Origin of the sequence: Pseudomonas sp. AL03, from assembly GCF_029960815.1 — a bacterium.
Classification (GTDB): Bacteria; Pseudomonadota; Gammaproteobacteria; order Pseudomonadales; family Pseudomonadaceae; genus Aquipseudomonas.
In genome coordinates this window covers 1-56,214 of the sequence record NZ_JASBRE010000007.1, presented here as the reverse complement: position 1 = coordinate 56,214, position 56,214 = coordinate 1, and the positions used below count along the sequence as shown (strand labels likewise).

51 protein-coding genes, 2 tRNA genes and 2 pseudogenes (1 of these 55 only partly in view) are annotated in these 56,214 nt (G+C 59.3%); 20 read left to right on the top strand and 35 right to left on the bottom strand.

Annotated elements, in window-relative coordinates; all coding sequences use genetic code 11:
- Nucleotides 1-633, top strand: the 3' portion of a protein-coding gene (fpr, locus tag QK293_RS09320; protein ID WP_282376913.1) for a ferredoxin-NADP reductase. Its footprint begins 147 nt before the window's first position; only the last 633 of its 780 coding nucleotides appear in the window; its start codon lies off the left edge, out of view; the stop codon is at nt 631-633.
- 90 nt (nt 634-723) lie between these two features.
- On the opposite strand, the gene tsaA is transcribed toward fpr, so the two are convergent.
- The 6 genes and pseudogenes from tsaA to rimO form a co-directional block, all read right to left on the bottom strand.
- Nucleotides 724-1,425 (bottom strand): tRNA (N6-threonylcarbamoyladenosine(37)-N6)-methyltransferase TrmO, encoded by a 702-nt coding sequence (gene tsaA, locus QK293_RS09315; protein ID WP_282376911.1) that lies wholly within the window; start codon nt 1,423-1,425, stop codon nt 724-726.
- A gap of 78 nt (nt 1,426-1,503) precedes the next feature.
- Nucleotides 1,504-1,928: pseudogene (locus tag QK293_RS09310) on the bottom strand (SDR family oxidoreductase).
- Nucleotides 1,929-2,064: 136 nt separating this feature from the next.
- A complete protein-coding gene (locus QK293_RS09305; RefSeq protein ID WP_282376910.1) occupies nt 2,065-2,535 on the bottom strand; it encodes a DUF1456 family protein in 471 nt (156 codons plus the stop codon).
- A gap of 75 nt (nt 2,536-2,610) precedes the next feature.
- Nucleotides 2,611-3,321: an rRNA pseudouridine synthase gene (locus tag QK293_RS09300; RefSeq protein WP_010462687.1), complete on the bottom strand. Its 711-nt coding sequence runs from the start codon at nt 3,319-3,321 to the stop codon at nt 2,611-2,613.
- An 82-nt stretch (nt 3,322-3,403) separates the two neighbouring features.
- Nucleotides 3,404-3,877, bottom strand: a complete 474-nt coding sequence (locus QK293_RS09295; RefSeq protein WP_282376908.1) for a GNAT family N-acetyltransferase — start codon at nt 3,875-3,877, stop codon at nt 3,404-3,406.
- Nucleotides 3,878-4,003: 126 nt separating this feature from the next.
- A complete protein-coding gene (gene rimO / locus QK293_RS09290) occupies nt 4,004-5,341 on the bottom strand; it encodes a 30S ribosomal protein S12 methylthiotransferase RimO (RefSeq protein ID WP_282376907.1) in 1,338 nt (445 codons plus the stop codon).
- Between the two features lie 289 nt (nt 5,342-5,630).
- Between rimO and QK293_RS09285 the strand changes: the two genes are divergently transcribed.
- Nucleotides 5,631-7,532 (top strand): potassium transporter Kup, encoded by a 1,902-nt coding sequence (locus QK293_RS09285; RefSeq protein ID WP_282376906.1) that lies wholly within the window; start codon nt 5,631-5,633, stop codon nt 7,530-7,532.
- Between the two features lie 86 nt (nt 7,533-7,618).
- Here the strand turns inward: QK293_RS09285 and QK293_RS09280 are convergent, their stop codons facing one another.
- Entirely contained in the window at nt 7,619-7,927 is a 309-nt protein-coding gene (locus QK293_RS09280; RefSeq protein ID WP_282376905.1) for a DUF3077 domain-containing protein, read from the bottom strand.
- A 579-nt stretch (nt 7,928-8,506) separates the two neighbouring features.
- Between QK293_RS09280 and QK293_RS09275 the strand changes: the two genes are divergently transcribed.
- Both QK293_RS09275 and QK293_RS09270 read left to right on the top strand, forming a co-directional pair.
- Entirely contained in the window at nt 8,507-9,274 is a 768-nt protein-coding gene (locus QK293_RS09275; protein WP_282376904.1) for a MarR family transcriptional regulator, read from the top strand.
- 1 nt (nt 9,275) lies between these two features.
- Nucleotides 9,276-9,974, top strand: a complete 699-nt coding sequence (locus QK293_RS09270; RefSeq protein WP_282376903.1) for a hypothetical protein — start codon at nt 9,276-9,278, stop codon at nt 9,972-9,974.
- 785 nt (nt 9,975-10,759) lie between these two features.
- On the opposite strand, the gene QK293_RS09265 is transcribed toward QK293_RS09270, so the two are convergent.
- The 4 genes from QK293_RS09265 to QK293_RS09250 all read right to left on the bottom strand — a co-directional run bounded on the left by QK293_RS09265 (nt 10,760) and on the right by QK293_RS09250 (nt 15,351).
- On the bottom strand, nt 10,760-12,055 hold the full coding sequence (locus QK293_RS09265) for an AcvB/VirJ family lysyl-phosphatidylglycerol hydrolase (protein ID WP_282376902.1): 1,296 nt from the start codon (nt 12,053-12,055) through the stop codon (nt 10,760-10,762).
- Nucleotides 12,055-14,697, bottom strand: coding sequence for a bifunctional lysylphosphatidylglycerol flippase/synthetase MprF (gene mprF / locus QK293_RS09260; protein WP_282376901.1), 2,643 nt, complete (start codon nt 14,695-14,697; stop codon nt 12,055-12,057). Before mprF ends, QK293_RS09265 begins: the two co-directional genes overlap by 1 nt.
- Nucleotides 14,698-14,975: 278 nt before the next feature.
- Nucleotides 14,976-15,052, bottom strand: a tRNA-Met gene (locus QK293_RS09255).
- A gap of 222 nt (nt 15,053-15,274) precedes the next feature.
- Nucleotides 15,275-15,351: transfer RNA gene (locus tag QK293_RS09250), tRNA-Met, on the bottom strand.
- 301 nt (nt 15,352-15,652) lie between these two features.
- Between QK293_RS09250 and dinB the strand changes: the two genes are divergently transcribed.
- Nucleotides 15,653-16,714 (top strand): DNA polymerase IV, encoded by a 1,062-nt coding sequence (dinB, locus tag QK293_RS09245; protein WP_282376899.1) that lies wholly within the window; start codon nt 15,653-15,655, stop codon nt 16,712-16,714.
- 124 nt (nt 16,715-16,838) lie between these two features.
- On the opposite strand, the gene QK293_RS09240 is transcribed toward dinB, so the two are convergent.
- From QK293_RS09240 to QK293_RS09225, 4 genes are all read right to left on the bottom strand, one after another.
- Complete coding sequence (locus QK293_RS09240) at nt 16,839-17,792, bottom strand: hypothetical protein (protein ID WP_282376898.1); 954 nt, start codon at nt 17,790-17,792, stop codon at nt 16,839-16,841.
- 17 nt (nt 17,793-17,809) lie between these two features.
- A complete protein-coding gene (locus tag QK293_RS09235) occupies nt 17,810-19,525 on the bottom strand; it encodes a proline--tRNA ligase (RefSeq protein ID WP_282376897.1) in 1,716 nt (571 codons plus the stop codon).
- 143 nt (nt 19,526-19,668) lie between these two features.
- Complete coding sequence (locus tag QK293_RS09230) at nt 19,669-21,228, bottom strand: AmpG family muropeptide MFS transporter (RefSeq protein WP_282376896.1); 1,560 nt, start codon at nt 21,226-21,228, stop codon at nt 19,669-19,671.
- Nucleotides 21,229-21,272: 44 nt separating this feature from the next.
- Nucleotides 21,273-21,626 carry an MGMT family protein gene (locus QK293_RS09225; RefSeq protein ID WP_282376895.1) on the bottom strand — a complete coding sequence of 118 codons (354 nt, stop codon included), beginning with the start codon at nt 21,624-21,626 and terminating at the stop codon, nt 21,273-21,275.
- Nucleotides 21,627-21,791: 165 nt separating this feature from the next.
- Here QK293_RS09225 and QK293_RS09220 point away from each other — a divergent pair, with 165 nt between their 5' ends.
- Nucleotides 21,792-22,799 (top strand): DUF481 domain-containing protein, encoded by a 1,008-nt coding sequence (locus QK293_RS09220; protein WP_282376894.1) that lies wholly within the window; start codon nt 21,792-21,794, stop codon nt 22,797-22,799.
- 109 nt (nt 22,800-22,908) lie between these two features.
- On the opposite strand, the gene QK293_RS09215 is transcribed toward QK293_RS09220, so the two are convergent.
- Nucleotides 22,909-23,118, bottom strand: coding sequence for a cold-shock protein (locus QK293_RS09215; RefSeq protein ID WP_002554837.1), 210 nt, complete (start codon nt 23,116-23,118; stop codon nt 22,909-22,911).
- Between the two features lie 356 nt (nt 23,119-23,474).
- On the opposite strand from QK293_RS09215, the gene dcd reads away from it, so the two are divergent.
- Nucleotides 23,475-24,041, top strand: a complete 567-nt coding sequence (dcd, locus tag QK293_RS09210; RefSeq protein WP_282376893.1) for a dCTP deaminase — start codon at nt 23,475-23,477, stop codon at nt 24,039-24,041.
- 106 nt (nt 24,042-24,147) lie between these two features.
- Nucleotides 24,148-24,357 (top strand): hypothetical protein, encoded by a 210-nt coding sequence (locus QK293_RS09205; RefSeq protein WP_282376892.1) that lies wholly within the window; start codon nt 24,148-24,150, stop codon nt 24,355-24,357.
- A gap of 46 nt (nt 24,358-24,403) precedes the next feature.
- Here the strand turns inward: QK293_RS09205 and pdeM are convergent, their stop codons facing one another.
- From pdeM to QK293_RS09155, 10 genes are all read right to left on the bottom strand, one after another.
- A complete protein-coding gene (gene pdeM, locus QK293_RS09200) occupies nt 24,404-25,060 on the bottom strand; it encodes a ligase-associated DNA damage response endonuclease PdeM (protein WP_282376891.1) in 657 nt (218 codons plus the stop codon).
- Nucleotides 25,057-27,537 (bottom strand): ligase-associated DNA damage response DEXH box helicase, encoded by a 2,481-nt coding sequence (locus tag QK293_RS09195; protein ID WP_282376889.1) that lies wholly within the window; start codon nt 27,535-27,537, stop codon nt 25,057-25,059. Before QK293_RS09195 ends, pdeM begins: the two co-directional genes overlap by 4 nt.
- 59 nt (nt 27,538-27,596) lie before the next feature.
- On the bottom strand, nt 27,597-28,361 hold the full coding sequence (locus tag QK293_RS09190) for an ATP-binding cassette domain-containing protein (protein ID WP_282376888.1): 765 nt from the start codon (nt 28,359-28,361) through the stop codon (nt 27,597-27,599).
- Between the two features lie 13 nt (nt 28,362-28,374).
- Complete coding sequence (locus QK293_RS09185) at nt 28,375-29,493, bottom strand: succinylglutamate desuccinylase/aspartoacylase family protein (RefSeq protein WP_282376887.1); 1,119 nt, start codon at nt 29,491-29,493, stop codon at nt 28,375-28,377.
- Nucleotides 29,494-29,522: 29 nt separating this feature from the next.
- On the bottom strand, nt 29,523-30,233 hold the full coding sequence (locus QK293_RS09180) for an ABC transporter permease (protein ID WP_282376886.1): 711 nt from the start codon (nt 30,231-30,233) through the stop codon (nt 29,523-29,525).
- On the bottom strand, nt 30,230-30,958 hold the full coding sequence (locus QK293_RS09175; protein ID WP_282376885.1) for an ABC transporter permease: 729 nt from the start codon (nt 30,956-30,958) through the stop codon (nt 30,230-30,232). Before QK293_RS09175 ends, QK293_RS09180 begins: the two co-directional genes overlap by 4 nt.
- A gap of 56 nt (nt 30,959-31,014) precedes the next feature.
- On the bottom strand, nt 31,015-31,797 hold the full coding sequence (locus QK293_RS09170) for a transporter substrate-binding domain-containing protein (protein WP_282376884.1): 783 nt from the start codon (nt 31,795-31,797) through the stop codon (nt 31,015-31,017).
- A 206-nt stretch (nt 31,798-32,003) separates the two neighbouring features.
- A complete protein-coding gene (locus tag QK293_RS09165; RefSeq protein ID WP_282376883.1) occupies nt 32,004-33,692 on the bottom strand; it encodes an ATP-dependent DNA ligase in 1,689 nt (562 codons plus the stop codon).
- The gene (locus tag QK293_RS09160; RefSeq protein WP_282376882.1) at nt 33,689-34,723 is read right to left on the bottom strand and encodes a ligase-associated DNA damage response exonuclease; all 1,035 of its coding nucleotides are present in this window, start codon (nt 34,721-34,723) and stop codon (nt 33,689-33,691) included. The genes QK293_RS09165 and QK293_RS09160 overlap by 4 nt, the downstream gene beginning before the upstream one ends.
- 205 nt (nt 34,724-34,928) lie before the next feature.
- Nucleotides 34,929-37,379 (bottom strand): penicillin acylase family protein, encoded by a 2,451-nt coding sequence (locus QK293_RS09155; protein WP_282376881.1) that lies wholly within the window; start codon nt 37,377-37,379, stop codon nt 34,929-34,931.
- 370 nt (nt 37,380-37,749) lie between these two features.
- Here QK293_RS09155 and QK293_RS09150 point away from each other — a divergent pair, with 370 nt between their 5' ends.
- A complete protein-coding gene (locus QK293_RS09150; protein WP_282376880.1) occupies nt 37,750-38,307 on the top strand; it encodes a cysteine hydrolase family protein in 558 nt (185 codons plus the stop codon).
- 56 nt (nt 38,308-38,363) lie between these two features.
- Here the strand turns inward: QK293_RS09150 and QK293_RS09145 are convergent, their stop codons facing one another.
- The 4 genes from QK293_RS09145 to QK293_RS09130 are packed head-to-tail and all read right to left on the bottom strand — an operon-like array spanning nt 38,364 to nt 40,096.
- Nucleotides 38,364-38,582 (bottom strand): SEC-C metal-binding domain-containing protein, encoded by a 219-nt coding sequence (locus tag QK293_RS09145; RefSeq protein WP_046046248.1) that lies wholly within the window; start codon nt 38,580-38,582, stop codon nt 38,364-38,366.
- Nucleotides 38,579-39,073 carry an LEA type 2 family protein gene (locus QK293_RS09140; protein ID WP_282376879.1) on the bottom strand — a complete coding sequence of 165 codons (495 nt, stop codon included), beginning with the start codon at nt 39,071-39,073 and terminating at the stop codon, nt 38,579-38,581. The genes QK293_RS09145 and QK293_RS09140 overlap by 4 nt, the downstream gene beginning before the upstream one ends.
- 44 nt (nt 39,074-39,117) lie before the next feature.
- Nucleotides 39,118-39,594 carry a YchJ family protein gene (locus tag QK293_RS09135; protein ID WP_282376878.1) on the bottom strand — a complete coding sequence of 159 codons (477 nt, stop codon included), beginning with the start codon at nt 39,592-39,594 and terminating at the stop codon, nt 39,118-39,120.
- A gap of 4 nt (nt 39,595-39,598) precedes the next feature.
- Complete coding sequence (locus QK293_RS09130; RefSeq protein WP_282376877.1) at nt 39,599-40,096, bottom strand: DUF6231 family protein; 498 nt, start codon at nt 40,094-40,096, stop codon at nt 39,599-39,601.
- 191 nt (nt 40,097-40,287) lie between these two features.
- Here QK293_RS09130 and QK293_RS09125 point away from each other — a divergent pair, with 191 nt between their 5' ends.
- The 4 genes and pseudogenes from QK293_RS09125 (at nt 40,288) to QK293_RS09110 (ending at nt 42,427) form a co-directional block, all read left to right on the top strand.
- Entirely contained in the window at nt 40,288-40,983 is a 696-nt protein-coding gene (locus tag QK293_RS09125; RefSeq protein ID WP_282376876.1) for an OmpA family protein, read from the top strand.
- 110 nt (nt 40,984-41,093) lie between these two features.
- A pseudogene (locus QK293_RS09120) lies at nt 41,094-41,249 on the top strand (OmpA family protein); the annotation flags it as partial.
- Nucleotides 41,250-41,397: 148 nt separating this feature from the next.
- Nucleotides 41,398-41,676 carry a DUF1145 domain-containing protein gene (locus tag QK293_RS09115; protein ID WP_282376875.1) on the top strand — a complete coding sequence of 93 codons (279 nt, stop codon included), beginning with the start codon at nt 41,398-41,400 and terminating at the stop codon, nt 41,674-41,676.
- On the top strand, nt 41,669-42,427 hold the full coding sequence (locus QK293_RS09110) for a collagen-like protein (protein ID WP_282376874.1): 759 nt from the start codon (nt 41,669-41,671) through the stop codon (nt 42,425-42,427). Before QK293_RS09115 ends, QK293_RS09110 begins: the two co-directional genes overlap by 8 nt.
- Before the next feature lie 31 nt (nt 42,428-42,458).
- Here QK293_RS09110 and QK293_RS09105 read toward each other — a convergent pair whose 3' ends face one another.
- Nucleotides 42,459-42,923: a DUF2269 family protein gene (locus QK293_RS09105; RefSeq protein WP_282376873.1), complete on the bottom strand. Its 465-nt coding sequence runs from the start codon at nt 42,921-42,923 to the stop codon at nt 42,459-42,461.
- A gap of 99 nt (nt 42,924-43,022) precedes the next feature.
- On the opposite strand from QK293_RS09105, the gene dinG reads away from it, so the two are divergent.
- The 5 genes from dinG to pdxH all read left to right on the top strand — a co-directional run bounded on the left by dinG (nt 43,023) and on the right by pdxH (nt 50,882).
- Nucleotides 43,023-45,167, top strand: coding sequence for an ATP-dependent DNA helicase DinG (gene dinG, locus QK293_RS09100; protein WP_282376872.1), 2,145 nt, complete (start codon nt 43,023-43,025; stop codon nt 45,165-45,167).
- 95 nt (nt 45,168-45,262) lie between these two features.
- Nucleotides 45,263-47,683 carry a beta-galactosidase gene (locus QK293_RS09095; RefSeq protein WP_282376871.1) on the top strand — a complete coding sequence of 807 codons (2,421 nt, stop codon included), beginning with the start codon at nt 45,263-45,265 and terminating at the stop codon, nt 47,681-47,683.
- 140 nt (nt 47,684-47,823) lie between these two features.
- Nucleotides 47,824-48,969: a serine hydrolase domain-containing protein gene (locus QK293_RS09090; protein ID WP_282376870.1), complete on the top strand. Its 1,146-nt coding sequence runs from the start codon at nt 47,824-47,826 to the stop codon at nt 48,967-48,969.
- A 113-nt stretch (nt 48,970-49,082) separates the two neighbouring features.
- Nucleotides 49,083-50,210 (top strand): OmpA family protein, encoded by a 1,128-nt coding sequence (locus QK293_RS09085; RefSeq protein WP_282376869.1) that lies wholly within the window; start codon nt 49,083-49,085, stop codon nt 50,208-50,210.
- A gap of 24 nt (nt 50,211-50,234) precedes the next feature.
- The gene (gene pdxH / locus QK293_RS09080) at nt 50,235-50,882 is read left to right on the top strand and encodes a pyridoxamine 5'-phosphate oxidase (RefSeq protein ID WP_282376868.1); all 648 of its coding nucleotides are present in this window, start codon (nt 50,235-50,237) and stop codon (nt 50,880-50,882) included.
- Between the two features lie 5 nt (nt 50,883-50,887).
- Here the strand turns inward: pdxH and QK293_RS09075 are convergent, their stop codons facing one another.
- A complete protein-coding gene (locus QK293_RS09075) occupies nt 50,888-51,124 on the bottom strand; it encodes a hypothetical protein (RefSeq protein WP_282376867.1) in 237 nt (78 codons plus the stop codon).
- 169 nt (nt 51,125-51,293) lie between these two features.
- Here QK293_RS09075 and QK293_RS09070 point away from each other — a divergent pair, with 169 nt between their 5' ends.
- Entirely contained in the window at nt 51,294-51,758 is a 465-nt protein-coding gene (locus QK293_RS09070; protein ID WP_017336812.1) for a glycine zipper 2TM domain-containing protein, read from the top strand.
- Between the two features lie 73 nt (nt 51,759-51,831).
- Here the strand turns inward: QK293_RS09070 and QK293_RS09065 are convergent, their stop codons facing one another.
- From QK293_RS09065 to nhaA, 3 genes are all read right to left on the bottom strand, one after another.
- The gene (locus tag QK293_RS09065) at nt 51,832-52,086 is read right to left on the bottom strand and encodes a colicin E3-like toxin immunity protein (protein WP_282376866.1); all 255 of its coding nucleotides are present in this window, start codon (nt 52,084-52,086) and stop codon (nt 51,832-51,834) included.
- 7 nt (nt 52,087-52,093) lie between these two features.
- Nucleotides 52,094-53,317: a colicin E3/pyocin S6 family cytotoxin gene (locus QK293_RS09060; RefSeq protein WP_282376864.1), complete on the bottom strand. Its 1,224-nt coding sequence runs from the start codon at nt 53,315-53,317 to the stop codon at nt 52,094-52,096.
- A gap of 121 nt (nt 53,318-53,438) precedes the next feature.
- Nucleotides 53,439-54,626: a Na+/H+ antiporter NhaA gene (gene nhaA, locus QK293_RS09055; protein WP_282376863.1), complete on the bottom strand. Its 1,188-nt coding sequence runs from the start codon at nt 54,624-54,626 to the stop codon at nt 53,439-53,441.
- A gap of 249 nt (nt 54,627-54,875) precedes the next feature.
- Between nhaA and QK293_RS09050 the strand changes: the two genes are divergently transcribed.
- Nucleotides 54,876-55,970 (top strand): PLP-dependent cysteine synthase family protein, encoded by a 1,095-nt coding sequence (locus tag QK293_RS09050; protein WP_282376862.1) that lies wholly within the window; start codon nt 54,876-54,878, stop codon nt 55,968-55,970.
- Nucleotides 55,971-56,214 lie beyond the last annotated feature (244 nt).

Sequence of the window (56,214 nt, the reverse complement as noted above, 5' to 3'; positions counted from 1 at the left end):
CTCATGCGCGCTTACTCGATTGCCAGCCCGAACTGGGAAGAGCATCTCGAGTTCTTCAGCATCAAGGTGCCTGATGGCCCGCTGACTTCCCAGTTGCAGCATCTGAAGGAAGGCGATGAGATCATCATCAGCAAAAAGCCTACCGGTACGTTGGTGCTGGATGATTTGAAGCCCGGCAAACATTTGTACCTGCTCAGCACCGGTACCGGTCTGGCGCCGTTCATGAGCGTCATCCAGGACCCGGAAACCTACGAGCGTTTCGAAAAAGTGATCCTGTGCCACGGCGTGCGTTACGTCAACGAAGTCGCTTACCGCGAATTCATCACCGAGCACTTGCCGCAGAATGAGTTCTTCGGCGAGGCCCTGCGTGACAAGTTGATCTACTATCCGACCGTGACCCGCGAGCCGTTCGAGAACGAAGGTCGCCTGACCGACCTGATGCGCAGCGGCAAGCTGTTCAGCGACATCGGCCTGCCACCGATCAATCCGCAGGACGACCGCGCCATGCTGTGCGGCAGCCCGAGCATGCTCGACGAGACCAGCGAAGTGTTGAACAGCTTCGGCCTGAAAGTGTCGCCGCGGATGCGCGAGCCGGGTGATTACCTGATCGAGCGTGCGTTCGTCGAGAAGTAAGCAAACCGTATCACTCAAAAACCCCCATTGCCTTAGCAGGCAATGGGGGTTTTTTATGCCGGATACAATCTCTGTAGGAGCCTGCGGCAGCTACAGGTTGGAAGCGGGAATGACTTCAAGGACGCGGATCACACCCGCCTCGGGGTAGTGCCAACGCACATCCAGATCCCAGAACTGTGCGCCGTATTCCCGTTCAGGGGTGGGAATCTGGTACGCCGGACGTGGATCTTGTGCCAGGCATTGCTCGATCAACGCCACCAGCGGTTCTTCAAGGCGCTGAGCATGGCCGTGAGCCTGTTGCAGCGCTGAATCTGCCCACTGCACGGGAATCAGCTGCGGCGCTGCGCTGGCGATGCTGTTGGAGGCCGTATCAATGATGTCGGCGTAAGGCACGTAGGGTTTGATGTCGAGAATCGGCGTGCCGTCCAGCAGGTCGATACCGGATATCCACAGCCGATTGGCTTCAACCTTGTCCAGTTTGACCACTGACTGGCCGATGCCATTGGGTCGATGCGTCGCGCGGGTGGCGAACACACCCATGGATTTGTTACCGCCGAGGCGAGGAGGGCGCACTTTCAGTCGTGGCTTTTCTTCCAGGGCTTGGTGAAACAGGAACAGCAGCCAGACATGGCTGACCTGCTCCAGACCTTGCACTGCGTCACCCTGATCGAACGGCGCCACCAGTTCCAGCACGCCACGAGCGGCCGGGGCCAGTTGCGGCTGGCGCGGGATGGCGAACTTCTCCTTGAAGCAGGAGCGCACGAAGCCGATGGGGGAAACGCTGTAGGTCATGGTTTGGGGTCGAAGCGGGGTTAGGGTGGGCATGATAACCCGACGGGCCTCAAGTCTGGTGATGGCCGCACCGCCGATCTAGAGACTGAAACCACCATCCAAAGGAATAATATTCCCGGTCATGTACGCCCCAGCCGTACTCGCCAAACTGATCCCCTGCGCCGCCATCTCTTCCTCCCGGCCCCAGCGCTTCATTGGAATTAGCGCCGTATCCTCAGCCAGCGCCTGTTCATCATTGCCGATGTGCTGAGTCATCTTGCTCGGAAAACGCCCCGGGGCGATGACGTTGACGTTGATGTGCTGGCTCACCAGCTCCCGCGCGAGAATCCGAGGCAGTTGATGCAGGGCCGCTTTACTCGGTGCTGACAGGCTCCAGCATCCCGGGCGCAGACGTACACGGTGGCGCCAGCCTCGACATAAGCCTTGGCGATCATTTTGCCGATACCACGGGTGCCGCCGGTCACCAGAGCGGTGCGGCCTTGCAGGGGAAAGTACGGGTGCATGGCGAATCCTGAGAGCTGAGGGTCAATACACCCTAGTCGTCAGCCGCCAGAAGCGGAGCCACTATTTTTGCGAGGAATGAGGGTCTATACAGCCTGGCCTTGAGCTACAGGTTTGCAGCTCAAGGCTGGCGGACGCTTACTGCGGGCGCACGCGCAGGGTCAGGCCCTTGAGGAAGTTGCGCAGCAACTGGTCGCCGCACGGACGGTAGTTGGTGTGGCCGAACTTGCGGAACAGCGCGCTCAGTTCAGGCTTGGACACCGGGAACTCGGACGCCTTGAGAATCGCGTGCATGTCGTCTTCTTTCAGTTCGAAGGCCACACGCAGCTTTTTCAGGATGATGTTGTTGGTCACCGGCACTTCGATCGGTTGCGGCGAACGGCTTTCGTCCTTGCCGCGTTTGAAGGTCACCAGGCCGTCGAGGAAATGCGCCATGACTTCGTCCGGGCAGCGCACGAAGCCTTCCTCGTCTTCCTCTTTCTTATCGAGGTACGTCACCAGGTCTTCCAGGGTCACGTCCATGCCGCCGAGCTTGATGATCTCGATGACTTTCTTGTCGCTGATGTCGAGCATGTAGCGCACGCTGCGCAGTACGTCGTTATGAATCATGGTGTGCAATCCTGATATTCAGCAGTGGGCGCCGCATACACAGCGGCGCCGAAAAGTGTGGCGGCGTGAAAAGAATTAGAACTTCTCTTTGCCGGACAGGTAGCGCCATTGCCCCAGCGGCACTTTGCCGATGGATACGCCGCCAATGCGGATGCGGCGGATGGCGACGACCTTCAGGCCTACGGCCTGGCAGAACAGGGCGATCACGCCCGGTTGCGGGTTCTTCATCGCAAAGCGCAGACGGTTTTCGTTCTGCCAGCTGGCCTTGACCGGCGGCAGTTCCTTGCCCTTGTAAGTCAGGCCGTGGTTCAGGCGGTTGAGGCCGTGAGCCACCATGTCGCCTTCAACCTCGACCACGTACTCTTGCTCAATTTTGGCGGAATCGGCGGTGAGTTTGCGCAGGATCTTCCAGTCCTGGGTGAACACCAGCAGACCGCTGGCATTGGCCTGCAAGTCGGTGCTGGCGGTCAGGCGCAGGAAGTGGCCCTTGAGCGGACGTTTGCTGAAGCGATGTTCTTCGCTCAAGGTCTCGGCGCTGATCGTCGCCATGGCCGTTTCCGCATCCATGCCCACGGGCACGTTCAGCAGGATGGTCACCGGCTCCGGCGCAGTGGCCTTGGCTTCTGGATCAAGCTCGACTTTTTGCGTGTCGACCTTGAACTGCGGCTCGTCGATGACTTCGCCGTCCACGGTGACCCAGCCGCCCTCGATGAACAGCTCAGCCTCCCGACGGGAACAGCCGACGAGTTCGATGAGGCGTTTGGAGAGACGAATCGGGTCAGTCATGACAGGGCCGTAACAAAAAAGGGGTGGGCATTGTACCTGCTGGGCGCCGGTTAATCGCGGGTCCATTTGCGCAGTAAAGCTTTTAGCCTGGTTGAGCGCGCTGATTCGCCTGTTTCATGCGCATGTGCAGCAGCGGATAAGGCTGGCCCATGCCGTCATGCTCGGAGCGACCGATCACTTCGAAGCCCTGTTTGAAGTAGAAACCCAAGGCTTGCGGGTTCTGTTCGTTGACGTCCAGTTCATCGGCATTCAGGTGTTCCATGGCATAGCGCAGCAACTGCTTGCCCAGGCCCTGGCCACGGTGAGCCGGGTCGATGAAGAGCATTTCGATCTTGCCCGCCGCCACCCCGGCGAACCCGGTGATGCGCTGGCGCGGGTCTTTGGTACAGATCAGCATCACCGCATCGAGGTAGCGGGTCAGCACCAGGTTCTTCAGCAGTTCGATATAACTGTCCGGCAGAAAGTCATGGGTGGCGCGCACCGACGCTTCCCAGACTTGCGTGAGTTCTTCGTAGTCGCTGTGTTTCGGCGTGTGGATGACCGAATGTTGGCGCATGGCCGGCGGCTCCTTCTTTTTACTCGCTGCTTCTGTGAATGTTGAGAATCCTTTCCTCACAAAACGATAGCCGTAAAAAAGCCCCGCATCTCGTCAAGAGAGCGGGGCTTTTCGTATTTTTTGCGTTTAGATCTGTTCAGCCCACAGGTCGTATTCGTCGGCGTCGGTCACTTTGCACCAGACTTTATCGCCTGGTTTCAGGTTGCTGCCGTTGTCGATGAACACGTTGCCGTCGATTTCCGGGGCATCGAAGAAGCAGCGGCCGACGGCGCCTTGTTCGTCGACTTCGTCCACCAGCACTTCGATTTCACGGCCGACGCGCATTTGCAGGCGCGCCGAGCTGATAGCTTGTTGATGCGCCATGAAGCGGTCCCAGCGGTCTTGCTTGACGTCATCCGGGACGATCTCCAGGTCCAGATCGTTGGCCGGGGCGCCTTCGACCGGCGAGTACTGGAAACAGCCGACGCGGTCGAGTTGGGCTTCGGTCAGCCAGTTCAGCAGGTACTGGAAGTCTTCTTCGGTTTCGCCGGGGAAGCCGACGATGAAGGTCGAACGGATGATCAGGTCCGGGCAGATTTCGCGCCAGTTCTTGATCCGCGCCAGGGTCTTGTCTTCGAAGGCTGGGCGTTTCATGGCTTTCAGGACTTTCGGGCTGGCGTGCTGGAACGGGATGTCCAGATACGGCAGGATTTTCCCGGCGGCCATCAGCGGAATCAGCTCGTCGACGTGGGGGTACGGGTAAACATAGTGCAGACGAACCCAGACGCCGAGGGTGCTCAGGGCTTCGCAGAGTTCGGTCATGCGGGTTTTCACCGGCGCGCCGTTCCAAAAGCCGGTGCGGTATTTCACGTCGACGCCGTAGGCGCTGGTGTCCTGGGAGATCACCAACAGCTCTTTGACGCCGGCCTTGACCAGGCGCTGAGCTTCGTCGAGCACGTCACCGACCGGGCGGCTGACCAGTTTGCCGCGCATCGACGGGATGATGCAGAAGCTGCAGCTGTGGTTGCAGCCTTCGGAAATCTTCAGGTAGGCGTAGTGGCGCGGGGTCAGTTTGATCCCTTGTGGCGGCACCAGGTCGATCAGCGGGTTGTGATCCTGACGCGGCGGCACGGCGTCGTGCACGGCGTTGACCACTTGCTCGTATTGCTGCGGACCGGTCACGGCCAGCACGCTTGGGTGAATCTTGCGAATGTTGCCTTCTTCAACGCCCATGCAGCCGGTCACGATGACCTTGCCGTTTTCCTTGATGGCTTCGCCGATCACTTCCAGGGATTCAGCCTTGGCTGAGTCAATGAAACCGCAGGTGTTGACCACCACGACGTCAGCGTCCTGATAAGTGGACACAACGTCATAGCCTTCCATACGCAGCTGGGTAAGGATGCGCTCGGAGTCGACCAGTGCTTTGGGGCAACCCAGGGATACGAAGCCAACCTTTGGATTGGCCGGCGCAGGAGTGGTGGACATGTCTAACCTCGGTGTTTTGTGACGCCTCCAGCCATGAACGGCAAGGCGACAGACGGGCACTCGGTGTGCCTCTGATCAAAAAGTGCGCAATTCTAGCGATGGGGAGCTCACTTGACCAGCTTTATGCAGGGAAATACGACGAGTGCTGCGCTATGCTTCGAGCCGTTACGCTTTACCGATTTTTTACAGTCAACAAAACGTCTTCAACGTGAAGTAAAACAGCGCATGCTGCACGGCAAAGCATAGTGCTTCTTCCAAAGCAGTCCGGTCTGAGTAGTAGGAGTAGTGGATGGGTCAGGCAAGTAGTCAGGCGGCGGGCACCGAGCATTCGGCCGCGAAGCCGATCGGCATGCTGGTCGCGGCGGTCGGGGTGGTTTATGGCGATATTGGCACAAGCCCGCTGTACACCCTCAAAGAAGTGTTTTCCGGTCATTATGGTGTACCGGTCGACCATGACGGCGTGTTCGGGATTCTGTCGCTGATTTTCTGGTCGCTGATATGGGTTGTCTCAATCAAATATGTGCTGTTCGTGCTGCGTGCCGACAACCAGGGCGAAGGCGGGATCATGGCCTTGACCGCCCTCGCTCGGCGGGCTGCGGCCGGGCATCCGAAGTTACGCACGTTGCTGGTGGTCTGCGGGCTGATCGGCGCGGCGCTGTTCTATGGCGACAGCATGATCACTCCGGCGATCTCAGTGCTCTCGGCGATTGAAGGCCTGGGGCTGGCATTCGAGGGTATCGACCATTGGGTGGTACCGCTGTCGTTGGTCGTGCTGGTGGCGCTGTTTCTGATACAACGTCACGGCACCGCGCGGATCGGCATTCTGTTCGGGCCGATCATGGTGACCTGGTTTGTCGTGCTGGGGGCGCTGGGTGTCTACGGCATCCTGCAGCACCCGGAAGTGTTGCAAGCGATGAACCCGGTCTGGGGCGTGCGCTTCTTCATCGTGCACCCGGGCATGGGGGTGGCGATCCTCGGCGCGGTGGTGCTGGCACTGACCGGTGCCGAAGCGCTGTACGCCGACATGGGGCACTTCGGTCGCAAGCCGATTGCCCGTGCGTGGTTCATCCTCGTGCTGCCGGCGCTGGTGCTGAACTACTTCGGTCAGGGCGCGTTGCTGCTCGGTGACCCGGAAGCGGCGCGTAACCCGTTCTACTTATTGGCTCCGAGCTGGGCGCTGATTCCGTTGGTGGGGTTGTCGACCCTGGCCACGGTCATTGCCTCCCAGGCAGTGATTTCCGGTGCGTTCTCCCTGACTCGTCAGGCGATTCAGCTCGGTTACATACCGCGCATGCACATTCAGCACACCTCCAGTGCCGAACAAGGCCAGATCTACATCGGCGCGGTGAACTGGGCGCTGATGGTCGGCGTCATCCTGTTGGTGCTGGGCTTCGAGTCCTCCGGCGCGCTGGCTGCGGCTTACGGCGTGGCCGTGACGGGCACGATGCTGATGACCACCATTCTGGTGTCGGCGGTGATATTGCTGCTGTGGAAATGGCCTCCGGTCCTCGCGGTTCCGCTATTGCTCGGGTTCCTGTTGGTGGACGGTCTGTACTTCGCTGCCAACGTGCCGAAAATCATTCAGGGCGGGGCGTTCCCGGTGATCGCCGGTATCGTGTTGTTTGTGCTGATGACCACCTGGAAACGCGGCAAGCAACTGCTGGTCGACCGTCTGGACGAAGGTGGATTGCCGCTGCCGATCTTCATCGGCAGTATTCGCGTGCAACCGCCGCATCGCGTCCAGGGCACTGCCGTTTTCCTGACCGCGCGACCGGATGCCGTGCCTCATGCGCTGTTGCACAACCTGCTGCATAACCAGGTGCTGCACGAGCAAGTGGTGTTGCTGACAGTGGTGTACGAAGACATCCCGCGGGTGCCGGCGCAACGGCGTTTCGAGGTTGAATCTCACGGCGAAGGGTTCTTCCGGGTGATCCTGCACTTTGGCTTCGTCGACGAGCCGGACGTGCCGCAAGCGCTGAAGCTGTGTCATCTCGATGACCTGGACTTCAGCCCGATGCGCACCACCTACTTCCTCAGCCGCGAGACGGTCATCGCCTCCAAGCTCGAAGGCATGGCGCGCTGGCGTGAGACGCTGTTCGCCTTCATGTTGCAGAACGCCAACGGCAACCTGCGCTTCTTCAACCTGCCGCTGAACCGGGTGATTGAGTTGGGTACTCAGGTAGAGATGTAAGCCGGATCAAAAAGCCCCCGTTGCCTTGTGGTAGCGGGGGCTTTTTTATGTCTTGTGTCTCGGTGCCTTTAATTGCGCTCAGGCAGCTATTTTTTAGATTCGGCCTTTGTGCGAGCAGGTGGCGGCGTCAGCACCTTCTCCACATCATCAATCACAGCCTTACTCATTGCCGTCAGATAATGCGCGGCCCAGGCGTGTCGGTCGGTGTCTCGGGCGTAGGCAGTATCTTTAGTCAGCTCCTTGGCAAGGAACAGAAAATCAGAGGCCATGGCTAGCGCATCACCGAGGGGAACGTCTCGACTGACACGGAACAGCGCCTGATTTGAGCAGTAGATGAAGGGGGTGAGGCCGATGGCTTTCAGTTCTGAGGGTGTAGACGGATTTGTTTTGCTCATTGTTTCGCTCCTTAAAACGAGGAGCTGCCGCATTCGTTACCACACGAATGGGTGGCAGCTGTACGCAGGGTGGTAAACCGGAGGAGCAAAGGAACCGGCAGACCCGAAGGTCTCCCACGCACAGCCGCCATAACACGGGATTACAGACGTAAAAACGCACGAACCGTGATGGGAGCGGTGTTGCACTTTGCCTAACCGGGTTACCACACCCGATCGCTGAATGGTCAGCGACGTCCGGAGAGTATCCCGTCGAAGAAAAGCGCAACAAGGCATCAAAGTGCCCAAACGCGAGATTCGGAGTTTGCCTACAAGGTCTGCGGGCGTCATCCGATATTTCGACACCTTAAGTAAACATAACTAAACGCGGCGAGCGATTTTACAACTCGCTGGATTTTTGCGTTGTTGCAGCAGACGAATGAAACCGGTGTTGTCACTATCCCGCCTGTTGGCGAATTGGCGGACATCGACAGGTTTCCCAGTGAGATCTGATAAATATCGAAATGACTTGACGGCTCGATATTTCCAATGAGACAAGTGTCCACGTTTTATGGAGTATGGACACTTGGAGTTTTTAGCTTCATGAAGAGTCAAGACATTTTGCTTTTGTTCAAGATGGCCAGCCTGCACGCCCAGGAAGAAAATCTCTTTGGGAAGATGGAATCTGAGTCTAATTCGAACATGGTTGAGGAATTGTTGAAGCCCCAGCAGATAAATCGAATGACGGCAGGGGGGCGAGTGGGGCAGCCGCTAGTCACCTATCCCGCTGATGGTGAAGAAGCTGTATTCCACCGCCAGGAGTTCGACTCATCCTTGGGCGATGAGGATGGGTGGGAAGGGTGGTCGGAGCCTGTACCTTCTCCACCGCTGGCGAGCTGGAGTGAAGGTTACTCGTTGCGTGCGTTATCTGCGTCTCTTGGGCTAAGCAAAAGCGAGGTTTCAAACTCTATAGCTAGGTGTCGTGAGTCCGGAATGCTCGCCAATGACTACGACACCGGGCTTCCGAAAGTTAATCGGCGAGAGCTGCTGAAAATCACCGAGCACGCTCTGAAATACTTTTTTCCCGTGAAGCTGGGCGCGATGGTTCGCGGTATTCCAACAGGCTTCGCAGCGCCAGCCCTGTCCAAAAGCATCAAGAGCGCTGGCGGGTTGATTCCGGTTTGGCCTGATGCACTCGGAACTGAGCGTGGTCAGGCGATAGTGCCGCTCTACAAGACCGTGCCGGAAGCGGTGAAGAAGGACAGAACCCTTTATCATTATCTTGCGCTTGCTGATGCGATCCGTCTTGGTGGCCCGAGAGAGTGTGGTGTGGCGGTTAACATTCTAAAGGCAGGGATGGGGCTGAAATAACATGTCATCAAACGCTGATCACAACTATGAGCTCATAGAATTTGTTGCAGAGGGCTTGGGGGAGGCGTTTCTCGCTGAGGTTGCCTTTGTCGGCGGTTGCACCACGGCCATGCTGGTTACTGATGCTGCTGTGCTGGATGACATTCGTTTCACCGATGATGTTGACTTGGTGATCGAGCTGGCAGGCATTAGCGCCTGGCAACATCTCACAGAACGGCTGGCGGCTAAGAATTTCAAGATCACCGGTGAGGATGAAGTCAACTGTCGTTTCCGCTTCAACGACGTCGTCGTTGACGTGATGCCTTCTGACCCAGCTGTTCTCGGATATGCCAATCGTTGGTTCGTGGAAGGGCTGGCGAAGGCTGATAAATTTACGTTGCCCAGCGGTATCGTTATCCAGATCTTTAAACCGACCTACTTTCTTGCCACCAAACTAGAGGCCTTTAGCGGTCGCGGTGAGGGCAACCCCTACCACAAGGACGTCGAAGATATCATCATCTTGATTGATGGTCGTCCAGAGCTTCTGGAGGAAATTAGCCAAGCTGAGTCTGAGCTCAAGGAATTCATCACGGCTGGAATTCGAGAGCTCACGGCGCTCAGTGGTATCGACTACGTGATTGAAAGCTCGGGCTCGGTGCAGGCTAATCCGGGTAGAGGGCGAATCATTCACATGCGCATGAAGGACCTGGGCAACGCATGAGATATGACACCAGATCAGTAATAGGACGGACCAGGAAAGCCAATCATGACTGTGCTGGAGCTCTCTGCGACGGCGACAGAGGGCTGTTCGTCATCACGGACGGTACCTCGAAACCCGGCAGTGGCCAACTGGCAGAATGCTTCGTAAAAGGTGTTTTAGCTGCCTACCCAAAACACATAGATCAGGGGGGCGATATCACTGAGCACGGAGCAGTTGAGCAGGTACTTAGTTCAGTGCTGGCCGAGCTTCACCCCATCTTGTTTGCGGACCAGACAGGGACCACTTGTTACCTGGTCGGTTTCGCTGCTCATGGGAAGCTCACGCTTGCGTATGAGGGGGACTGTTCGTGCGGTGTAGTGACACTGGCAGGTACGATCGAGTGGATTACGCCGCCCCACTGCAAGGCCAATTGGAGGCGCGACCGTTCGCACCGTGAGCTGGCGCAAGATCCGGCTCGAAACTGGGTAACCCGATGCCTGAAGGTTAATCGTGCCCCGGACCCTGACTTTGTTTTTCACCCATTGTCTGTCGGTGCGCGACTGGTGTTCGTAACCGATGGCTTCTGGGCAGAATTGACGGAGTCGCAGCAAAGCAGCTTGCTGGCAGCACCGGATAGCGACTTTATCACTGTTGAAGATGACGTAACGTGGATAGATGTTCAGCTTTAGCCGTGGAAGCACAGAACATCCACATGCAGTCCGGCTAGCTGGTAGCGCTGCATGTTTGTACATGTAAAAAGCCCCCGCAACCGTGAGGTAGCGGGGGCTTTTCGTGTGGGGCTCAGATCACTCCTGAGCCGCCGTCTCCTTCGCTTGACGCTTCTCGATCACATCCACCAAACGCTGCGCCAAAGCCGGGTAATTCTCGTCGAAGTGATGACCGCCAGGCAGTTTCATCGCTTCGCCCACCGCAGTCTTGTCGGTGCAGCCGCTCTCGTCGACTTCTTCTTCACCGTAGATGCACACGACTTTCTCCGGCGGCAGCTTGGCCATTTCCGGGCCGGTGGCGGCTTCTTTGCCGGCGTTGCCGAGCCAGCCTTCGACTTCGATTTCGAAGCTGCCGGTGCGGGCGAAGGCCAGCAGGATGATCGCATCGACCCGTTGCTGTTCCGATGGCTCCAAGCGGTTGTAGATCGCCGGCAGGACGTCGGCGCCGAACGAGTAGCCGGTCAGGATGAAGCGCTTGGTGCCCCATTTCTGCCGGTAGTGCTGCATCAGTTCGGTCAGGTCCAGAGCGCTTTGCTCGGGGCTCTTGTGTTGCCAGTAGTAACGCAAGGTGTCGATGCCGACCACCGGATAGCCGATCTTCGCCATCTCGCCCGCTACGTCGCGGTCAAGGTCGCGCCAGCCGCCGTCACCGGAGAGGAACAGGGTCACGGTGTCCTTGGCTTGGCCGGCGGGCACTTCGACCACCGGGATCTGCAGGCCGCCGGCGGCCTTATCGCCACCAACGAGGAGCTTGCGCAGTTCGTTGTTCAGCACTTGCGGCAGGTTGATGTCGTAGTCGCTGATGCTGGTTTCGGCGTTGGGTTGGTCGCGCACGAAGCCGGCGCTGGTGTCGTCAGGGTTGTCGTTCCACGCCACCAGCCAGTGACCGTGAGCGGCGCTTTTCGGCAGCAGGTGAGTGCAACCGGGTTTTTCCAGGGCCAGGTCAACCGAAATGGCCTGGGCCTTGGCGTCCGTCTGCTCGGACAACCAGCGCCACGCCAACACGGCGCCAGGCCCGATGCCGCTGACCAGGGTCGCCGGGCCTTTGAGTTCTCTCAGGGCCGATTGCAAGGCGCGACTTTGCAGCAGGCAGTCTTTGGGCAGAATCACCTGAACAATCTGCGCCGAGCCGGTGCGGCTCAGGGTCATCAATTGTTTGTTGTTGAGCTTCTGGTCTTCATTGACGGCCACCAGCACCTGGGCGCGTGGCGTGTTACCCGGGATGACACGGGTCATCGCGGCGCCATCGGCCGGGGTCAGCAGTTCGAGGGTCGGTTCGGGCGCCGGGCGTTTCAGGTACCAGTAACCGCCACCGAGAATCAGGGCCAGCACTACCAGTGTGGCCAGTACGTACCGCAAGGAGCGTTGAATCATCAGCGTTTCACCAATCCAGTCAAGCCGCCCGCAATCAGGGCAGCAGTGTCGGCCAGGGCAACCAGCGGATCGAGTCCGGCGGGCACGGCCATATAACGGGGTTCCCAGTCAGGCTGGAATTTGTCTTTGAAGCGGCGCAAACCTTGGAAGTTGTAGAGCTGCTCACCACGGCGGAACACCATCGAGCCCAGACGCTGGGTCAGTGGTGCACCACGACGGGGTTGCAACCCCGACAATGGCACCATGCCCAGGCTGAAGCGCGCGTATCCATGATTTTTATAATGTTGAATCAGGCCGACCATCATGAACTCCATGGTCAGCTTGGGGGCGTCCGGGTGCGCGCGCATCAGGTCGAGGCTGGCCAGATCATGACCGTAGGTCTCGAGCAGGTTGGCGAACGCCACCGGGCGCCCTTCGAAACGAATCACCGCGACGCGGAAATGCTTGAGGTAGTCATCGCTGAAGCGGCCGAGCGAGAAGCCTTTCTCGCGTACGTTTTTGCCGGTCAGCCAGGCATCGGAAATCACCTTAAGCTCATCCATCGGCGCTTGCCCCGGATCAAAGATCTCCAGCGACAGGCCATCGCGAGTGCCACGGTTCCAGGTGTAGCGCAGGTCTTTCATCTCTTTGCCTTTGGCGTCGAGATCAAAGCGAAGCAGGTCGACCCGGGCTTCTTCGCCGAGCTTGATCGCGGTCAGGCCGATGTCCATGTAGTACGGCAGGTTCTCGGCGCGCACTTGATAGAACACTGGACGGGCGTGGTGGATGTCGCAGAGGTCGCGGAACTGCCAGATCATTTCCGCCCGTTGCTGGGTCGGGCCGATCGGGTCATACAAGGCCACCAGGCTGCGACCGCGGCGGGCGTACATCAGGAACGCTTCGTCGTTGGGGTGAAACAGCAGCGCCTTGTCACCGGTCAGGGCCAGACCGCCATCCGGTTGTGCGGAGGCCATGAGGATCTTTACCGCGCGGTCCAGCTCATCGGGCGTCGGCAGATGGATCACCGGGCGCGCGGTGCGCAGCAGCCAGGTCAGGGACACCACCACCAGCAGGACTGCGGCACCGAGCAGCGAGCGCAAGCCCCGTGGCGCATCAGCATCGAGGGTGAACTGCCACCAGAGCTGGTGGCTGTACGGGACGTCCTGATAAGCGAACAGTAGCAGCCAGATCGACGCACCGAGTACACACAGGCTGGCCACCAGATACAGCGGCGAGAACGGCAGTTCAGTCAGGCGACTGGGGCGATAGAACGAGCTGCGAAAAACACCCAGCAAGCTCGCAGTCAGGGTCAGCAGACACGCTTCTTCCCAGTCGAAACCCTTGAGCAGAGAGAGCAGGGCGCCGACCAGCAACAATATGGTGGTCAGCATCCAGGCGGCCGACAGTCGGCGGCGCAGCCCTTGAGCCAGCAGCAAGCACAGTACGCCAACCAGGCTGGCACCGAAGTGCGAGGCGTCTACGAGTCGATGCGGGATCAGAAAGCCGATGTGTTCCAGCCGGGTGTCGATTTCCGGGGTGACGCCGGAGAACAGCAACACCACGCCGGACAGGAACACCAGCAACGCCAGAATCGGCGCGGCCAGGCCGGACGCCACCCTTAAAGACTGACGCGATTGAAACAGGCGCTGACCTTCGTTGATGAGCAGGAATAAGCAGGCCACCAGCAACGGCAGCACCACATAGATCAGGCGATAGAGCAGCAGGGCGGCAGCGAGTGGCGCGGCGCCGAGTTTGTCGGAGAAGGCGGCCAGCAGAATGGCTTCGAACACCCCGACCCCGCCGGGAACGTGGCTGAGCACACCGGCGGCCAGGGCCAGCAGGTACACCAGCAGGAACGCGCCAAAGGGCGGCGCTTCAGGCAGCAGCAGATAGAGCACGGTTGCCGCGGCGGCGACGTCCAGGGCAGTGATGATCAGTTGCAGGAACGTCAGGCGACGGCCCGGAAGGCGCAAAGTGCGGCGTCCAGCCTTGACCAGCAGGTTGTCGGGATAAGGCTGTTCTGGCAGGCGGCGGCGGTAGATGCCGATGGCCAGCACCGTGAACAGCAGCAGTACGGCCACCGCAATCGCGCCGAGCAACGTCTCGGATAAACCCAGTGCGGCAGAGGCGGCAGGCAGGTTGCTGAGGGTGGCGAGGGCGGCTAGTGGGGGCAGGGCGCAGCCGAGCGAGAGGCTGGCGAACAGCGTCATATGGGCGACTTCAGAAGCTCCCAAGCCATGACGTGCATATAAACGGTAACGAACCGAGCCCCCCGAGAGCATCGAAAGACCAATCGCATTGCCGATGGCGAAGGCGGTGAACCCGCCCAGGGCCAGGATTCGCGGCGCCAGTGTCACGCCCGCGTAGCGGCTGGCCGACCATTCGTAGCCCAGCAGAATGATGAAGCCGGCCACGGTCGCGCCCAGTGCGCCCAGCAATGCCGGTTTCGGAACGTCGAGAATTGAGTCGTGCAGAGCGTACAGATCGAGTTCGCTCAGCAGGTGGCGACAGGCAATCAGCGCGATAGCGAACAACAGCAAAGTGACGGCCAGGCCGATGGGGTGGCGGTATTTGCTGATTCGATCAAGCAAGCGCAGACGCTCGGCCTTGATCGGTTGTGTCGCTGTGACGGTGTCTTGTGGATCAGACGAGTTGGCGCGCATCAATCACCTCTTGGATTGTGCGCGACAGGATGGGGGTATCCAGCCAAGTTACCAATCCCTGTAGAAAAAAATAATCACAAATATTAACGCCCCCCACCGGGTATCGGCGAGGGTGCGTCTTCAGTCGTAGAGGGTTTTGTCTGCGGTTCAGATAGTTCGGGGCTCAGAGTGTGGGTGATGCCGAACGGCTTACTACACAGTGGCAGATCATTGATGCGAAAGGACTTTTTCAGCAGATACAAAAAAGGCCACTCTTTCGAGTAGCCTTTTTTGATGTTTGGTTGCGGGAGCCGGATTTGAACCGACGACCTTCGGGTTATGAGCCCGACGAGCTACCAGACTGCTCCATCCCGCGTCTGTGTGGCGGCATTCTATAGAGATACGCCTAGGTGTCAACCGTTAATCCTGAATAGGGTCAAATAAGCGTAAATGACCGGCGAACGGTCGTGGGGGGAGACCTAAGTTTCGGAATCAGAATGATTTCTCATTTCTGCGCTGCGCAGGCGAAAGCACTTCATCTGTACAAAACAAGCGCGCACAAAAAAGGCCACTCTTTCGAGTAGCCTTTTTTGATGTTTGGTTGCGGGAGCCGGATTTGAACCGACGACCTTCGGGTTATGAGCCCGACGAGCTACCAGACTGCTCCATCCCGCGTCTGTGTGTCGGCATTCTACAGAGGATCGGCGGGCTGTCAACCTTCAATCCAGAGAAAACCTCTTCCTGTTCAATCGCTTAGCTTGAAAAAAGGGCCGTGTGATCGGCTGAAAGGCCGGTGTGGCAGGGCTTTCAGCTCTATCGGGTGGCGCTTTTCGATTGAAAAAATAAATTCATCTGGCGCTTTTCCTACGAGTGGAAAAGAACATTCTGAGTACTGGTGCTATATACAGGTGTCAGTGAGATACTGCCGATCTGACTCGCCAAGACTCCCTTTCTTCACCATGAACACTGCTTTTATATGACGCAGCGAAAAATCATCCACGTCGATTGTGACTGCTTCTACGCCGCCATCGAGATGCGTGACGACCCGCGCCTGGCCGGTAAACCTCTGGCGGTGGGCGGTTCGGCGGATCGACGTGGCGTGATCGCCACCTGCAATTATGAAGCGCGGGCATATGGGGTGCGCTCGGCCATGTCTTCCGGCCATGCCTTGAAACTGTGCCCGGACCTGACCATCGTCAAGCCGCGCATGGATGCCTATAGAGAAGCCTCGAAGGAAATTCACACGATATTTCGCGATTACACCGACTTGATCGAACCGCTTTCGCTGGATGAGGCCTACCTCGATGTGTCGGAATGCGCGCATTTCGGCGGCAGCGCCACGCGGATCGCCCAAGACATTCGCCGTCGTGTCTCTAATCAACTGCACATCACCGTTTCGGCTGGCGTAGCACCGAACAAGTTTTTGGCCAAGATCGCCAGCGACTGGAAGAAGCCCAACGGCTTGTTCGTCATCACGCCGGATCAGGTCGAGGATTTTGTCAGTGGTTTGCCGGTGAGTAAGCTGCACGGCGTTGGCAAAGTGACCGCAGACAAACTGGGCAAGCTTGGCATCGTCGATTGCTCGCATCTGCGCGAATGGGACAAGTTGGCGCTTGTGCGGGAATTCGGCAGCTTCGGCGAGCGATTCTGGAGCCTGGCTCGTGGGATCGATGACCGATTGGTGCACAACGACAGTCGCCGGCAGTCGATCAGTGTCGAAAACACCTACGACGTGGACCTGCCGGATCTGGTGAGCTGCCTTGATAAGTTGCCCGAGTTGCTGGAAACCCTCGCCGGCCGCATGGCGCGGATCGACAGCAGCTATCGGCCGGGCAAGCCGTTCGTCAAAGTGAAATTCCATGACTTCACTCAGACCACTCTGGAGCAGGCCGGGGCAGGGCGGGATTTGGGGAGTTATCAGTTGTTGCTGACCCAGGCGTTCAATCGCGGCGGCAAACCGGTGCGTTTGTTGGGGATTGGAGTGCGGCTGGAGGATTTGCGGGGTGGCTTTGAGCAGATGGAGTTGTTTGAGCGGTAGATTTTCGGTGAGTGTCAAGGCCTCTTCGCGGGCAAGCCTCGCTCCTACGGATTTGTGTCGTGCGCGATACCGCGTTCAACCCAAATCTGTAGGAGCGAGGCTTGCCCGCGAAGCTTTTCCGGGTTTAATTCGGTCCCGGATCCGCTACCAGTCGCCCGGCATCCTTGGTCAACGACTTGAGGAATTCGGTCTGCAACTCAGGATCGTTGCGCGTCAGTTCGATCAGGCTCTGTTCCAGCTCGGTGGCTTCTTCTTCCAGACCCAGTTCCGACAGACGTTTGACCCGGTGTACCCACTGGCTCACTTCGTCGTCTTCGAGGTCGTCGTAAATCAGGCTGTGAGCTTCGAGCAGCTTGCCACGCAAGGAACTGCTGATCGCCAGGGACGAATCGGTGTGCACATCGTCCTGGGCGTCTTCGACGCTGATCAGCAGTCGGCTCAGATGATTGATGTCATGTTCGGCGAACGGGCTGTCCAGCAGGTTCACGCGCAATACGCCGTTTTTGTCGGTGCTCAGATCGAACGTTTCTTTGCCAGCCTTGACCTCAACCGGTCGCTCGCTCCATGGCAGGCTCGAGTATTCGGTGCGCTTGTCGAGCTGGACCTCGTCGATTCCCGCCAGGTTCTGCTGCGCGCGACCATGAGACTGCACGTTCATGAACGGGTTGAGCCCGGCGAAACCGTAGCTCAACCAATCTTTCGTCACACTGTCCGGCAGGTTGCCGAGAGTGAACACGTTGACCACGTTCGCGCCGACACCGGCGACCACGGCCACCGCACCCAGCGGGATCTCGTAAGCCTCGCGCCAGGGTTGGTAAGGTGTGTAGCGGTCGTAGTGGCGGGTGACTTCGAATTCGGTGACTTCGAAAGTCTTCTGCTCGTGGATCTTCACCCGACGTTGCGGCAGCTCAAGCACCTTTGGCTCGCCGACATCGATCTGCAGGCTGTGATCGAGCAATTTGCGCTCGACACGTTCCTCGTGCTCGCTGCGTTGCGACATGTGATTGGCACAGCCGCTGACCAGCAGGGCGCCGCACAGGGCGGCACCACCGAGGCCTAAGGTGTTTCGCTTGAACATGACTTCTCTATCTGGTGTCAGCGGCGGATACGGGTTTGGAGGAAGGACAGTACTTCGGCGACCGGCAGCGCTTGCGCTTCGGGTTCGGTGCGACTCTTGTACTCCAGATTGCCTTCGGCGAGACCGCGGTCACTGACCACGATCCGGTGAGGAATGCCGATCAGCTCCATGTCCGCGAACTTGATGCCCGGGCTGGTTTTTTTGTCGCGGTCGTCCAGCAGTACTTCGAAACCGGCTGCAGTGAGTTCTGCATACAGCTTGTCGGTGGCTTCGCGAACCTGTTCGGTTTCGTAGCGCAGCGGTACCAGAGCGATCTGGAACGGAGCCAGCGTGTCGCTCCAGATGATCCCGTTGGCATCGTTGCCCTGCTCGATCGCCGCCGCCACCACGCGGGAAACGCCGATGCCGTAGCAACCCATTTGCAGGGTGACTGGCTTGCCGTTGTCGCCTAGCACTTCGCACTTCATCGCTTTGCTGTACTTGTCGCCCAGCTGGAAAATGTGCCCGACTTCGATGCCGCGCTTGATTTCCAGGGTGCCTTTACCGTCCGGGCTTGGGTCGCCGGCGACGACGTTGCGCAGGTCAGCAACAGTCGGAACCGGCAGATCGCGCTCCCAGTTCACACCGAAGTAGTGCTTGTCGTCGATGTTCGCGCCGATACCGAAGTCGCTCATCAGCTCGACGGAACGGTCGATGATGATTGGCAGTGGCAGGTTCAACGGGCCGAGGGAGCCGGCGCCAGCGCCAATGGCGTCGCGCAGTTCGGCTTCGGACGCCATGACCAGCGGGCTGGCAACGCCAGGCTGGTTGGCGGCCTTGATTTCGTTCAGCTCGTGGTCGCCACGGATGATCAGGGCAATCAGCTTGCCTTGCTCTTCAGCGTGAACCACCAGGGTCTTGATGGTCTTTTCGATCGGCAGGTTGAAGCCTTCGACCAGTTGCGCGATGGTCTTGGCGTTCGGCGTGTCGACCAGGCGCAGCGCTTCGCTCGGTGCGGCGCGGGAAGTTTCGCGCGGCACGGCTTCGGCTTTCTCGATGTTCGCGGCGTAGTCGGAGCCGTTGCTGAAGGCGATATCGTCTTCGCCGGACTCGGCCAGCACGTGGAACTCGTGGGAACCGGCACCGCCGATGGAGCCGTTGTCGGCCTCAACCGGGCGGAACTTCAGGCCCAGGCGGGTGAACACGTTGCAATACGCTTGGTGCATGCGGTCGTAGGTGACCTGCAGCGATGGCTGGTCAGCGTGGAAAGAGTAGGCGTCCTTCATGATGAATTCGCGACCGCGCATCAAGCCGAAGCGTGGGCGAATTTCGTCACGGAATTTGGTCTGGATCTGGTACAGGTTGATCGGCAGCTGTTTGTAGCTGCTCAACTCGTTGCGCATCAGGTCGGTGATCACTTCTTCGTGAGTCGGACCGGCGCAGAAGTCGCGACCGTGGCGATCCTTGAAGCGCAACAATTCAGGGCCGTATTCTTCCCAGCGACCGGATTCCTGCCACAGCTCAGCCGGTTGGGTGCTCGGCATCAACACTTCGAGAGAGCCAGCGGCGTTCATTTCTTCACGAACGACGGCTTCGACCTTGCGCATCACTCGCAAGCCCATCGGCAGCCAGGTGTACAGGCCCGAGGCAAGTTTGCGGATCATGCCGGCGCGCAGCATCAGCTGGTGGCTGATCACGACCGCGTCGGAAGGCGTTTCTTTCTGTGTGGCGAGCAAAAATTGACTGGTGCGCATGGTTGGCCGTTGTCGGTTGCTGATGACGAGAAATGACGGAACATTGTACGGGCGAGATCTGCTGGCGTACAGGCGTGCGGTCGGCGGTGTGGCAGGAGGGCGGGAATCGCCGCACCCTCTGCGATGCTTCCTTTGTTACGAGCCTATGATTCTTCCGCGATCTGGGTCGGAACCGGTTCTGGCGTTGGTGTCGGACCTGCACGACGGCTCTCCTGGAACCAGTGCAAGGCGATCAACAGCAAGGTCGGCACGCCTAACAGGGCGGTGATCAGGAAGAAGTTTTGATAGCCGAACTTCTCCACCATGACACCTGAGTAACCGCCGATCAGGCGTGGCAGCAGAAGCATGATCGAGCTGAGCAGGGCGTACTGGGTGGCCGAGAATTTGAGGTTGGTCAGGCTCGACAGGTAGGCGACGAACGCCGAGGTCGCCAGGCCCGAGCTGAAGTTGTCCAGGGAGATGGTGCCAATCAGCATGTTCAGGTTGGCGCCCATGTCGGCGAGCATCAGGAACAGCAGGTTGGTGCCGGCCGACGTGATGCCGCCGATGAATAGAATCGGAAGGATGCCAAAGCGCACGATCAGCAGGCCGCCCATGCCGGCGCCAACCAAAGTCATGATCAGGCCAAAGATCTTGCTGACGCTGGCAATCTGATCCTTGGTGAAGCCCTGATCGATGTAGAACACGTTGGCCATCACCCCCATGACCGTGTCGGACATCCGATAGGTGGCGATCAGCCCGAGCAGCAAAAACGCCTGCCAGCGGTACCGCAGAATAAAGTCGTTGATCGGCGTCAGCACCGGCGCCAAGCCGCGGCGTCCAATGGCCGACAGGCATATAGCCGTGAGTGTGGTGTAGAGGATTGCCCGCAGGAGCGCGCGGTCTTCGAGCAGCAGGTCGAGCAGGCTCACGCCTTCGAATAGCACGCTGGCGAAATCGGTGTTGTACAACTGGGTGAACATGGCCGGCACGGAAACCAGCAACACGATCAGCACAAACACCGATGCCAGTTGATGCACAAAGCTGTAGCGCCCGGCCTGAAGCTGGGTGCGCAGCGGCACCGGCGGTTCGCGCATGAAAAAGGAGGTCAGCAGCGCCGGAACCATCAAGGCGCCGAAAAGTATGTAAGTGCCGGCCCATGCCGAATGCTTATAGTTGAAACCGGTGGAACCGAAGCCTTCAGCGAAGAACAGGGCGCCGGCGGTGGCCAGTAGCGCTGCGATCCGATAACCGGCCATGTAACTGGCGGCCAGCGCTGCCTGGCGGCTGTCGTCGGCAATTTCCAGGCGATAGGCGTCGACCGCGATGTCTTGAGTCGCCGAGGAGAAGGCGACGACTACGGCGATAGCGATCAGCCAGGACAAATGCTTTTGCGGGTCGCAGAAACCCATCCCGATCAGACCGAGGATGACCAGTGCCTGGGAAAGCACCAACCAGGAACGTCGTCGACCGAGCTTGCCGAGCAATGGCAGGCGCCATTGGTCGAGCAGCGGTGACCAGACCCACTTAAAGGCATAGGCCAGGCCGATCAGGCTTGCATAGCCGATGGTTTCGCGAGCCACGCCGGCTTCGCGCAGCCAGACCGAAAGTGTCGAAAACACCAGCATGTAGGGCAGGCCGGCGGCGAAACCAAGCAGCAACAGTACGAGCGTCGAAGGGCTGGCATAGGCGGCGAGCGCGGCGCGCCATGTTTTACGGGGCATGGGCTGAAGTCTGCCTCAAGAAATACGGAAACAAAGCGCGCACTCTAACCGCTGTGCTCTACCGGGCGCCAGCCATGGCGCTGAATATCAACACGATTGTTCAGGATACTGATGCCCTCCAGGCGCAAACGCGCGCGTTGTTCATCCCCCGAAGGGTTGCCTACCGGCAGGCTGATACGCCCGCCGGCACCGAGCACACGATGCCAGGGTAATTTGCTGTCACTCGGCAGTTGGCTTAATGTCCGCCCGACGAAGCGGGCGGCGCGACCCAATCCCGCCAGCTCGGCAAGCTGCCCGTAACTCACGACTTTGCCCTCGGGGACTTGGGCCAGCGTCAGGTAGAGCGCCGTGCGTCGGATTTGCGCCGGACTATCGGTTTCAGTGGTTGAGTCGGTCACGTCCGCAGTTCCTGAAAAAAAGTTCGCATTACCGTCTGTAGAGTAAATCCTGGATCACCCATTGAGAAAGGAACTCAATAGAATTAGTCGGGTCAGTCCTTGCTAGGGTCTTATTCCTACGGATAATGCCGACTTTTCTTCGCAAATTTGAGCCTGTATTTGCTTATGTTGTCCAGAACCCTGCTGTGCCTCGCTGTCGCCAGTGCTTCTACACCCTTACTCGCCGATACCGTCTGGTTGAAGAACGGTGACAAGCTGAGCGGCAAGATCACCGTTTTCGATGGCGGCAAGCTGTTGATCCAGACCGAATACGCCGGTGCCGTCCCGATCGACTGGAAGCAGGTTAAAACCCTGGAAAGTGATCAGCAGTTGCTGGTCAAGCAGGATGCCTACACGGGCGAAAAGGCCAAGGCGCTGCATGCGGCAGATGACGGCAAGGTCACCTTGGCCAATGGCGACGCTCCCAAGACCGTCGAGCTGGCCAGTATTCAGCAGATTCTCAAGCCAAAACCGGTGGTCGAGGATCTGGTGTGGAAGGGGAATGTCGACGCGGCGCTTGATTATCAGCGGGCCGAAAAAGACACCGATGACTACGACATCGACTTCAAAACCACTGCGCGCCATGGCCGGTGGCGGCACACGGCGGAAGGCGAGTACAACCGCGAGTTCCAGGATGACGTAGTCACCACGGACAACTGGCGGGGCGAGTACTCCCTTGACCGCTTCCTGACCGAGAAATGGTTCTGGCAAGGTCGGGCGGTCTATAAACGCGACAAGGTTGAAGACCTTTCCCGCCAGCGCACGGTCGGTACGGGCCCTGGTTACCAGTTCTGGGACGACGAGTTGGGCGCATTCTCCTTGGGCTCGCTGGTCAACCGCACGGATTATGAGTTCGCCGACGGCGGCAAAGAAAACTTCTATTCCCTGGCGATGAAATGGGATTACAACCGCTACCTGATCGGCAAGAAGGTGGAGTTCTTCACCAACGGAGAAGTTGGCAAGCCTCTGTCGGGTGTGGCCGACTACGCCCTCGATGCCGAGATCGGGCTGCGTTACAAGGTGACGGATTGGGCGTCGCTTAACCTGAAGGCCGAGCGAGACATTATCAGCGGTACCGACGATGCCGATCTGGACAAGACCCGCTACACCGCAGGGTTTGGCGTGGCCTGGTAAGACGCAAAAAATCGCAGCCATGGGCTGCGATTTTTTTTGCCTGCAAAACAGGCAGGCACAAAAAAGCCCCGCTTTTGAGGGCGGGGCTTTTTACTAAAGCAAGTACAAGTTAGATAACTTGAACTTCTTCAGCTTGCATGCCTTTCTGACCGCGGGTAGCGATGAAAGAAACCTGTTGGCCTTCTTTCAGGCTTTTGAAGCCGTCGGATTGGATAGCTTTGAAGTGAACGAACAGGTCGTCACCGGATTGTGGAGTGATGAAGCCGAAGCCTTTTTCATCGTTGAACCACTTAACGGTACCAGTTTGGCGATTAGACATGGTGTAACTCCTTGAACAAAGATAACTGCGACGCAGGAAGAACCCTGGCCGAGACTGAGTGCAAAGAGCAGGAAAAATTCTTGTAGATGGTTGGATCGAAATTCAACATATCGTGTAGAGATTCTCAGTGACACAAGCAGCACAGTGGCGCCACCTTAACCCTTTTTCCGGAACGTGCCAATGCTTCCTGCGAAGGTTTCTCTGTTTTCATGACTGACGGTGCACCCGATTGCGGCGAAGGGCCAGATTTCACGGGGGATTGGCGAGAATTGTGTGCCCCGGACTTTGAACCCGAAGCGCGCGCCCGGTAAGATGCCGGACAGATTTTTTCCACCTCGCTATTCAGGACACCCGCCATGAGCATCAAATCGGACAAGTGGATTCGCCGCATGGCGCAAGAGCACGGCATGATCGAGCCCTTCGTAGAGCGCCAGGTGCGCGGCGAAGGCGCCGACCGAGTGATTTCCTACGGCGTGTCGAGCTATGGCTACGACGTACGTTGCGCCGATGAATTCAAAGTGTTCACCAACATCAATTCGGCGACCGTTGATCCGAAGAACTTCGACGAGAAGAGCTTCGTCGACGTCAAGAGCGATGTCTGCATCATCCCGCCAAACTCCTTTGCCTTGGCGCGCACCGTGGAATTCTTCCGTATTCCGCGCAATGTGCTGACTATCTGCCTGGGTAAAAGCACCTACGCTCGTTGCGGCATTATCGTCAACGTGACACCGCTTGAGCCTGAGTGGGAAGGCCACGTGACCCTTGAATTCTCTAATACCACCACGTTGCCGGCAAAAATTTACGCCAACGAAGGTGTGGCTCAGATGCTGTTCTTCGAATCCGACGAAGAGTGCGAAGTGTCCTACAAGGACCGTGGCGGCAAGTATCAGGGCCAGCGCGGCGTCACCCTGCCACGCACCTGATCGGTTTGTCTGGCAAGTCGTGGGAATTCTTGAGCGAGTAGACACTCTATTGGGTGTACTGCCCGGTCCGCGCAATGCGGACGGGGCCATCGCTCAGGAGTGCTCTATGAAGATCGATCCGCGAATAAGTGCCGAACTGGCAAAGCTTGAGCCCAATCAGGTTGGCGTTTTGGCCTGGTCCTTGTTGGCACATCCACCCATCAGCATGGCAGGGGGCATCCCCGGTCAGCCTGATCCCGATACGCCCAACGAACAACCTACCGAGCCCGGTGAGCCCACCCTGCCGGATGAGCCGCCTCCCGCGCCTGTAGCCTGATCTGTTGCTGAAATGAATGGCCAGTCAGCTGATGTCCTTAAAGACTTCAGCTGACTGGCCATATTTCATTGGCGCCGATGACAAAAATCCTACAGCTATCGTCCCGTTCGACTTGATATCCGCCGGTGAATGCGCCGAAGGCCGGTAGCAGGCTAATTTCCATACCGAGCCTGAAACACGCCAGCCGCAGACTCTGCCGTCCCCGGCCGTTCAGCCGAAAAACCGGGTGCACATGGCCTGCGATTACGTGCCGGCCTGGGTGCGGGTCGGGTTCATGCTGCAAGGCAAACGGCCCCAGCAGCAACGGCTCGGGCACCACACGAATGTTTAACGAGGCCGGCGGATCACCCGCTCGCCTGTCGTGGTTGCCGCGGATCAGTGTCATAGGCAAATCGCGGTGTCGGGCGCGCCATCCAGCCAAGGCGTTTAGTGTGGCCGTTGCGTGGGAACCGGGGCCGTGAAGAAAATCCCCGAGGAAAATCAGCTGATGGCAGGGCAGGGCGGCCAGTATCCCGTCCAGCACGGCAATGTTGCTGGCGGTGGTGCCGTGAGGCACGGGTTGGCCGAGGCTTCGATAGGCCGCAGCCTTGCCGAAATGCACGTCGGCAATCAGCAGCGCTTGTTGGGCGGGCCAGTAGATGGCTTTTTCTGGCAGCAGCCACAGTTCTTCGCCAGCCAATTGCACGGGATAGGGCGTATTCATCTGGCTTTCCCGGTTCCGGCGGTTTTTTCTAGATCCGTGACCATGCGCCTGATGCGATCCGCGAGTTTTTCCGAACTCATGCTTTCCCGCATGCGCTCCACCAGCAGCGGAAACCCGAGCGGCGTAGGACGTTTGATGTGATGCAGGTCCAGTTTCAATCGGTTGATCCGCTCCAGCGTCTGTTTCAGTCGATGAATATCCAATTCCTCCCGTAGGACTTCTTCCCCTGCCTGGGCCAGTAGCAGATTCCCAGCGTCGTATTGCTTGAACACTTCGAAGAACAACCCGCTCGAGGCCTGAACCTGGCGGGTGCTTTTCGGTGCGCCGGGGTAGCCGGCAAACACCAGCCCGGCAATTCGTGCGATTTCCCGAAAACGGCGAAGCGCGAGTTCACCGGCATTCAGACTGGCGAGCACGTCCCTGAGCAGATGCTCCGGACTTAATAGTCCGGGGTGCAGAGGGTCGGACCAATCCACACAGGTAGCGCTGAGCAATTCCAGCCCGTAATCATTCACCGCCATAGAAAACGTCACCGCCTGCTGCTGACTGACCCGCCATGCCAACAAGCTCGCCAACCCCAGATGTACCTGGCGCCCGGCGAATGGATAGAGGAAAAGGTGCCAGCCTTCGCGTGATTTCAGCGTTTCGGCCAGCAAAGTGTCCGAAGTCGGTAGCCCGGACCAGCGTTGTTGCACCTCTAAAAGTGGGCGCAGCGCCTGCATTTCCGGCCCAGCGAACTCGCCCTGCGCCGCCGCACTAAAGCGCGCGACCACCGCATCGGCCAACTCGCTGGACAATGGCATGCGCCCGCCATTCCAGCGCGGCACCGCAGCTTTTTTCGCGATGCTGCGTTTTACATAGGCGGTCATGTTTTCCACCCGCACCAACTCCAGCAAGCGCCCCGCGAACAGAAAACCGTCGCCGGGCTTGAGCCGTGCGATAAAACCTTCCTCGACGCTGCCCAATTGCTTGCCGCCGCCACCCTTGCTCCAGAACTTCAACTGAATGCTCGCGTCGCTGACGATGGTGCCAATGCTCAGGCGATGTCGGCGGGCCAATCGCGCATCGGGTACGCGCCAGACACCGTGTTCATCCGGTTCGACCCGGCGATAATCCGGATAAGCCGTCAGGGAAAGTCCGCCGTGGCGTACGAAAGCCAACGCCCAAGTCCAGTCCGTTGGCGTAAGGTCGCGATAAGCCCAGGCGCCGCGGACTTCCTCGTACAACTCATCGGGCAGAAAACCACCCCCCAGCGCCATGCTGACCAGATGCTGAACGAGCACATCCAGCGGTTTACAGGGTGACTCGCGTGGTTCAATTCGCCGTTGTGCTACGGCGTCCCGTGCCGCAGCGGCCTCGATCAGTTCGAGGCTATGCGTTGGCACCAGCGTCACCCGCGAAACCCGCCCCGGTGCATGACCGGAACGCCCCGCACGCTGCATCAGTCGCGCCACGCCTTTGGCCGAACCGATTTGCAGCACGCGTTCCACTGGCAGGAAGTCCACCCCCAAATCCAGACTGGACGTGCAGACAACGGCTTTGAGCTGACCTTCCTTGAGGGCGCGCTCGACCCAGTCACGCGTGTCTCGTGACAGTGAGCTGTGATGCAGGGCAATCAATCCAGCCCAATCGGGGCGCGCCTCCAATAGGGCTTGATACCAGATCTCCGATTGCGCACGGGTGTTGGTGAACACCAGGCTGCTGGGGCTGGAATCGATCTCGGCGATGACCTGCGGCAACATCTTCAGCCCGATGTGCCCGGCCCATGGAAATCGCTCGGTGGCGGGCGGTAGCAGCGTATCGACGTGTAGTTTTTTATGGGTTTGGCCCTGGACGCTGATGCCAGCGCCCTGTGGGATTAATACCTGTTCGGCGTGGGCCTGATTTCCCAGGGTCGCGGAAACGCCCCAGACAATCAGCTCAGGATGCCAGCGGCGCAAACGGGCAAGGGCCAGTTGCAGTTGCACGCCGCGCTTGTTGCCCAACAGTTCGTGCCATTCGTCGACCACCACCATGCGCAGGGTCGACAGCGCCGTTTGTGCGTCAGCACGGGCGAGCATCAGGGTGAGACTTTCCGGGGTAGTGATTAACGTGGTGGGCAATCGTCGACGCTGACGCGCACGTTCGCTACTGCTGCTATCGCCGGTTCGCAGGCCGACGCTCCACGGAATCTGCAGGTCGTGTAGCGGGGTTTCCAGTGCGCGAGCGGTGTCGGCAGCCAGCGCGCGCATGGGCGTTATCCACAGCACCGTCAACGGGTCGGCAACCGTTTCTCGTTTACGAGGTTGTTCAACACAAGAGGCGTAGCGATTAAGCGCGCCAAACCAGACGGCATAGGTTTTACCGGCGCCGGTACTGGCATGCAGCAACCCGGACTCACCGCGTTTAACTGCCGACCACACGTGTTTCTGAAAGACGAACGGCTTCCAGCCGCGAGCGGTGAACCATTGTTTTGCGAAGTCGGAGGAGGTTCCCATGCCGGCCGTGTGCGCTCTGAAAGTCTTCTTTCAGTGACCACGCCGGCACGGGATTAGTTTTACTTGAGGTTACCGCTCAAGAACTGCTTCAACCGCTCACTCTTCGGATTGCCCAACACGTCGTCCGGAGCGCCTTCTTCCTCCACCAACCCTTGATGCAGGAACAACACCTGACTCGATACTTTGCGGGCGAAGCTCATTTCATGGGTCACCATGATCATGGTCCGGCCTTCTTCGGCCAGGCCCTGGATCACTTTGAGCACTTCGCCCACCAGTTCCGGGTCGAGCGCCGAGGTCGGTTCGTCGAACAGCATGACTTCCGGTTCCATGGCCAATGCGCGGGCAATGGCGACCCGTTGCTGCTGACCGCCGGAGAGGAACGCCGGGTACTGATCGGCCACTCGCGCTGCCAGCCCGACCTTGTCGAGGTAACGTCGGGCACGGTCTTCGGCCTCTTTCTTACTGCAACCCAGCACCCTTCGCGGGGCCATAGTGATGTTTTCCAGCACCGTCATGTGGCTCCACAAGTTGAAGTGCTGGAACACCATGGCCAGGCGGGTGCGGATCCGTTGCAGTTCATCGGCGTCAGCCACGTGCATGCCGTGGCCATCCTTGATCATGCGGATGTTCTGGCCGTCCAGGCTCATGGCGCCATCGTTGGGCTGTTCGAGAAAGTTGATGCAACGCAGGAAGGTACTTTTGCCCGAGCCGCTGGCGCCGATCAGGCTGATGACGTCGCCGGTGTTGGCCTTGAGTGAAACACCTTTGAGCACATGATGATCGCCATAGCTTTTATGCAGGCCTTCGATGGTCAGTTTGTACATGGGGCATGCATCCTCAAGGCGAAAGTAGGTAGCCGCTGCGATAGGCCTCGGTGCCCGCGACGTGCGCGATCACCATGCCGGCAGTGGCCATGCGCCGTAGCGAGCGGGCGTACATTAATCCGGCGACGGTGCAATGAATGGGGGTGACGCGATCAAAGATCGGGTCGATGATTTCAGCGATCAGTTGCCCGGCTTCGAGGTATTCCCCTGGCAGCGCGGTGAACACCAGCAACCCGCCGACCGGTGTTGCCACCGGTTCAACGCCGGCCAGGGGTGTGGCCGGGTAGGGCAGCTGGGGCAGCGAAGCGGGTTCGCCAGCAATCGTGCCGAAGTGAATCAGGTAATCGATCAGCGCCTGGCAATCGAGGCTGGCCAACGGGTGATTGACGTCGCCCTGACCGCGCAATTCAACGGTGACCGAAAAACTGCCCAACGGAATGTTGAAGTGTTCGCCGAAGCGCTCCTTCAACTGCCACCAGAGCAGGGTGAAGCATTCATCGAACGACTGACCGCCGGAATCGGTGGCCAGCAGACTGGCTTCGGCCCCGATGTACCGCGCCAGCGGCTCGACCTGCGGCCAGGCCTCTGGCGTGGTGTAGAGGTGGGCGACCGCTTCGAAATCGCAATGCAGGTCCAGCACCATGTCGGCATCGCAGGCCAGCCGTTGCAGGGTCAGGCGCTGGGATTGCAGTTGCGTGCTGGCAGTCTGCTGAGCGAGGGCATTGCGCAGGCAGCTGCGAATCAGTTCGAGGTTGAGCTGCGGATCGTCGCCGAGTTGACCTTCGATCTCGTTGCCGACGGCTTCGCTCACATCGACGAACCAGCGATTGAAGTTCTGCCCAGTGTCGAGTTCGTAACGGCCCAGCGGCACATCCATCAGCACTTGTTCGAGGCCGACCGGGTTGGCTATCGGCACCAGCACGATTTCGCTGCGCAGGCGGCCGGCGGCTTCCAGCTCCGCCAGACGTTGCTTGAGGTGCCAGGCCACCAGCATGCCGGGCATTTCATCGGCATGCAGGGACGACTGGATGTAGATCTTGCCTTTGGCCGACGATGGGCCGAAGTGGAAACTGTGAATCTGTCGTGCGGTCCCCGGCAGTGGGGCCAGCAGGTCATGAATCTGGTGGCGCATGTTCGTCTCTTTATTCCTGAAAGCGGGTCCTAGTGGGTCGGCCCGAGGAAGGCCAGCCATCGGCGTTCGGCGAGGCGGAACAGGCCGACCAGCGCAAAGGTAACGGTCAGGTAGATCAGCGCGGCGATGCCGAACGACTGGAAGGTCAGGAAGGTCGCCGAGTTGGCATCCCGCGCGACTTTTAATATGTCCGGGATGGTCGCAGTGAACGCCACGGTGGTCGAGTGCAGCATCAGAATCACTTCGTTGCTGTAATAAGGCAACGAGCGACGCAGGGCCGAAGGCATGATCACGTAGGCATAAAGCTTCCAGCCTGTCAGACCGTAAGCCTTGGCCGCTTCGACTTCACCATGAGCCATGCTGCGAATTGCCCCGGCGAAAATCTCCGTGGTGTAGGCGCAGGTATTCAGGGCGAAGGCCAGGATGGTGCAATTCATCGCATCGCGAAAGAACGCATCGAGTACTGGCTGGGCACGCACGGCGGCCAGGCTGTAGATACCGGTGTAGAAAATCAGCAGCTGGATATAGAGCGGCGTACCCCGAAACAGGTAGGTGTAGAACTGCACTGGCCAGCGGATGTAGAGGTGCGGCGAAACCCGGGCGATGGAGAGTGGAATCGACACCACAAAACCGATGAAGATCGACGCACTGAGCAGCCACAGGGTCATGGCCAGGCCGGTGATGTTATAGCCGTCGGTATAAAGGAAGGGTTTCCAGTATTCCTGCAAGAGTTCGATCATCGTACGGCCTCCCGGGAACCGGCGGCGTAGCGGCGTTCGAGCCAGCGCAGGACGACGTTGGACGCGCTGGTGATCAGCAGGTAAATCACGGCTGCCAGCACCAGGAAGTAGAACAGTTGATAGGTGCTTTTACCGGCATCCTGCGCAGCCTTGACCAAGTCGGCAAGGCCGATGATCGAGACGAGCGCGGTGGCCTTGAGCATCACCATCCAGTTGTTACCGATGCCCGGCAGGGCGAAACGCATCATCTGCGGGAACACCACGATACGAAAACGCTGGCCGCGTTTGAGGCCATAAGCGGTGGCGGCTTCGACTTGGCCCCGTGGCACAGCGAGGATCGCCCCGCGGAAGGTTTCGGTGAAATACGCGCCATAAATGAAGCCCAGGGTGATGACCCCGGCGCTGAACGGGTTGATCTCGATGTATTCCCATTCCATGAAATCGGTGAACGACGTCAACCAGGTTTGCAGGCTGTAGAAAATCAGCAGCATCAGCACCAGGTCCGGCACGCCGCGAATCAGCGTGGTGTAGACCTGTGCCGGAACTCGCACCAGTTTGACTTTCGACAGTTTGGCCGTGGCACCGAGCAGGCCGAGCAACACGGCCACCAGCAGCGACAACGCCGATAATTTGATGGTCATCCAGGTGCCTTCCATCAGCAACGGACCGAAGCCCTGGAGGCTGAAGGCTGAGAGCCCCAGATTTTGTAAGAGGTTTTCGAACATAAATCAGCAACCTGATCGGATAAAAAAAGCGCCCATCGTGAGATGGGCGCCGCGCATTATTTGCCGCTGTACAGATTCAGATCGCCAAAGTGTTTCTTTTGAATGGTGGCGTAGGTGCCATCGTCGTGTAACGCTTTGATACCTTTATCCAAAAGTGCCTTGAGGTCTTTGTTACCTTTAGAGATACCGACAGCCGTTTTGGCTGGCAGCAATTCGCTGTCAACCGGCTCGCTGACTTCGTAGCCCTCGCCCTTTGGCGACTTCAAAAAACCCAGTTCGGCTTGCAGCATGTCCTGGATCGCCGCGTCGAGACGGCCGGACATCAGGTCGGAATACACCTGATCCTGGTTCTGATAGGCCTGGGTTTTCACGCCCGCCTTGTCCAGAACAGCTTTGGCGTACGCTTCCTGAATGGTGCCTTGCTCGTAGCCGACGGTCTTGCCCTTCAGCGAAGCCACATCTTCGGTCAGGCCGGAACCTTTCTTAAACACGTAAGCGGTTGGGCCGGAGAACAGCTCGCTGGAGAAGTCGATGACTTTTTCGCGGGCCGGGGTGACGGTCATCGAAGAGATCACACCGTCGAATTTATTGGCCTTCAGGCCCGGAATCATGCCGTCGAAATCGCTTTCGACCCATTTGCACTTGACCTTCAGCTCGGCGCAGATCGCGTTACCCAGATCGATATCGAAGCCCACCAGGTTACCGTCAGCTGCTTTGGACTCGAACGGAGCGTAAGAAGGGTCAACGCCAAAACGCAGTTCTTTGTATTCCTTGGCCAGCGCGGAGCCGGCAGCCATGCACAACGCCAGTGCAGAAAGGGTCAGCAATGCTTTTTTCATTATTCAATCCCTAAGAACCAATATGAGCGCTTGTGGCGCAGAATTATTGTTACTGGAAAGCGTAAGACCTACTGAAAGTAGCAATTTCCGAACCAGAGTCCCGAACAAGCGTTTTAAAAGGTGATTCAAGAAATGGCAAGGAGGGATTTGTGCACGAAAACGGGCGTTGGAAATTTGATGCACTGGTGTGGAGCATAACCTGATAGTCAGCTGAGTAAATCCTGCAACGTCCCAAGATTGTCAGCCTCTTCAACCGACTTATCCTGCCGCCAGCGCAACATCCTCGGAAACCGCACTGCAATCCCGCTCTTGTGTCTTTTGGACAGGGCGATGCCCTCAAATCCCAGTTCAAACACCAGACTCGGCGTCACACTGCTCACCGGCCCGAATTTCTCTACAGTGGTCTTGCGCACGATGCTGTCGACCTGGCGCATTTCTTCGTCGGTCAGCCCTGAATAAGCCTTGGCGAACGGCACCAGTGTGCGTTCGCTCGCGTCAGGCGGCCCGTCCCACACAGCGAAGGTGTAATCGCTGTAGAGACCGGCGCGGCGACCATGGCCGCGTTGCGCATAGATCAGCACCGCGTCAACGATGAACGGGTCGACTTTCCATTTCCACCAGACGCCCATGTCCTTGGTCCGCCCGACACCATACAGCGCATCCCGAGCTTTGAGCATCATGCCTTCGACACCGAGACGGCGGGAGGCTTCCCGTTGTCGGGCGAGGTCGAACCAGTCTTCGCCAGTGAGCACAGGCGAGGGCAGCAGCACCGGGTTAGCGCAGGTTTTAACCACCTGTTGCAACTGAGTGCGACGCGTGGCCTGAGTCTGATTGCGCCAGTCTTCGCCCTGCCATTCCAGCAGGTCGTAGGCGAGGACGACCACCGGCACTGCTTCGAGGATTTTTTTGTCCAGGGTTTTACGGCCGATCCGTTGTTGCAGCAGAGCGAAAGGTTTTACCGCGGGTGAGGCTGGGGAAGGAGGGTCGAAGACGTCCTCGGTGGTGGGTTGTGCGGCTTTCCAAGCAACGATTTCACCGTCGATCACGGTGCCATCGGGCAAGCCGTGAACCAGACTATCGAGTTCGGGAAAGCGCTCGGTGACCAACTCTTCACCTCGCGACCAGATCCACAGTCGCCCATCGCGTTTGACGACCTGCGCGCGGATGCCGTCCCACTTCCATTCCACTTGCCAGTGGCTGGCGGGGCCAAGCAGGGCTTCGAATTGTTCAACGGGTTGCGATAGCGCGTGGGCGAGAAAAAACGGGTAGGGCTGACCACCGCGTTGCGCATGTTCGTCAGTTGATTCAGCGGCGATCAGCTTCAAGTAACCGGGCGCGCTCGGGCGGTGGGACAGGTCGGTGTAACCCACCAGTCGCTGGGCCACTCGTTTGCTGTCGAGCCCGGCCATGGCCGCCAAGGCACGGGTTACCAGCAACTTGGAGACGCCGACGCGAAAACTGCCGGTGATCAGTTTGATGCAGAGCATCAGACTCTGGCGGTCCAGTTGCGACCACAGGGCTGGCAGTCGCTCGGCGAGGACTTGCGGGGTTTCACCGCGCAGTGGCAGCAGTTTGTCTTCAATCCAAACCGCCAATCCGTCACTGGAGCTGTGAAGTGCTTCGGGCAATACCAGTGAGATGGTTTCCGCCAGATCGCCGACCGCCTGATAACTCTCTTCGAACAACCACGGCGAGAGGCCGGAGTACGCCACCGCCAGCTCTCGCAGGATGCGCACCGGCACCCGTTGTCGAGGTCGCGCGCCGGACAAAAAGTAAACAGCCCATGCGGCATCTTCCGGCGCGGCGTTGGCGAAGTAGTTTTGCATCGCCGCCAGTTTGGCGTTGCTCGACGTTGTGGCGTCGAGTTCGGCGTATAACTCGGCGAAGGCCTTCATGGCAGCACCTCGGCGCGCTCGGGTTCGACGGCGGCGTTTTCTTCCTCATCGTCGCCGTACTCGGTGCTGAAGCTCTGAGCATCAAGACCCTGTTCGCGCAGATGGCGCACCAGTACACCCACCGAACCATGGGTCACCATGACCCGTTCCGCACCGGTCTGTTCGATGGCCCAGAGCAGGCCCGGCCAGTCGGCGTGGTCAGACAGTACGAAGCCACGATCCACGCCGCGCCGCCGCCGTGTGCCACGCAAACGCATCCAGCCGCTGGCGAAGCCGTCGCTGTAGTCGCCGAATCGGCGCATCCAGGTACTGCCGCCAGCAGAAGGTGGGGCGATGACCAAGGCTTTGCGCATCATCGGATCGCTCTTTTTGACCTCGCCGGCATAGATCGTTGGCGGTAAGTAAATACCGCTCTCGCGATAAACCCGGTTCAGCGGTTCCACAGCGCCATGCACCAGAATGGGGCCGAGGCTGGCGTCGATGCCGTGGAGAATGCGCTGGGCCTTGCCGAAGGAATAGCAGAACAGCACGCTGGTTTTGTCGGCGGCGGCATTGGCCCGCCACCACTGATTGATCTCGGCAAAGACCTGCGCCTGGGGTTGCCAGCGATAAATCGGCAGGCCGAAGGTCGATTCAGTGATGAAGGTATCGCAGCGCACGGGTTCGAACGGCGCACAGGTGCCGTCGGGCTCGATCTTGTAGTCGCCCGAGGCGACCCAGACTTCACCGCCGTATTCCATACGCACCTGGGCTGAGCCAAGCACATGGCCGGCGGGGTGAAAACTCAGTTTTACGCCGTGATGCAACAATGGCTCGCCATACGCCAGCGTTTGCAGATCGATGTCCTGGCCCAGTCGCGCACGCAAAATCCCTGCGCCGGCCGCGGCCGCCAGATAGTGCTGATTGCCGGTGCGGGCATGGTCGCCGTGGGCATGGGTGATGACCGAACGTTCGACCGGCCGCCACGGGTCGATATAGAAATCCCCGGGCGGGCAGTACAAACCCTCAGGACGCGCGATAACAAGGTCCATGTTGTTACCAAAAATGGAGGGACTTGTTAGCTATGAGGTTTGCGCGAGGCTGGAAGTTCTGTTGAATTTTCATCGGCCAATGATGATCGTTCCCACGCTCCGCGTGGGAATGCAGCCCGTGACGCTCCGCTTCACTGGACGCGGAGCGTCCCTAGAGGCATTCCCACGCGGAGCGTGGGAACGATCAAATCAGTCGCGAAAGGGATTACTTGCCAGGTGTCAGCGTCAACCGCGTCTTCCCATACACCTTGTCAAAGTTCTGCGGCTGCATCGGCAAGCTCATGTATTGCCCTTTGAGCCAAGGATCAATGCTGTTGAGGTAGCTTGGGCTGGCCGGGTTACCGGACTGGCCGGTGCCGTTCTGTCCCATCAGCGGTTCGGCCTGGCCGAAGTCGACGATAAAGCGCATGGCCGGTGCCAGGGTCGTGTTGAAATCCTGACCCCAGGCGAACGCCGAGGTATTGAGCGTGGTGTGATCGCCACCCGCCGCGAATGGCCCGCGCACGGTCTGGCCACTGGCATTCTTCCATTCATAACGGTGCAGTTTGCCCCACTGCCAGGCTTTGTGATCGCCGCCCAACTGACTGTCGCCAGCGCTGATCGCCGCCGCCAGACTGCGGGCGAGGATCGCCGGTTTGTCTTCTTTCTGCGGTGTGCGAGTGTCATCCCAGAACGGACTGTCCTCACGCCCCAGCAGGTGGTCGGCCTGCGCCGTGTAGGACAACTTACCGTTGGCGATAAAGGCTTTCCACGCCGGGCTGCTTTCCGGACCCAGTTCATCGAGGAAAGTCTGTTGGGTACTTTGCTGCAGGAACAGCTCATAAATCGCCGCATCGGCGGAGGTTGGGCTGAGTTTGCCGTCGAAGGCCATCAGGCGGGTATACGCCTCGCGAGCCTTGCCGCGATCCGCGTCAGGCAACGCTTCGATGGCCTGCTTGAGCGGCTGGGACATGCCCGGTGCTGCAAACATTTTCTTCAGTTTGGCGGCGAAGGTGGTGGTCTGATCGTATTGCATGGCGATCACGCTGCGCGTGTCGTGTTTGCCCACGCCTGCCAGTTCGGCCAGGCGTTCGCCACGTTCCGGCGCTGACCAGGAGTTGGACAGTTGCATGCCGTAGCCATGGGGGATGACTCGCTGGTTGGCGGTGCCGAGCCAGCCTTGGGCCGGATCCTGGTCATAGGGATGGAGCATCGGGTCGGCGTAACCGTCCCAATCGTAACGACCTTCCCAGCCCGGCGACGGCATCAGGCCTTCACCTTCGCGACGGTTGGGGTAGCGACCGGTGACTTGCCAGCCGATGTTGCTGGCGTCGGCAAATACCAGGTTCAGCGCAATGGCGCGGATTTCACGGCTGGCGTCCGAGGCTTTCTCGACGTTCTGCGCCCGGGACAGGTCGAAAAACGCGTCCAGTGTCTTGTCGTCGGTGAAGTTTGGCGTCTGCAAGGCCAGGCCGAACCCGTTGGCCAGCGTCGTGCCTTGGGCACTGTTGAGCAGCGGGCCGTGACGGGTTTCGTACACCACTTCGCGAATCGGCCGCTGGCCTTTGACGAAGTAGGTTTCGTTACGCATGATCGCCGGCTGCCATTTGCCGCCCACCTCGTAGGAAAGTCCGTTGCCCTGGCGTTTGATTTTTTCCAGGAACAGGTCCTGGTTGTCGCCCATGACGGTGGTCATGCTCCACGCCACTTTGCCGTTGAAACCGCCGAGCACCATTGGCAAACCGGCAATCGTCACACCAGAAGCCTGGTACTTCGGCGCGCGAATCTGCACGTAACTGAACAACGACGGCACGCCCAGTGGTCCATGGCTGTCGCTGGCCAGCAAGCTTTTGCCGCTGCGGCTGCGTTGCGGGCCGATCGCCCAGTTGTTCGACGAGGTGGCGCCCAGCAGATTCAGATCGGACAGTTGGCTCGTGGCTTTGCTGATGTCGGCCAGGCCCGGGATTTGCCCGTTGAGCTTGATGCCCTGAAGTTTTTCAGCGTCGGCCAGCGGCAGTTTTTCATCGGGGGCAGACGGTGTCAGCCACGCGAGTTTGTCGGTGCTGACGGTCTGAGCCAGCATCAGTGAGGAAATTTCCTCGGGCAGGTTGGCTGATTGGCTGAAGTTCAACAGGCAGAAAATCAGCGCTGAATCTTCCGGCTTCCAGTATTCAGGCTTGTAACCAGTGGCCGCGAGGTCTGCTGGCAACTTGTCGCGGTAGCGGAACAGGTAGGCGTTGACCCCGCGCGCATAGACTTCGAAGAAGCGTTTGAGGCGCGGCGAAGACGCCTTGTATAGCTCGCCTGCGCTTTTCTTCAAGTTGACGGCGCGCATGTAGCGATCAGCGTCCAGCAGGTCCAGACCGGACATCTCCGACAAGCGGCCCTGAGCCAATAGGCGCAGGGTGACCATTTGCGTGATGCGATCGCTGGCGTGGACGTATCCAAGGGCGAACAGCGCGTCGTGGAAAGTGTTGCTTTCGATCAACGGCATGCCCATGGCATTGCGGCGCACCGAAACGTTCTGCGCCAGGCCCTTGAGCGGCTGCACGCCGCTGGTCGGCGGGAGGGTGTCCTGGGTGTTCCAGGTCTGACAACCGGTCAGGCTTAAAACACTGGCCACTGCTGCGGCAACGCCGAACCGGGGAAGGAAATGTGTAAGGGCTGGCGAGGCCATGGCAAAGCTCCTGCGGGGGTAGTGGTGCCCGGCCTCGAAAGTCGCTGTTCACTTTTGACGGCGTCTAATGTCGCCAGACTGCGTTGCCGCTCCTCGCCATAGCGGGCTATGACTCGTCGCGGCGCCTTGTCTGACAACATTAGCCACTCGTCAAAAGATGAACGGACTTCCGAGGCCGGGCACATTAAGGGCGCTACGTTAGTGAGCAGGAGGTAGCCGCGCAAGCGGCGGCGGGGTTATTTCTTCACCGGTGGCGAGGGGATTGCGTCGTTTTTCAGGATTCGTCCTGTTTGCGTTCGATCGCTTGCCTGTAAAAGGAGGTGATGCTGAAGTGCGTGAAATTCAATGACCCAGCATGAGAAAAACCGGCATGGAGCTCAAAACGAACGCGGCGCTGATCATCATTGATCAACAAAAAGGCATCCTGCATCCCAAACTGGGTCGCCGAAATAACCCTCAGGCCGAGGAGCGAATCCTCGATTTGCTAACGCATTGGCGGCGAACCGGGCGACCGGTGATTCACGTGCAGCACCTGTCCCGGTCGCCGGAATCGGTGTTCTGGCCGGAGCAGTCCGGGGTGGAGTTTCAGGTGCGGTTCCAGCCACGAACCGGTGAGCAGCTCATACAAAAGCAGGTCCCGGATGCGTTTTGTTCGACCCGTTTGGAGGCGAGTTTGCGCGAGGCTGGGATTGATCAACTGGTGATTGTTGGCGTGGCGACTAACAACTCGGTGGAGTCCACGGTGCGAACGGCCGGGAATCTTGGGTTTGATGCGTGGGTGGCGGAGGATGCGTGCTTTACCTTCGACAAGGCTGACTTCTTTGGTAAAGCCCATACAGCCGAGGAAGTGCATGCGATGTCGCTGGGGAATTTGCATGGGGAATACGCGACGGTCGTGAGCACTGCGGCAATTCTCAAGTCCGACTGAAACCGTGCAGGAGCCGGGGGACGCCCGGCTTCTGCGCAGAACAGTGCTTCAACGCATTATGCGCCGTGGCACTTCTTGAATTTCTTGCCGTTGCCGCAGGGGCAAGGGTCGTTGCGACCGACGTCTTTCAGGGCGTTGCGCACCGGTTCCTGGTGGGCGTGGCCGCAGTTCGGACCGTGAACATGGCCGTGGTCGTGATCATGGTGGTCGTGATGGTCGTGATGGTCGTGATCGTGGTTGCAGTCAGGGCCATGGACATGGGGTTGCTGGGTCATCGGTTTTGCTCCGGAATTAAATCGGCGGGGATTATCACGCCATTACGCGCAAGGTGCACGTAGTGGGCGATGAATAAACCGGTTTCCAATTCACCTTCCAGGCGATAGGGGATGGGCTGGTCGGGTTTTTTCAGCAGTTTCACCAGATCCCGGACCTTGGGCCAAAGATTGGTGCGGATCGGCACTTTAAAGTAGGCACTGCGCTTGGGACCGACCGTGAACCAATGCTCGTGCTCGCCTTCGGTCAGCAGCATGTTGCCCAAGTGAATGCGGTACTCGATGCCTCGCACGGTCAGGTCACTGTCGTTGGGGTTGTCGATGCGAAAGTGCAGGAGGAATCGTTGCTGCATCAGCTTGGCCTGGACCACTTCGACCTTGACCAGATGCACCTGCGGCTCCGGCAAATCGTCGCCGAACCAGGACGCGCAGCCGCCGAGCCCCAGAAACAGGAGCAAGGTGAGGGTTTGAAAGACGCGCCGTTGACTGAGCATGGAGTGACTCCCTTTGATGCCCAGTCTAGTCTCTTGCGATTACCTCAACTGCTGAAATAACCCGCACAACACTTCTTGAATTTCTGTCCGCTGGCGCAAGGGCACGCATCATTGCGTCCGGCCTTGAGTTGTACGGTGGGGTCGATGAAGTACCAGTGGCCGGCGTTCTGCACGAACGACGAGCGCTCGCGGTGGCTGTGTTCACCGCTGCCATCGTGCCAGCGCGCGGTGAAGGTCACGAAGGCGTGTTCCGGCTGACCGCCGAAGACCTCCGAGCTTTCCACTTCAAGGCCCAGCCAGGTGCTTTGGACGCTCCAGTCGCTGATGGACTGTCGATCGAGGCCGGCCTGTTGCGCGGGCAGGGTGGTTGTCACCAGGTAATCGATCAGCCCCAATACATAGGCGCTGTAGCGCGAACGCATCAAGGCTTCGGCACAAGGCGCCAGATGGCCGGCATGGTAATGACCGCAACAGGCATCCAGCAGGGTGCCGCTGCCGCAGGGGCAAATGGACGTACTCATTGCGTTACCACCAATATTTACCGAAGTTTTCCGGATTGGCCCAGAACCGTGAGTTTAGCCAGTCGGGTACTTGTTTGTAGTCAAGCAGATCATAGGTGAACAGGGTCAGCACCTGATCGTCGCGCTGGAAGCGTTCGCTGGCCTGCAGGGCCAGGGAGAAAAAGTCGGTCTCCTGCCAGCCGCTGGCCGGCAAGTCCGCCAGCACCGCGATGCGACTGGCGTTGAGGTTACGGATCCCGCCAAGCAGATTCAGGCCATCGCGCTTGGGCAAATGTTCGAGGCAATCGACCACCAGCGCCAAGTCAAACCGGCGCGCGGCCAATTCGGCCGGCAACGCCCCGGGTGCCGCGTGTGCAACACAGGTGTCCGGGTGCGCCAGCTTGAAGGCCTCAAGCGCGGGGAATTCGCTGGCGCCAATCAGCAACAGGCGCGCGGGGGCGTAACGATCAAGCAAAGCGGCCAACGCCTGCTGGGGCGTGCGCGAAGAAATACCTGCAATCATCTAAGTTCCTCAATCAGAGCTGCCAAGACTAGCCTGCTCAAGGGACCGGGCCTAGAGGTGGTTTCTCTCAAAAGCGTCGATCTACCGTGAACACGGGACGAAACTGCAATGGCCTACTGCTGGCGGAGATTAAAACTCGGGTCTTTACTACCTGAATCGGTCCTAAGCCGGTCCCCTCAGGAGAAAACCAGATGAGCATAGTTCGCACAGCATTACCCTTGGTTCTGCTAACCAGTGTGTTGACTGGTTGCGCAGGTTTGCAGAAAACCGACTGGCCGACCTGTGCGGCGGTCGGTGGTGTCGTGGGTGCAGGTCTCGGCGCGACCGAGAGCTCGGCATGGGCGGGGTATGGCGCGCTGATCGTCGGCGCCACGGCTGCGGCCTATTGCTGGGTTCACGGTGATGGCGACGAAGACGGCGATGGCGTGCCGGATAGCCGCGACAAGTGCCCGGGTACGCCTAGAGGCGTGCAGGTCGATGCCGACGGCTGCCCTCCACCGGTGCCTGCGCCAGTGGTCGAAGAAGCGGCCGTGGTTAAAGAAGAAGTCATCGTCATTCGCGATGTTCATTTCCAGTTCGACAAAGCCACACTTACTCCTTCCGATAAAGAAGTCCTCAACACCATCGCCACGCGCCTGAAGCAGGAATCAAGTACCGCCCAGTTGACCGTAACCGGTTACACCGACAGCGTGGGCAGTGACGCCTACAACCAGAAACTGTCGGATCGTCGTGCGCACTCGGTGGTCGAATACCTGATTTCCCAAGGTGTACCACGCAGCAGCTTCGTATCTGTCACCGGTGCCGGTGAAAGCCAACCGGTCGCCGATAACCAAACCGCTGACGGCCGCTCGTCGAACCGTCGCACTGAAATCAAAATCAACCGCTAAACCCCTCGTATTCCGCGGCTTGTGCAGTCGCGGATGCGGATCTTTACTCCTGTGTAACCGGCATTGGCCGGTAACACAGGAGCTTTCACCATGAGTGTTCTCACACGGACCGCGCCAGTAGCGTGGCGGCCTACCTGTTGAGTCAGGGCCTGGCGCCAAACAAAGTCACCAGCGCGGGCAAGGGCGAAAGTCAGCCGGTGGCCGATAACGAAACGGATGAAGGGCGGGCGAAGAACCGTCGGGTGGCGTTGCACATCAATCGCTGAGCCCCGTAATAGAGCCGTTGGGCGACAAGTGAAGTCGGTCCGGCGGACATTCGACGGCCTTCATGAAGAATTTTCCGTTGGCCTCTGGCTTATCCCGCATGGAAGCCGGTACTGTGCGCGCAAAGAATAATTCTCAACGGGGGAGCGTATGAACGTGTTTTGGGCGCTGGGGAAGTTATTGACCCTGCTGTTCTGGCTGGTGGTGCTGGTCAATCAATTCACGCCGTTTATCAATCCTCTGCATCTATTGGTCGATCTGGTTGGCAGCCTGTTGGCGCTGCTCCATTTTCTGGAGGCGGTGTTCTGCTACCGCAGTCTCAGAGGTCGCGCTCACCCTTGGCGTGATCGCCTGAAGATCCTCTTTTTCGGCGTTTTCCACCTGCAAACCATCCCGGCTCCCACCGTACTGAAGGCTTCCCATGCGTAAACTCTGTCTGCTCGCTGCACTCATCAGCCCATTGGCTTGCGCTCAGGTGGTGAGCGTCGAAAGCAACGCCTTGATGCGTTTGCCCAACACCGCCAGCACCTTGCAGCTGGAACGCCTGGAAGTGGCCGATTACGGTACCTTGTTGATTCCCTCGAATGTGACCGAGGTCATCGTCGGTGAATTGCGTCTGGGTCGTGAAGCGCGGATCGCCATCGTACCCAGCGAACAGCCGCTTGAGCTGAAGGTCAGTCGTGCGCAGTTGTCCGAAGGCAGCCAGATCACTGCTCGCGGTGCGCCGGGGACTTACCTCAAAGCGGCTCGCTCCGGGCGTAACCTGAATGTGCAGATCAGGGCGCTGAGCGCGCCGCTATTGTGGGTGGACGCTCGCGGCGGCGCGGGCGCACCGGGTTTCGTCGGTCTCGATGGGGCCAACGGTCAGGCGCCGGGTTGTACCTGGGGTCAGGCCGGTCGCGGTGCTGATGGCAGTAATGGCAGCGACGGTCAGCCGGGAGCACCGGGTGCGCTGGTAAGGCTGGAAGTGCCGCGCGATTACCCGGCGCAACAGATCAAGGTTCAGGTGGCCGGCGGTGCCGGTGGCGTGGCCGGGCCCGGCGGCAAGCCGGGAGCGGGTGGCAAGGCCAAGGGCTGCTTCGTCTACAAGGCCGATGGCGGAAAAAGTGGTCGTCCAGGTGCTGATGGCCAGCCTGGGTCTGCGGGTGCGACGGGGGCGGTGACTGTTCAGCGGTTGTAAGAATGCCCCTCGCCACAAAAGCTGCGAGGCTTTAGAACGTAGGCCGCGCTGCAGCAATCGCCACCAGCCCCAACCCGACAATCAGATTAATCCCCACCAACTTGCGAATCCTCCCCAGCACCGAGGCCCCCGTCGGCCAATCCTGCGCCGACACCGCCGTGCGCAACTCCGGCAACAACAATGCCTGAATCCGGATAAATAGCGCCGTCATCACCACGTACAATCCCATCATCACCTGCACATACCGCGGCGCCGCTTCAAAACCGCTGTACTGCAAATGAATCATGCCCACACCGCTGATCGGCAAAAGCACCACCGCGACCCAGACCCAGCGGAAAAAACCTTGAAACACTTCTATCCACAGCTTTAAACGGGCAGGGCCTTCCAGGGCCTTCATCGCCGCGGGGCGCAAGACCATCCACGCGAAAAACATGCCGCCCACCCATACCAGGGCGGATAGGACATGCAGGGTATAAACGAGGCTAAAAGCGGTCATTGAGGTACTCCGTTCTGCGCGGGATTAATTAGCGCGGTATGATAGCCGCCGATCCGAACCACTGAAAATTTATCCAGCGTTTTTTGCGCCCGACAATCCATGATCAGCACCGAACTCAAAACCACGATCCAGGGCGCCTACTCGCGTTTTCTCGAAGCCAAGAGCCTCAAACCGCGCTACGGGCAACGCCTGATGATCGCCGAAATTGCCAAGGTCCTCGGTGACATCGACACCGACGACGAAGGCCGGCGCAGTGGCGACCCCGCGATTGTCGCGGTGGAAGCCGGCACCGGTACCGGTAAAACCGTGGCCTACAGCCTGGCTGCAATCCCCACTGCGAAGGCCGCCGGCAAGCGCCTGGTGATTGCCACGGCCACCGTGGCCCTGCAAGAGCAGATCGTCTACAAGGATTTGCCTGACCTGATGCGCAACAGCGGGCTGAATTTCAGCTTTGCCCTGGCCAAGGGGCGCGGGCGCTACATGTGCCTGTCCAAGCTCGACATGTTGCTTCAGGAAGGTCACGCGCAAACCGCCACGGCGCAGCTGTTCGAAGAAGAAGGCTTCAAGATCGAGGTTGATGAGGCCAGTCAGAAGCTGTTCACCAGCATGATCGAGAAACTCGCGGGCAATAAGTGGGACGGCGACCGCGACAGTTGGTCGACCGCACTGGAAGATGCCGATTGGGCGCGTCTGACCACCGATCACAGCCAGTGCACCAACCGTCATTGCCCGAACTTCGGCCAGTGCGCCTTCTACAAGGCCCGCGAAGGCATGGGCAAGGTCGACGTGATCGTCACCAACCACGACATGGTCCTGGCCGACCTGGCGCTGGGCGGCGGTGCCGTGCTGCCGGACCCGCGCGACACCCTCTACGTGTTCGACGAAGGCCACCACCTGCCGGACAAGGCCATCGGCCATTTCGCCCATTACACACGTCTGCGTTCCACCGCCGACTGGCTGGAAACCACCGCCAAGAACCTCGCCAAATTGCTGGCCCAGCATCCGCTGCCGGGCGACTTGGGCAAGTTGATCGAGCAGGTGCCGGAACTCGCGCGGGAGATCAAGACACAGCAGCAATTCATGTTCACCGCCTGCGAGCAGGTCGCCGATTTCAAGCCCGGCGAAGACGTCGAAGGTCGCGAGCGGCCGCGTCATCGCTTCGTTGGCGGGGTCATTCCCGAGCACATGCGCGAAATGGGCATCGAGTTGAAGAAGGGCTTTGCCCGTCTGACCGATGTCTTTACCCGACTGACCGAACTGCTCAAGGACGGCATGGACGGCGAGGTCAACATCGGCATCGCCAGTAACCAGGCCGAAGAATGGTATCCGCTGTTTGGCAGCCTGTTGTCCCGCTCTTCGGGCAACTGGGAATTGTGGGGCGCGTTCACCGCAGAAGACCCGGAAGACAACCCGCCCATGGCTCGCTGGCTGACCCTGGCCGAAAGCGGTTCGCTGTTCGACATCGAGGTCAATGCCAGCCCGATCCTCGCGGCGGAAATGCTCCGGCGCAATTTGTGGAACGTGGCCTATGGCGCGCTGGTGACCTCGGCGACCCTGACCGCCCTCGGCACCTTCGACCGTTTCCGCATGCGTGCCGGCCTGCCGAAAAAAGCCGTGACTGCGGTCGTCCCGAGCCCGTTCCATCATGCCGACGCTGGCGTGCTGCGAGTGCCGGACCTGAAGGCCGATCCGCGTGATGCGCCGGCCCACACCGCAGCGATCATCCGCGACCTGCCAGCCTTGGTGGAAGGTTCGCGCGGCACCCTGGTGCTGTTCTCCTCGCGCAAACAGATGCAGGACGTGTTCGACGGCCTCGATCGCGACTGGCGCAAGCAAGTGTTCATTCAAGGCAACCTGTCGAAACAGGAAACCCTGAACAAGCACAAGGCACGGGTCGATGGCGGTGATTCCAGCGTGTTGTTCGGCCTGGCGAGTTTTGCCGAAGGGGTCGACTTGCCCGGTGCGTATTGTGAGCACGTGGTCATCGCGAAGATTCCGTTCTCGGTGCCCGACGATCCGGTCGAAGCGGCCCTGGCCGAGTGGATCGAGGCTCGGGGCGGGAATCCGTTCATGGAAATCTCGGTGCCGGATGCTTCGCTGAAGCTGGTCCAGGCCTGCGGTCGTTTGCTGCGCACCGAAGAAGACCGCGGCACCATCACGTTGCTCGATCGACGCCTGGTCACCCAGCGTTACGGCAAGGCAATCCTCAATGCGTTGCCTCCCTTCCGTCGTGAAATTTCCTGATACACCGGTGGGCAAATATGCCCACCGCGTTGTCTATCTCTCTACCATCGCTTTTCCATTGACCATTGTTGGTCGTTAGGGAGAACTTCGTTCTTATGATCCGCCGTTCGTTGCCCGCTGTTTTCGCTCTGATGTTCGCAGCCCCTGTGCTGGCAGCCCCTGCCGGCCAACAGACGCTGTTCAACTTCGTGCGCCCCGCCGACGTAGTCCAAGTGGCGACTCAGGACGCCAGCCTGCCGCAATCCAACGCCGAGCAAACGGCCGAGGGCGAAGTGCTGCGTCGGGTGACGTTCAACCCGGTGGCCCAACCGACCTTGCGTCTGACCCCGCAGACCGGCGCCTGGGACTGGTCGCAGTCGGGCTTCATGAGTTTACGGATTCAGAGTGCAATGAACTGGGCCGTGACCCTGTACGTGAAAATTCAGAGCAACGACGGCAAGACGCTGATAAGCCGCGTCGACTTGCCGGCCGGCCCTGCGCAAACGTTATGGGTGCCGCTGCAGCCCTTTTCGCCATTGAGCCTCGGCCTGAAAGCTGGCCCGCCGATGCCGATGATGTTTGAGGGGCAACGCGTATTGCTGGCCAGCAGCGTCGGTGAGCTGGAGCGCAGCCAAGTGGTATCGGTGACCTTGTCGATGGATCAGCCGAAAGTCGCTCAAAGTATTCTGCTTGAGCGCTTTGGCGTGCAGGACGGCGATGCGCTCACCCAAGCGGCTTTTGGCGGCCTTGTAGACGCTTACGGCCAGTCAACCCGGACCAAATGGCCAGAGAAAGTCAGCAGCGACGAGCAACTGAAAAGCGCCGCCGCCAAAGAACAGCAGCAACTGAAAACCTGGCTGGCCGAGCGCGAGAAGTCGTCCCTGGACAAGTTCGGTGGCTGGAACAAAGGCCCGGCATTCAAGGCCAGCGGCTTTTTCCGCACAGAGAAGCGCGACGGTCGCTGGTACCTGGTGACCCCTGAAGGGCATCCGTTTTATTCGCTTGGGGTCAACACCGTCACCCCGGACGTCAACCAGACTTACATCGCCGGTCGCGAATGGATGTTCGAATCCCTGCCAAAACCCGACGAGCCGCTGGCCAGCCACTATGGTGAAGGCGACAACCGCGGTGGCAACGGTGTCGATCAGGGCCGTGGATATAACGCCGGTCGCTGGTACGATTTCTATGGTGCCAACCTGCAGCGTTTGTATGGCGAACCTTGCGCACTGGGCAGCGACACCAAGGCCGGTGTCGCCGAAGCCGCCAAGGCTGACGCCGTGGAAGCGACGGCCGCGAAAGCGGCTGAGAAAACCCCCGCCGAACCCTGCAAAGCGGTTGTCGATGAAAAACAATGGGCCAGCCACACCCTTGATCGTCTGCAAGCCTGGGGCTTCAATACCCTCGGCAACTGGAGCGCCCCGGCGCTGGCCAGCGCTGACCGTGTGCCGTACACGTTGCCGCTGTCGATCGTCGGCGATTACGCCAGCATCAGCACTGGCACTGACTGGTGGGGTGGCATGCCCGACCCGTTTGACCCGCGTTTCGCCATGGCCACCGAACGTGCCGTGGCCATTGCCGCCCGCGACCATCGCGACGACCCGTGGCTGATCGGTTACTTTGCCGATAACGAACTGGCCTGGGCCGGCCCCGGCGATGACCCGAAAGCCCGCTACGCCCTCGCGTACGGCACGTTGAAGATGACTACCGACGTGCCGGCCAAACGCGCGTTCCTCAAGCAACTGCGGGACAAATACCGCAATCAGGCGGGTCTTTCCAAAGCCTGGGGCATTGATTTGCCGGCCTGGGAATTGATGGAAGACCCGGGCTTCGTGCCGCCGCTGCCCAGCGCCGAACACCCGGAAATCGAAGCCGACTTCAAATACTTCCAGAAGGTCTTCGCCGACACGTACTTCAAGACCATTTCCGACTCGCTCAAGTGGCACGCGCCGAATCAGCTGTTGCTGGGCGGTCGGTTTGCCATCAGCACCCCGGAAGCGGTTGAGTCCTGTGCCCAGTATTGCGACGTGCTGAGCTTCAACATGTATACCCTGCAACCGCAGGACGGTTACGATTTCGCCAAGCTGCGCAGCCTGGATAAACCGGTGTTGATCACCGAGTTCAACTTCGGCGCCGCGGATCGCGGCCCGTTCTGGGGTGGCGTGACGCAATTGGCGAAGGAAGAGGACCGTGGGCCGGCTTACGCCAATTTCCTCAAACAGGCGATGAGCGAACCGTCGATCGTCGGGGTGCACTGGTTCCAATACCTCGATCAACCGGTGACCGGTCGTCTGCTGGATGGCGAGAACGGGCACTTTGGTTTGGTGGGCATCACCGATCTGCCGTTCCAGGGGTTCGTCGATAGCGTACGCAAGAGCAATTTGCAGACCGTCGATCAGCTCGGTAAAGAAGCCGAGAAGGCGAAGGCTGAAGCGGATAAAGCCGGTCACGAAGCTGAGGGCGGCAAAAAAGGCGATGCTGGCAAAGGCGCAGGGCAGGGCGCTGGCCATGCGGGTGGGCATGCCGGCAATGGTCACTGAGTGCTGACAGGTACGTTGATTTTCTAAGTGTTTTTCGCCGGGCTGTATGGCGACCACCCGGCCCGCCACAGTTCCCAAAACCTTCTAGGGCTGGAACAATGCGGGCCACGTTGTAGAACATTATCCAGGGGAGTTGCGAGGTGCAGATTCAGGGTTTTTACGAGCTGAAGTTCGAAGCGGTGCGTGAGGCTTTCGCGGCGCTGTTCGACGATCCTCAGGAACGTGGCGCAGCGCTGTGCATCCAGATCGGCGGTGAAACCGTGGTCGACCTTTGGGCCGGTAGCGCCGATAAGGATGGCGCTGAAGCCTGGCACAGCGACACCATCGCCAACCTGTTTTCCTGCACCAAGACCTTTACCGCTGTGACCGCCCTGCAACTGGTGGCCGAAGGCAAACTGCAACTGGATGCCCCGGTTGCTCGCTACTGGCCGGCGTTCGCCGCTGCTGGCAAAGAGTCGGTCACCTTGCGTCAATTGCTCTGCCATCAGGCCGGTCTTCCGGCGGTGCGTGAGCTGCTGGCCCCGGAAGCCCTTTATGACTGGCAAACCATGGTTGACGCTTTGGCCGCCGAAGAACCGTGGTGGACGCCGGGAACCGGTCACGGTTACGCCGCGATCACCTACGGCTGGCTGGTCGGCGAGTTGCTGCGTCGTGCCGACGGTCGTGGTCCGGGTGAGTCCATCGTGGCACGGGTCGCGAAGCCTTTGGGGCTGGATTTCCACGTCGGTCTGGCGGATGAAGAGTTCCATCGCGTGGCGCACATCGCCCGTGTCAAGGGCAATGTCGGCGACGCCGCCGCCCAGCGCTTGCTGCAAGTGACTATGCGCGAGCCGACGGCCATGACCACGAGGGCGTTCACTAACCCGCCGTCGATCATGACCAGCACCAACAAACCCGAGTGGCGACGCATGCAGCAGCCGGCTGCCAATGGCCACGGCAATGCCCGCAGCCTGGCCGGGTTCTATGCCGGTCTGCTCGATGGCAGCTTGCTGGAAAGCGAAATGCTCGACGAACTGACGCGCGAACACAGCCTCGGCGAGGACAAGACTTTACTGACCCGGACCCGTTTCGGCCTGGGTTGCATGCTCGATCAACCGGACGTCCCCAACGCCACCTACGGCCTCGGCCCTCGTGCGTTCGGCCATCCGGGTGCCGGCGGTTCCATCGGCTTTGCTGACCCAGAACACGATGTGGCTTTCGGCTTTGTGACAAATACCTTAGGGCCGTACGTCTTGATGGATCCGCGCGCGCAAAAGCTTGTGCGGGCACTGGCCACTTGTCTGTAAATCGCGCTCAGGGGTTCCAGGGCCGGAACCCCAAGGCCTTTATGGTTTCCAAGCGTCTGTTTATCCGGGCCAATCCGGCCTGATATTTCAATATTTCATTTTGTGGATATCCAATGTCTTCCAATAAAACTCTCGCTTTGGCCCTGTGCTTCGCTATTACCGGATGCGCACAAACTCCACAAAATGACTCGGATGGCAGCAGCTGGTGGCCGTTCGGTTCCTCCGACAAAGTCGCCGCTAAAGACCCGGCTCCGGCTAAGGCTCCCGCACCCCTGAAGCCTGCCGCGACGGCTCCGGTAGCCAAGACTGAAAGCTCCAGCCACTGGTACTGGCCGTTCGGCTCCGATGATGCTGCCGACAAGACCCCGGCCAAGCCAGAAGTGAAACCAGAGGTAAAACCTGAAGCTAAACCTGCCGCTGTGACCAAGGCTGAGGCCGACGCCGGTGGCAAATGGTGGTGGCCGTTCGGCGGTAAAGAGCAAAGCACTGCCAAAGTCGTACCGATGCCTGATCCGAAAGTCACCCAGGCCTGGCTCGATGACTACGAACCGCGTCTGCGCGAAGCGATCAAGGGCAGCCATCTGCAACTCGAGCGCCGTGAAAACGTCTTGGTGGTGACCGCGCCGGTAGAAGGCTCGTTCAACCCTGACCGTCCGGCCATGCTGCTGCCGGTGACCCTCGGCCCATTCACTCGCGTCGCGAAAATCCTTGAAGTTGATCCAAAGACCGCCGTGCTGGTGCTCGGCCACAGTGATACGTCGGGCGCCGCACCGGCCAACGTGAAACTGAGCCAGGAGCGTGCCCAGGCCGTGGCGGCGATTTTCCGCCTCAGCGGTCTGCAGCGTGATCGTCTGATGCTGCGCGGTATGGGTGGCGAAGCCCCGCGTGCTGCCAACGACAGCAATGAAGGCCGTGCCTTGAACCGTCGAGTGGAACTGCTGGTGACCCCGCAAAACACCATGGTTGCGTTGCTGAGCAAGTACAACATGCCGGCCCCGGCGCCAGTGAAGATGGTTGCTGGCCAGGACATCAAGCCAGTGGTCAAGCCTGTTACTCCTGCACCGGCCGGCAAGAAAGCAGCTGTACCTGCCGCGAAAAAGGCCCCGGCCAAGAAAGCCGCCGCCAAGAAAGCGCCAGCTAAAACCGCGACTCCGGCGAAAAAGACCGCTCCGGCCAAAGCCGCTGTCGACCCGAAAAAAGCCACCGCCGCTGCTGCCGACGCCGACGCGACAAAGAAGTGATTCGTTAACTAAAAGGAATGCGCCATGACCCAGGGCCTGGCTGATATGCGTCGAGACTACACCCGTGATGGCCTGACCGAGGCACAAGCCCCGGCCGAGCCGTTCGGGCTGTTCCATCAGTGGTTTGCCGACGCGGTGAAAACCGAGCAACCCCCGGTAGAGGCTAATGCCATGACCCTGGCCACCGTCGATCAGGACGGTCGGCCGCACTGCCGCATTCTGCTGCTCAAGGGGCTGGACGAGCAGGGCTTCACTTTTTTCACCAACTACGACAGCGCCAAGGGCCAGCATCTGGCCGCGAACCCGTTCGCGGCCATGACCTTTTTCTGGCCGGCCCTTGAGCGCCAGGTGCGCATCGAAGGGCGAGTGGTGAAAGTCACGCCTGAAGAGTCCGACGCCTATTTTCAGGTCCGTCCACTGGGCAGCCGTCTCGGTGCCTGGGCTTCGCCTCAGAGCCGGGTGATCGCCGATCGCGCCGAACTGGAAGCGTTGCTCAAGAACACCGAGCAACGTTTCAGCGACACGCAACCTCATTGCCCTGAGCATTGGGGCGGTTATCGCTTGTTACCGGAGCGCATCGAGTTCTGGCAGGGCCGTCCGAGCCGCCTGCACGATCGCCTCAACTACCGTTTGCAGGGCGCCAACTGGATTTTTGAACGTCTGGCACCCTAAGCAGTCTACCGATCGGGATAGCCTGCCGCAGCGGCTTCAAGCCACTGGGGCAGGTCTCGGCGCTTGATCTGCTGCGCTTGAGCGTTCGCCAGTTGCTGGAGCATGAAAGTCTTTTTCTGCTCGTCTTTACCCGCCAGCGCCAACGCCAGATCGCGGTCCATCCAGCGTTTGATCCGCACGTATAACCACCCGTGGAAGTACAGACCGGCGACGGTGGCGACGACAATGATGAAGTAATCCATGAAAATCCTTGGTTGAGTGGCGCAGATTGCGGAATTTGCCGCTACTGTGTGTCAAGTTCGTGGTAGCGCCCTGTACCGGGCCTGAATCAAACCAATTTTATCCGGGCAAGGCCGTGACAGGCGTCAAGCTGCGGAGTTTAATGAGTACCTGTCCTTTGGAGTTGATGCTATGCGTAAGTCTGTTCTGCTGGTTGCTTCCTTTTCCACGATGGCGATGTTGCTCACTGGCTGCCAATCGAGCCTGACCGGTGACTCCTACTCCCGTGACGAAGCGCGTCGGGTGCAGACGGTTCGTATGGGTACCATCGAATCGCTGCGTCCGGTGAAAATCGAAGGCACCAAAACCCCGATCGGCGGCCTTGCCGGTGCGGCGGTTGGCGGTGTTGGCGGCAGCGCTATCGGTGGCGGTCGCGGCAGCATCGTTGCTGCCGTTATCGGTGCCGTCGCTGGCGGCCTGATCGGCTCGGCCACCGAAGAAGGCCTGACCCGTGCCCAAGGCGTGGAAATCACTGTTCGCGAAGACGACGGCAGCATGCGCGCCTACGTGCAACAGGTTCAGGAGAATGAAGTGTTCCGTGTGGGTGAGCGGGTGCGGATTGCTACGGTTGATGGGACTAGCCGCGTTTCGCATTAAGCGGGAACGGGTAAAAGAAAACCCCGATCAGGTGACTGGTCGGGTTTTTTTTGTTTTTGGGGATTTGGCTCTCTCACCATGCTTTCCGATATCGAAACGCAATCTGGTAGTCAAAAGCGGCATTATCAATTTGATGGTTGAACAGAGGCTGAATCTCAGGAATCCAAGCCGCTAAAACATCAAATCCTCCGTCGTATATCTCGCTTTCCGCCATCAAACCTAATGCTGCGATTATTGAGCCGTCATCGCCAAGGTCGGCGGAGTATTCCTTTCCGTCCGCTATTTCCGTTTCCTTGTCATACCAGTCCAATCTGACTTTCAGCCCCATGTGGTCCTCACAAATACTTTTTAATGTTGCGGTTTTTCTTGGGTGGATCTATTTGCTCACCCGTTTTGTGATCGAACGAGCCAAGATGACTTCCATCGCTTGCACGATAGGCTTCTAGCTCCCCATGCAACGAGTCCCATTCATAAATGGTTCTGCCTTTGGCATCAATCCAACGCTCTCGAAGGCCACCGCCCCCTTGTCGTGGGGTTTTCTTCTTCGCCGCGCTCAAGCCCGAAAATCCGGTAATTTCTTCTGTTTCGGGCGCGGAGTGATAGTCGTGATCGGGGTTAGGAAGTTTTCTTTCAGAAACACTAACCACAATATAAACCGGCGACACCTCCGAACCCGCAGGGAATACCAGAATGAAATCCTTGTACTCCGGCGGGTAAACCGGGTTCACGATAATGCTGTCAGCCGCTTTCGTCGGCGGATAAATCCAAATATGCGGTGCTTGCGGCGCAGCCTCCAGCGCGGGAATCCCGAGTATGTCGGAACCATCCACGGCCGGTGTCCAGATCAGCTCAACACCATCCCCGAGATCCGCCACCTGCTGACTGCCGCGCACACTGAACTGCACGACATCAACCATTTCCCAATCGCGGTTCTTGCCGGTGTAGAAACCATATCCCTTGAGACTGCCATCAGCCTGTTGCTCGACCCTAAGACGAACGCGGGTTCGAGCCTGTTTCAGGGCGCGCAACTGGTCTTCGGTATAGAGCGCGCTGTCGCCCAGGCTTGGCGTCCAGAACAGTGCGACTACCGTGGCCAATGCGGCGGTTCCAGCAGCGCCGATTGCGGCGACCGGAGCAGCGAGAGCCGGAGCACTCAGTGCAAGGCGGCCAAGGCCGAGCGAGACGGTACTGCCGCTGATGGTTTCAAGATTCAGCAGCCCGGCATCGTCTACCTCGCGAGCGCCGAGCCAGGCGACTTCTCCGTAGTCTTTGAGGCTGTCGGTGGGCACCATTCCCGAAGGGTTTGAGTAGTCGATGATAGCGTCCGGCAGCTTGCAGGACTTGGCAAAGACGCATCCCGCGCGAACGCCTTCGTGCTTTTTGGCCACGACCTCACGACTCCGCTCGAAGGCGTCTTGCCTCGCGAGCATGGCGTCGTAAGCGTTTTGTCGGGCCTCGCGCTCGGCCAGTTCGGTGGCCGTCATGAAGCGGTGAGTGACGTGGTGCCCGTCGCCTGACGGTGGATTCTGAACCCGGGGAATGTCCTTATTGCCAGCCACTGATCTTCCTTGCGTTCGTACGTCGACAGCCCTCAAAAAAGGGGCTGCGTGACGTTAACGAACGTGGCTAATCGTGGCTGTAGGACGAATCCTGAATGTCGCTAAGAGTGTTCTCTATCACTCAGGATTGCAGCGCAGTGCGCTTGCGACTCGCTGCCGCCGTCACCGCATAACCAATCAATGCCGCCAGAATCGAGCCGGTCAAAATCCCCATCCGATCCATCCCGGCGAATTCACTGGCGCCGGGCACGAAGGCCAGGGAGCCGACAAACAGGCTCATGGTGAAACCAATGCCACAGAGGATCGCAACGCCCAATACCTGGCCCCAATTGGCGCCTTGGGGCAGGGCGGCGATGCCGATTTTCACCGCCAGCCAGGTCAGGCCGAAGACGCCGAGGGTTTTGCCCAGCAGCAGGCCAACCGCAATGCCCATGGGCACGTGGTGGGTGAAGCTTTCCATGGTCACGCCACTCAGGGACAGGCCGGCATTGGCGAAGGCGAACAGTGGCAGGATGCCGTAGGCCACCCATGGATGCAGGGCGTGTTCGAGGGTCAGCAGTGGCGAAGGTTCGGCGTTTTTCGTGCGCAATGGAATGCAGAAGGCCAGGGTCACACCGGCCAGTGTCGCGTGGACACCGCTCTTGAGGACGCAGACCCAGAGGATCAAACCGATGATCATGTACGGTCCGAGCTTGACTACGCCGAGCCGGTTCATCGCGATAAGCGCCACAATACACGCCGCGGCCAGCGCCAGTGACAGGGTCGACAGCGCGCCGGAATAGAAGATCGCGATGACGATGATGGCGCCGAGGTCGTCGATGATCGCCAGGGTCATCAGGAATAGCTTCAGTGAAACCGGCACGCGTTTACCGAGCAAGGCGAGTACGCCAAGGGCGAAGGCTATGTCGGTGGCCATCGGGATGGCCCAGCCGCCCAGGGCTGCCGGGTTGTCCCTGTTCAAAAACCAGTAGAACAGCGCCGGTACCACCATGCCGCCAATCGCCGCCGCGCCGGGCAGGACGATTTGTGACGGTTTCGACAGTTGACCATCAAGGACTTCGCGCTTCACTTCCAGGCCGATCAGGAGGAAGAACATGGCCATCAGACCGTCGTTGATCCACAGCAACAAAGGCTTGGCGATATTCAGCGCGCCGATCTGGGCGACCACGGGGGTGTCCAGCAGGCCGTTATAAAGCCACGACAACGGGGAGTTGTTGATGATCAACGCCAGGGCTGCGGCAGCGATCAATAACAGACCGCTGGCAGCTTCCAACTGAAAGAAACGCGTGAACGTGTTACGCAGAGGCAAGGTCGCTCTCCATCGATGAATTCAAAAGGTGGCACACCCTAACCCGTACCGTTAGTTGTTAAAACAAAAGTTATATTCTTTTTTGTTATAAGCCGTGACAGCGGGAACAGCGGGAAGGACCTGAGCCTAGCAGTTGCCGAACGTATTGGACCTCAGCTGTACCTGTGCGTGATGTAGGTTTTTTCCTAAGCTTGAAGACTGAGCCTTGCGAAAAGGCCGACTCTTGCCCGATTCGACGAGAAAAACACCATGAGCGACAACCGACAGTGGGCCCGCGAAGCCATCCGAATCATCGAAGCCGACTTCCAGCGCAGTGCCGACACCCACCTGATCCCCTTGCCGCTGCCGGGTTTTCCGGGCATCGAGTTGTATTTCAAGGATGAGTCCAGCCATCCCACCGGCAGCCTGAAGCATCGGTTGGCGCGCTCGCTGTTTTTGTATGCGCTGTGTAACGGCTGGCTCAAACCCGGTGCGCCGGTGATTGAAGCGTCCAGTGGTTCGACGGCCATTTCCGAGGCGTACTTCGCCCGTATGCTGGGTTTGCCGTTCATTGCGGTGATGCCGGCGAGTACCTCCAAGGAGAAGATCGCGCAGATTGCTTTCTACGGCGGAAAAAGCCATCTGGTCGACGATCCGACACAGATTTACGCCGAATCTGAACGCCTGGCTCGCGAACACGACGGGCATTTCATCGACCAGTTCACCTACGCCGAACGCGCTACCGACTGGCGGGCGAACAACAACATCGCCGAGTCGATCTTCCAGCAAATGCGCTTCGAGCTGCACCCCGAGCCGAGCTGGCTGATTTCCAGCCCCGGCACCGGCGGCACCACCGCGACGCTGGGCCGATACGTGCGTTATCGCCAGCATTGCACCCGCGTACTGTGTGCCGACGCCGAGCGTTCGGTGTTCTTCGATTACTACCAGACCGGCGACGCTAGCCTGTGCCTGGACCATGGCTCGCGGATTGAAGGCATTGGCCGGCCGCGGGTGGAAGCGTCGTTCCTGCCCAAGGTGATCGATGCGATGATCAAAGTGCCGGATGCCCTGTCACTGGCGGCCATGCATTACCTGGCGCAGCGTTTGGGGCGCCATGTTGGCGGGTCGAGCGGGACCAACCTGATCGGCGCCTTGATGGCGGCCCGGCAGATGGCGGCGGCGGGAGAGTCGGGATCGATCGTGGCGATTCTGTGTGATGGCGGCGAACGTTATGCCACCACCTATTACGATCAGGATTGGCTCAAGGCTCAGGGGTATGAGTTGAGTGGTTTGATAGATGCGGTGGCGGCGAGTGTCGAGCGCGGTGAGCCGCTGCCGGCCACCGTGCTCCGTGCAAACATTTAAGTTGCTGACCTTGTAGGAGCGAGGCTTGCCCGCGAAGAACGATAATGCGGTCTTTCAGGAGAGACGGCGTCAACTTCTTCGCGGGCAAGCCTCGCTCCTTGTATGTTGACCCTGATTCCAACGAGAGAGGTTACGCTCAAGGATTCATTCAACAGCAAGTGCGTTTCTGGGGGAGGCCGATCGCTCCTGAAGGCAGGATTTGCTCCTGACCTTGTCTGTAGAGAGGCCCCCCCGCCTCATTGCC

What these genes read in the sequence shown, in the direction of transcription:
- QK293_RS09265 (WP_282376902.1), bottom strand. Translation starts at nt 12,055, where the DNA reads ATGATTCAACGCTCCTTGCGGTACGTACTGGCCACACTGGTAGTGCTG.
- QK293_RS09275 (WP_282376904.1), top strand. Translation starts at nt 8,507, where the DNA reads ATGAAGAGTCAAGACATTTTGCTTTTGTTCAAGATGGCCAGCCTGCAC.
- QK293_RS09285 (WP_282376906.1), top strand. Translation starts at nt 5,631, where the DNA reads ATGGGTCAGGCAAGTAGTCAGGCGGCGGGCACCGAGCATTCGGCCGCG.
- QK293_RS09220 (WP_282376894.1), top strand. Translation starts at nt 21,792, where the DNA reads ATGTTGTCCAGAACCCTGCTGTGCCTCGCTGTCGCCAGTGCTTCTACA.
- QK293_RS09075 (WP_282376867.1), bottom strand. Translation starts at nt 51,124, where the DNA reads ATGGATTACTTCATCATTGTCGTCGCCACCGTCGCCGGTCTGTACTTC.
- QK293_RS09085 (WP_282376869.1), top strand. Translation starts at nt 49,083, where the DNA reads ATGTCTTCCAATAAAACTCTCGCTTTGGCCCTGTGCTTCGCTATTACC.
- QK293_RS09175 (WP_282376885.1), bottom strand. Translation starts at nt 30,958, where the DNA reads ATGTTCGAAAACCTCTTACAAAATCTGGGGCTCTCAGCCTTCAGCCTC.
- QK293_RS09230 (WP_282376896.1), bottom strand. Translation starts at nt 21,228, where the DNA reads ATGCCCCGTAAAACATGGCGCGCCGCGCTCGCCGCCTATGCCAGCCCT.
- QK293_RS09145 (WP_046046248.1), bottom strand. Translation starts at nt 38,582, where the DNA reads ATGACCCAGCAACCCCATGTCCATGGCCCTGACTGCAACCACGATCAC.
- QK293_RS09110 (WP_282376874.1), top strand. Translation starts at nt 41,669, where the DNA reads ATGCGTAAACTCTGTCTGCTCGCTGCACTCATCAGCCCATTGGCTTGC.
- rimO (WP_282376907.1), bottom strand. Translation starts at nt 5,341, where the DNA reads ATGTCCACCACTCCTGCGCCGGCCAATCCAAAGGTTGGCTTCGTATCC.
- QK293_RS09140 (WP_282376879.1), bottom strand. Translation starts at nt 39,073, where the DNA reads ATGCTCAGTCAACGGCGCGTCTTTCAAACCCTCACCTTGCTCCTGTTT.
- QK293_RS09125 (WP_282376876.1), top strand. Translation starts at nt 40,288, where the DNA reads ATGAGCATAGTTCGCACAGCATTACCCTTGGTTCTGCTAACCAGTGTG.
- QK293_RS09185 (WP_282376887.1), bottom strand. Translation starts at nt 29,493, where the DNA reads ATGCGCCACCAGATTCATGACCTGCTGGCCCCACTGCCGGGGACCGCA.
- QK293_RS09190 (WP_282376888.1), bottom strand. Translation starts at nt 28,361, where the DNA reads ATGTACAAACTGACCATCGAAGGCCTGCATAAAAGCTATGGCGATCAT.
- QK293_RS09235 (WP_282376897.1), bottom strand. Translation starts at nt 19,525, where the DNA reads ATGCGCACCAGTCAATTTTTGCTCGCCACACAGAAAGAAACGCCTTCC.
- QK293_RS09240 (WP_282376898.1), bottom strand. Translation starts at nt 17,792, where the DNA reads ATGTTCAAGCGAAACACCTTAGGCCTCGGTGGTGCCGCCCTGTGCGGC.
- QK293_RS09150 (WP_282376880.1), top strand. Translation starts at nt 37,750, where the DNA reads ATGGAGCTCAAAACGAACGCGGCGCTGATCATCATTGATCAACAAAAA.
- QK293_RS09135 (WP_282376878.1), bottom strand. Translation starts at nt 39,594, where the DNA reads ATGAGTACGTCCATTTGCCCCTGCGGCAGCGGCACCCTGCTGGATGCC.
- QK293_RS09160 (WP_282376882.1), bottom strand. Translation starts at nt 34,723, where the DNA reads ATGGACCTTGTTATCGCGCGTCCTGAGGGTTTGTACTGCCCGCCCGGG.
- QK293_RS09105 (WP_282376873.1), bottom strand. Translation starts at nt 42,923, where the DNA reads ATGACCGCTTTTAGCCTCGTTTATACCCTGCATGTCCTATCCGCCCTG.
- QK293_RS09300 (WP_010462687.1), bottom strand. Translation starts at nt 3,321, where the DNA reads ATGACTGACCCGATTCGTCTCTCCAAACGCCTCATCGAACTCGTCGGC.
- tsaA (WP_282376911.1), bottom strand. Translation starts at nt 1,425, where the DNA reads ATGACCTACAGCGTTTCCCCCATCGGCTTCGTGCGCTCCTGCTTCAAG.
- QK293_RS09280 (WP_282376905.1), bottom strand. Translation starts at nt 7,927, where the DNA reads ATGAGCAAAACAAATCCGTCTACACCCTCAGAACTGAAAGCCATCGGC.
- QK293_RS09180 (WP_282376886.1), bottom strand. Translation starts at nt 30,233, where the DNA reads ATGATCGAACTCTTGCAGGAATACTGGAAACCCTTCCTTTATACCGAC.
- QK293_RS09155 (WP_282376881.1), bottom strand. Translation starts at nt 37,379, where the DNA reads ATGGCCTCGCCAGCCCTTACACATTTCCTTCCCCGGTTCGGCGTTGCC.
- QK293_RS09130 (WP_282376877.1), bottom strand. Translation starts at nt 40,096, where the DNA reads ATGATTGCAGGTATTTCTTCGCGCACGCCCCAGCAGGCGTTGGCCGCT.
- pdeM (WP_282376891.1), bottom strand. Translation starts at nt 25,060, where the DNA reads ATGAATACGCCCTATCCCGTGCAATTGGCTGGCGAAGAACTGTGGCTG.
- QK293_RS09295 (WP_282376908.1), bottom strand. Translation starts at nt 3,877, where the DNA reads ATGCGCCAACATTCGGTCATCCACACGCCGAAACACAGCGACTACGAA.
- dcd (WP_282376893.1), top strand. Translation starts at nt 23,475, where the DNA reads ATGAGCATCAAATCGGACAAGTGGATTCGCCGCATGGCGCAAGAGCAC.
- QK293_RS09205 (WP_282376892.1), top strand. Translation starts at nt 24,148, where the DNA reads ATGAAGATCGATCCGCGAATAAGTGCCGAACTGGCAAAGCTTGAGCCC.
- QK293_RS09115 (WP_282376875.1), top strand. Translation starts at nt 41,398, where the DNA reads ATGAACGTGTTTTGGGCGCTGGGGAAGTTATTGACCCTGCTGTTCTGG.
- QK293_RS09165 (WP_282376883.1), bottom strand. Translation starts at nt 33,692, where the DNA reads ATGAAGGCCTTCGCCGAGTTATACGCCGAACTCGACGCCACAACGTCG.
- QK293_RS09070 (WP_017336812.1), top strand. Translation starts at nt 51,294, where the DNA reads ATGCGTAAGTCTGTTCTGCTGGTTGCTTCCTTTTCCACGATGGCGATG.
- QK293_RS09065 (WP_282376866.1), bottom strand. Translation starts at nt 52,086, where the DNA reads ATGGGGCTGAAAGTCAGATTGGACTGGTATGACAAGGAAACGGAAATA.
- QK293_RS09305 (WP_282376910.1), bottom strand. Translation starts at nt 2,535, where the DNA reads ATGATTCATAACGACGTACTGCGCAGCGTGCGCTACATGCTCGACATC.
- dinB (WP_282376899.1), top strand. Translation starts at nt 15,653, where the DNA reads ATGACGCAGCGAAAAATCATCCACGTCGATTGTGACTGCTTCTACGCC.
- pdxH (WP_282376868.1), top strand. Translation starts at nt 50,235, where the DNA reads ATGACCCAGGGCCTGGCTGATATGCGTCGAGACTACACCCGTGATGGC.
- QK293_RS09170 (WP_282376884.1), bottom strand. Translation starts at nt 31,797, where the DNA reads ATGAAAAAAGCATTGCTGACCCTTTCTGCACTGGCGTTGTGCATGGCT.
- QK293_RS09050 (WP_282376862.1), top strand. Translation starts at nt 54,876, where the DNA reads ATGAGCGACAACCGACAGTGGGCCCGCGAAGCCATCCGAATCATCGAA.
- QK293_RS09270 (WP_282376903.1), top strand. Translation starts at nt 9,276, where the DNA reads ATGTCATCAAACGCTGATCACAACTATGAGCTCATAGAATTTGTTGCA.
- mprF (WP_282376901.1), bottom strand. Translation starts at nt 14,697, where the DNA reads ATGCGCGCCAACTCGTCTGATCCACAAGACACCGTCACAGCGACACAA.
- QK293_RS09095 (WP_282376871.1), top strand. Translation starts at nt 45,263, where the DNA reads ATGATCCGCCGTTCGTTGCCCGCTGTTTTCGCTCTGATGTTCGCAGCC.
- QK293_RS09195 (WP_282376889.1), bottom strand. Translation starts at nt 27,537, where the DNA reads ATGGGAACCTCCTCCGACTTCGCAAAACAATGGTTCACCGCTCGCGGC.
- QK293_RS09215 (WP_002554837.1), bottom strand. Translation starts at nt 23,118, where the DNA reads ATGTCTAATCGCCAAACTGGTACCGTTAAGTGGTTCAACGATGAAAAA.
- dinG (WP_282376872.1), top strand. Translation starts at nt 43,023, where the DNA reads ATGATCAGCACCGAACTCAAAACCACGATCCAGGGCGCCTACTCGCGT.